This window comes from Brevundimonas sp. FG128 (genome assembly GCF_057809775.1).
On sequence record NZ_JBMDKP010000002.1, the window covers coordinates 335006 to 392108 of the forward strand.

The following is a 57103-nucleotide window of genomic DNA, read 5'->3' on the forward strand; positions in this document are numbered from 1 at the left end:
CGTCCAGAACCCCTTGGGTGTCCGACGTCTCCACCTCGGTCCGCAGGTCCTTCACCATCTGATACGGCTGCAGCACATAGGACCGGATCTGGTGACCCCAGCCGATGTCGGTCTTGGCGTCGGCCAGGGCCTGGGCCACGGCCTCGCGCTTCTGCAGTTCCAGCTCGTACAGGCGCGCCCGCAGCATCTTCCATGCCTGTTCGCGGTTCTGGTGCTGCGACCGGCCGGCCTGGCAGGCCACGACGGTGTTGGTCGGGACGTGGGTCAGCCGCACGGCCGAGTCGGTCTTGTTGATGTGCTGACCGCCGGCGCCCGAGGCCCGGTAGGTGTCGGTGCGCACGTCCGACGGATTGATGTCGATCTCGATGGCGTCGTCGACGACCGGCGACACTCCGATCGAGGCGAAGCTGGTGTGCCGCTTGGCCGCCGCGTCATAGGGGCTGATCCGCACGAGGCGGTGAACGCCCGATTCCGACTTCAGCCAGCCATAGGCGTTCGGGCCCGAGATCAGGATGGTGGCCGACTTGACCCCCGCCTGTTCGCCCTCTTCGTGCGCCTCGATGGTGACTTCGTAGTTGTGCGCCTTGGCCCAGCGGGAATACATCCGCAGCAGCATGCCGGCCCAGTCGTTCGACTCGGTGCCGCCGGCGCCGGAGTTCACTTCCAGATAGGCGTCGTTGCCGTCGGCCTCGCCGGACAGCAGGGCTTCCAGCTCGGCGCGCGCGGCGCGGTCCTTGATGGCCCGCAGCGACGCGCGTGCGTCTTCCAGCGCGCCCTCGTCGCCTTCCTCGTCCGCCATCTCGGCCAGCATCACCCCGTCCTCGAGGTCCTGCTCCATCGCCTTGACGGTGTTGATCTTGGCTTCCAGCTGCGAGCGTTCGCGGCTAACGGCCTGGGCCTGTTCGGGCTTGTCCCACAGCGTCGGATCCTCGACCCGCGCGTTCAGCTCATCGAGCTTTCTTAGAGCGACATCCCAGTCAAAGACGCCTCCTGAGCAGAGCGACGCTCTGCTCGATGTCGGCCTTCATGGCCTCGACATCCGGTCTCATCGCATTCTCCAGCGACACAAAGCCCTCGGTCGGCAGAACCCGAAGGCCGCGCGACAGGGCAGGATTAAAGGAAAACGGCGCGCCACGAGGACGCGCCGTTCGGTGGCCCTACCTAGAGGGTCAATACAGCCCGCTCAAGTCCTCGGCGGGTTCTCTCTTGGGCGGCGGGGGCGCCGAGGGCGCGGGCGCAGCGGCCGGGGCGCCCGTCGCGGCCTCCTGTTCGCGCCGCAGGACGTCATAGTAGTTTTGCGGCCCCTTTGGTGTTGCGGGGGCCTGCACCGGCGGAGGCGCTTTTCTTTCCGTCCCCGGCCGGAAGGCCTCCTCGATGCCGTTGACGGTGCGGAAGACAGCATTCTTGGGCCGCACGAAGGGCCGGGCCGGCCGCTGTTTCAGCGCCGTCTGCATGAAGTCGTTGAAGATCGGCACAGGCGTCGCCGCGCCCGTCTCGCCGGACCCCAGCGAGCGGTTGTCGTCGAAGCCGACGAAGACGCCGACCACGATGTCTGTCGTAAAGCCGACGAACCAGGCCGAGCGATATTCGTTGGTCGTGCCGGTCTTGCCCCCGACCCATTGTCCCAGCCCGCGCGCGCTGGCAGCGGTGCCCCGCTGAACGACGCCTTCCAGCATGGAGCTCATCTGATAGGCGGTGATCGGGTCGATGACCTGCGTGCCGCGCTGCTGCAGGCGGGGCGATTCCTGGCCGGAGAAGCCGCGTCCACATTCACGGCAACTGCGGCCGTCGGCGCGGAAGATGGTCTCGCCGTCGCGGTCCTGCACATAGTCGATCAGATAAGGAGTCACCCGCCGTCCGCCGTTGGCGAAGGCGGAATAGGCGGCCGTGATCTCCAGCGGCGTCACCTCGCCGGCCCCCAGCGAAACCGACAGGTTCGCCGTCAGGCCCGGAATGCCCATCCTGGCCGACTGATCGACGATCTTCTTCATGCCGACCGATTGGGCCAGCCGCACCGTCATGACGTTGCGCGACAGCTCAAGTCCGCGTCGCAGGGTCTGCGGCCCGTAATACTGGCGACTGTAGTTCTCGGGCGTCCAGCGCTGGCCGTTCGGTCCGCCGGCGAAGCTGATCGGCGCGTCCAGCACGATGGAGGCCGGGGTGAAGTCGCCTTCCAGCGCCGTCGCATAGACGAAGGGCTTGAACGCCGAGCCGGGCTGACGCCGCGCCTGGGTGGCCCGATTGAAGCTGGACAGGGCATAGGAATAGCCGCCGACCATGGCCAGGACGCGCCCGGACTGCGGCTCGATGGCCACCAGGGCCCCGTTGACGCGCGGCACCTGTTTCAGGGCGTACTGGCCGCCCTTGGGCTCCACGAAGATCAGTTCGCCGCGCTTCAGCTGGCGATTGGCGTTGGCCCAGGCCGCATCGGCCGCCAGCAACGTGCCGGATTCGTCACTGCGCGCGGTGCGGATGCGTACGGTATTGCCGCTCACACTCTCGATCGCCGCCGCCTGCCAGGTGCGGCGTTCAGGCGGGGCCTGTTCCTTCAGCGCGGCCGCCTGCCATCCCTCGGCGAAGTCGGTCGTGCCCCAGCCGCCGCGCCAGCCGTGGCGGCGGTCATAGTTCTCCAAACCCTGCATCAGCGCCTGACGCGCCGCCGTCTGCAATGTCGGGTCCAGCGTGGTGCGCATGTAGAAGCCGCCGGCGCGAAGCTGCTGACCGAAGTCAGGATTGGCGGCGGCCTGACGACGGGCCTCCTCGACGAAGAAGTCCGCGTCCTTGTAATCCGAGCGCTGCGGCGCGTCCCGCGTGACCAGCGGCTTGGCGCGTGACGCGACCAGCTGTTCGGGCGTGATCCAACCGCTCTGCTCCATCTCGCCCAGCACCCAGTCGCGGCGACCCTTGGCCGCGCCGGGGTGGCGTTTGGGGTGATAGTTGTTCGGCCCCTTTGGCAGGGACGCCAGGAAGGCCGCCTCGTCCGGCGTCAGCTGACCCAGCGACTTGCCGAAATAGTTGTAAGCCGCCGAGGCGATGCCGAACGACCGATAGCCCAGGAAGATCTCGTTCAGATACAGTTCGAGGATCTGCTCCTTGGACAGGGTCGCCTCCAGGCGATTGGCCAGGATGGCTTCCTTCAGCTTGCGGTTCAGGCTGGATTCATTGGTCAGCAGAACGTTCTTGGCCACCTGCTGGGTGATGGTCGAACCGCCTTCCAGCCGGCGCCCCTGCGCCAGGTTGAAGACGTTCTTGATCGAGGCGCGGCCGATGCCGCCCACGTCGATGCCGCCGTGCTGGAAGAAGTTGCGGTCCTCGGCGGCCAGGAACGCCTGCACCACCGGCAAAGGAATCTGGTCGTAGGAGACATAGATTCGGCGCTCGTCCGAAAACTCGCCGATCAGGGTGCCGTCGCCGGCGTAGACCCGCGTCGCGGTCGGCGGACGATAGTCCGCCAGCTCCGACGCATCGGGCAGGTCGTGGAACAGCCACGCCGCATAGACGGCGACCACAAGCCCCGCCAGGGCGATGCCGCCCAGCAGAACCATGCCCGCCCACACGAACCAGCGTTCGGCAATCTTCACTGCGTACTCCGACGACGCGCCCCGAAAGGGTGCTTTAGCCCGCGTCGCCCCCATAAGGCTAGGGCGAGGATGCAACGCCCCCTTTCCGTCTTCCGTTAAGCCCCCATCTGAAGCCTTCACAACACCAGGAGCCCACCATGGAAGTTCTGTATCGCGCCCAGTCCACAGCCTCCGGCGGCGGCCGCGAGGACGGTCGCTCGGCCACCGAGGACGGCAAGATCGACGTGAAACTGTCCACGCCCAAGGAAATGGGCGGCAAGGGCGGCGACGGCACCAACCCCGAGCAGCTCTTCGCCACCGGATATGCCGCCTGCTACCTCGGCGCCCTGCGCCTGGTCAGCGGCAAGGCCGGCACGCCCGTCGGCCCCGATACCAAGGTCACGGCCGGCGTCGGCTTCGGCAAGAACACGAAGGGCGAGGGCTTCAACCTCGACGTGGACCTGACCGTCACCGATCATGGCCTGGAGCAAGCCGTCATCGACGACCTGATCGAGAAGGCGCACCAGGTCTGTCCCTACTCCAACGCCACCCGCGGCAACGTGGATGTTCGCCTCAGCGCGAAATAAGCGACGCTAAGGGCCGCGCGCGTGTTGAGCCGCGCGCGCGGCGCCTCTAGATGAGGTCCATGACCTCCCCGCTCGACGCCTCCCCCGATCCCCTGCTGACGCTCGAACCGCACCGCCGCGTGACCCTGCGCGAGGCGTTCGGCGTGGACAGCGACATGACCGTGCCCTGCTTTGCCGAGCGCGACAGTCATGTGCCCGAGATCGACGAGGCCTATCGCTTCGATCCGCAGACGACGATCGCCATCTGCGCCGGCTTCGCCTTCGACCGTCGCGTCATGGTCCAGGGCTATCACGGCACCGGCAAATCGACCCATATCGAACAGGTCGCCGCCCGCCTGAACTGGCCCCTGGTGCGCGTGAACCTGGACAGCCACGTCAGCCGCATCGACCTGATTGGCAAGGACGCCATCGTCCTTAAGGACGGCAAGCAGATCACCGAGTTCCGCGAGGGCATCCTGCCCTGGTCGCTGCAACGCCCCATCGCCCTGGTGTTCGATGAATACGACGCCGGCCGTCCCGACGTGATGTTCGTCATCCAGCGCGTGCTGGAGGCCCAGGGCCGCCTGACCCTGCTGGACCAGAACCGCGTCATCCGCCCCAACAAGCATTTCCGCCTGTTCGCCACGACCAACACCATCGGCCTGGGCGACACCACGGGCCTGTATCACGGCGCCCAGCAGATCAATCAGGCCCAGCTGGACCGATGGAACATCGTCACGACGCTGAACTACCTCGACCACGACGTCGAGGCCGAGATCGTCGCCGCCAAGGTCCCGGAATGGTCGGATGCTGAGGGCCGCCGCCGCATCGCCGCCATGGTCCGCGTCGCCGACATGACCCGTAACGCCTTCATGAACGGCGACATCTCCACCGTCATGTCGCCCCGGACCGTCATCACTTGGGCCCAGAACGCTCTGATCTTCAACGGCGACCTGGCGCTCAGCTTCCGCCTGACCTTCCTGAACAAGTGCGACGAGCTGGAACGACCCACCATCGCCGAGTTCTACCAGCGCGCCTTCGGCGAGGACCTGCCCGAGGCGGCGACGCGGGTGAAGGTCGGCTGAAACACGTCCCGATTGAGGGCTCATTAAGCTTCAGCCGGTAAGGCCAAGCTGAGTGAGTAGGGACGGCTTTGCGTGATCCAGAACGCTGATTATGTGCGGGCGTATGCGGATCGGTATCGGGACATGTTCCCGGTGCGGCTGGCGACCATCGCCGCCATCGTCGTGGTCGCCTTCTGGGTCCAGGGGTGGGCCTGGGCCGCCAACTTCGCCGTCTTTCAGTTCAGCCTCTACGCCCTGCTTTGGCGGGCCGTCACGACCGCTCGAAACCATTCGAACGCCCCGGGCGCGGGACGCAGGCTCCATCTTTGGACCGAGTGGATCACGCTCGCGCTGGCCACCCACAATGCGGTGTTCGTCCTGGCGATCTGGCAGGCCGAGCCGAACTATCTGAAGCACCTTCTTCTGTTGCTCGCCGGCAATCTGATGGTGGGCGCGCTCCAGGTCCACGCCAGCCGAAAGGGCTTCATCGCCGCCGTCGTGCCGCCGTCCGTCGCCATACTGGTGATCACCTTCGCCGAGGCCGGCTGGGACAGGGCGCTGCAGGTCACGGTCTGCCTCTTCGTGCTGGCCGTCATCGGGGCGGCATGGCGCCAGTGGCGCAGCGACCGCGAGACCGTCGAACTGATGGTCGCGGTCACCGAACGCTCGCGTGAGCTTCAGGTCGCCCTGGCCCAGGCGGAGACCGACCGCGCCGTCGCAGAGCGCGCCAATCAGGCCAAGTCGCGCTTCCTGGCCATGATCAGCCATGAGGTCCGCACCCCCCTGAATGTCATCCTGGGCCTGACCGAAGTGTTGCGCGCTCGTCCCCGTCCGGAGGCGGAAGCCGCCGTCGTCACCGACATGGCCGATGCGGGCGGGATGCTGCTGCGCCTGCTGAACGGCGCGCTGGACATCTCCAAGATCGAATCCGGACAGGCCGAGCTTCGCCTCGCCCCCGTCGATATCTGCGAAAGACTGGAGGCCATCGCCCGCGTCTGGCGCTCGCGCGTCGAGGAACTGGGCCTGACACTGGAGATCGAACGCCAGGGGGCGCCAGAGCATTTTGTCGTCCTGACCGACGAGGCGCGGGTCGAACAGGTGCTGATCAACTATCTGTCCAACGCGCTGAAGCTGACACCCGAGGGGACGATCCGGATTCTCGCTCGCGCCCTGCCCGCGCCCGATGGCCGCATCGACCTGGACTTCGAGGTCCATGACCAGGGCCCCGGCGTGCCGGAAGACCAGCGAGAGCGCATTTTCCAACCGTTCGAACAGCTTGCGGCCGGACGTGAGGCGGGCGGCTCCGGACTGGGGCTGGCCCTGTGCCGCGCCAGCGTCGAGGCGCTGGGCGGCGCGCTGGGCGTGCGCTCGGCCCGGCCGCAAGGCGCGATCTTCTGGTTCCGCTTCACAGCCGATCGCGCCGAGCAGTCCGTTCCCGCGTCGTCGAGCGCGGGCCTGACGGGTGATGTTCACGATCGCGCGCCTCGGATCCTGGCGGCGGAAGACCATCCCGCTAATCGCAAGCTGTTGACGCTGCTGCTCGAACCGTTCGGGGTCGATCTGACGCTGGTCCAAAACGGACAGCAGGCGGTCGCCGCCGTGCGGGCGCAGACATTCGACCTGGTGCTGATGGACGTGATGATGCCGGTGATGGACGGCGTCGAGGCCTTGATCGCCATTCGCGCCGAACAGGCCGCGTCCGGCGGACCACGCACCCCGATCCACATGCTGACGGCCAATGTCTTCGACGACGACATCGCCCGCTACATGGCGGCCGGCGCCGACGGGGCGCTGAAGAAGCCCATCGAGATCGCCGCCCTTCAAACCGTCATCCTGGGTGTCGCGACGGAGAACGCCAGGGCGACGGCCGGTTAGCGGCGCGCCTTCTCGCCGTCGCCGATGAAGGCGCCGGCGATCCAGCTGACCACGCCGGTGACGATGGCCGCGCCGACACCGGCCCACAGGCCGTTTACCTCAAAGCCATCCAGGAACATGGCCGTCAGCCCGATCATGGCGGCGTTCACGACCAGCAGGAACAGGCCCAGGGTGATGACGGTGATCGGGAAGGTCAGCACCACCATGATCGGCCGCACCACGGCGTTGACCAGGCCAAGGATGATGGCGGCGGCGATCAGCGAGCCTGTGCTGGTGAAGTCCACGCCCGGCACGACCTGGGCCGACAGCCACAGGCCCGCCATGGTGACCAGCGCCTGGATGATGAAACGGATCATGATGTTCCTCGACCGCGTGAAAGCGTCACCATAATGCACGGCGCGGGCAAAGGCTCCCCCTTCAGCGCGGTCGCTGCTATCCAGAGCCGACCCCGCACGGAGACCGCCCATGAGCCTGCACGGCGCCTATGACCCGAACAACATCTTCGCCAAGATTCTGCGCGGCGACATCCCTTCGGTGAAGGTGTGGGAGGACGACCACGTCCTGGCCTTCATGGACGTCTTCCCCCAGTCGGAAGGCCACGTCCTGATCATCGCCAAACAGTCCCAGGCCCGCAATCTGCTGGAGGTCGAGCCGGATATTCTGGCCCGCATGACCGCTGCCCTGCAACGCACGGCCAAGGCCGTCGAAAAGGCGCTGCAGCCCGAAGGTCTGGCGATCCTGCAGTTCAACGGCGATGCGGGCGGCCAAACGGTGTTCCACCTGCATTTCCACATCGTGCCCCGCTGGGCCGACCGGGAGATGAAGGGTCACGGCCATGCCCCCATGGCCGATACGGCGACCTTGCAGGCTCTGGCCGACCGGATCGCGGCCGAACTCGACTAGGTCACGCGGCGCTTTTCCAGTTTCCGCGCCAGGGTGCGGCGGTGCATGCCCAGGCGGCGCGCGGCCTCGGAAATGTTGAAGTCGGTGTCCACCAGCGTCTCGTGGATCCGCTCCCATTCCAGGGTCTTGATCGAGGTCGGGCGCGTGCCCAGCGGCGTCTCGGCGTCGCCGTCCGCCCGCCCGAACGCGGTCTCGATGTCGTCGGAACTGGCGGGCTTGGCCAGATAGTGGCGCGCGCCCAGCTTGATGGCCTCGACCGCAGTGGCGATGCTGGCGAAGCCGGTCAGGACGACGATGTTCATCGCCGGGTCCAAGGCGTGGAGCCGTTCTACGCACGTCAGGCCCGAATGCCCGCCCAGCTTCAGGTCCACGACCGCATAGCCCGGCCGGTGCGTCTTCAGCACCTCGTCCATCTGGTCGGGGTTGGCGGCGGTGACAACCGTATAGCCCCGGCGCTCGAACGACCGGCGCAGGGTGGTCGAAAAGGATTGGTCGTCCTCGACGATCAGAAGCAGCCTGGCGTCATCGGTCATCGACGGTCTCCTCCTTGGGCGCCAGCGCCGACAGCGGCAGGGTCAGACGCACCTCTGCGCCGCCGGCCGGGGGATTGGAAGCCTCGACCCTGCCCCCCAGGGACCGGATCACATTCATCAGCAGGAACAGGCCAAGTCCAGCGCCCGCGCGTGGCTTTGTCGAATTGTAGGGCTTACCCCAGTCGTCCAGAATGGCGGCCGGGAACCCTGGCCCGTCGTCTCGCACGGCGACGCTGAAATGTTCGCCCGCTCGCGCGGTGGTCAGGATGATGTGCTTGGCCCCCGCCTCGACGGCGTTGTCAAACAAGACACCCAGCACCTGACGCAGGGCCGGGTCGGCGATGATCGGAGGGTCTTGCGACAGGTCGTCGCGAATACTGACCGCCACCCCTTCGCCGTTCCAGCTGGACACCACATCGGCGACGAAGGCCCGCAGGGTGGTGCGCACCGGCGCCTGCCCCCTCGCCTCGCCCGCCGACATCAGAATGCCGGTGACGATGGCCTTGCAGCGTTCGACCTCGGCGCGCATCACCGTCATGTCCTGGGCGATGTCGGCGTCGCGCGCCAGGGCCGGCATCCGCTTCCAGTCGCTGAGGATCACCGACAGGGAGGCCAGCGGGGTGCCGAGCTCGTGCGCTGCGCCGGACGCCAACAGGCCCATGCGGACGATGTGGTCGTGCTCGGCCGTTTGCTGACGCATGGCGGCCATGGCGGCGTCACGCTCGCGCAGGTTCTGGCTGATGCGGGTGACGAACAGCACCAGTAGCACCGCCATCAGGACGAAACAGATCAAACTGCCCTGAAGATACAGGCTCAGCAGCGAATCCTCCCGGGCCGGCGGCAGGGCCAGCGGTCGGGAATGCAGGCCTAGCCCGGCGAAACACAGGCTGGTGATGGCGATCAGCGCCCAGGCGTAGACCGGCGCCAGCAGCACGGCCCCCAGCACGACCTGCAGCAGATACAGGGCCACGAATGGGTTGGCTGCGCCGCCCGTCAGGAACAGCAGCCAGGTCAGGGCCGCCACATCGGCCAGAAGCGCGATCATCAGTTCGCGGTCCTCGACCTCGCCCCGGCGCGCGGTCAGGGGCGCGGTGATCAGATTGACCAGCACCAGCCCTGCCGGGGCGGCCAGCAGCCACAGCACCGGCAACGGAATTCGCATGACGTATTCGACCAGCAGGATGGTCGCCATCTGCCCGGCCACCGCGAGCCAGCGCAGCTGGATCAGCAACAGCATGTTGCGGCGGTTGGCCCCGCCGTGCGAGGCGACGCCGCCGCTGAGACCGCCCAGCCCCAACAGCCGTTGCAGGCCCGAGGTCATGGCTTGCGCCGTTCACGCAGAAACAGGCCTAACCCGACCAGGGTCAGCAGGGCCAGGCCGAACCAGGTCAGGGCGTAGATCAGATGGCTGTTGGCGAACCGGATCACCGTCAGCCCGCCCAAAGGCCAGCCGCCCGGATTGGGCGTGGCGTCCGCATCGATGAAATAGGGGGCGACAGTCGTCAGCCCGCGCCGCGCCACGATGGCGGCCACATCGCGCGATCGCCAGCGATCGCCGACCGGGTCGTTGGCGCGCAGGAAGCCGCCCTTGGGTTCGGTGATCCTCAGCAGACCCACAACGGTCTGCGGCCCTGACACCTGCCCGTCGGCCCGGTTGCTGGGATCGCGGCGGCCGGCGGTCACGAAACCGCGATTGACCAGGACGGTGAAGCCGCGCGCATCGACCAGCGGCGTCATGACCCAGAAGCCGCCGCCCGCATCGGTGACGGCCTGAACCAGGGTTTCCTTGTCGTGCTCGAAGACCCCCTGCACGACGACGCGACGATACTGATCGTCCTGTCGCGTGACGCTCTGCCACTGTCCCGGTCCAGGCGCGGGCACAGCCGGCGCATGCACGCGGGCGTCGACCTGGGCGATCAGGTCCGTCTTCCAGGCCAGTCGCTGAATCTGCCAGCCGCCCAAGGCCAGAAAGCCGACGAACAAGACCAGCCCCACGACCGATACGACGAGGCGGATCGGTCGTGAACGCTTGGCCTTATCGGGGGCCGGGGCTGGAGACGTGTCCGTGATCTCGACCTCAGCTGCCCATGTTCGTCATGTCGTGGGTCATGGGCATCATGTTGGTGTTCAGGTGGTACATGACCCACAGCGACCCCGACAGGGCGATGACCACGACGATGATGGTGAAGATCAGGGCCAGCATTGTCCAGCCGCCCTCGGACTTCGAGTTCATGTGCAGGAAGTAGATCATGTGGACCACGATCTGCACCACGGCGAAGGCCATCACCAGCAGGGCCGTCGCCTGGGTCGGCAAGGCGCCGGTCATGACCAGGCCGAACGGAATGGCCGTCAGGATCACCGACAGGACGAAACCGATCATATAGCTCCGGAAGGAGCCATGATTGTGCGCCTCGTGGCCCAGGTGGTCGGTCTCGTGGGACTCAGGCGAGTGGTCGTTCTTGTCGGCGCTCATCGCAGCATGCCCAGCAGATAGACGAAGGTGAAGACGCCGATCCAGATGACGTCCAGGAAGTGCCAGAACATCGATAGGCACATCAGGCGGCGTTTGTTGGCGGGGATGAGGCCCTTCATGCTGACCTGAACCATCAGCGTCACCAGCCAGATGATGCCGAAGGTGACGTGCAGGCCGTGGGTACCCACCAGGGTGAAGAAGGCCGACAGGAAGGCGCTGCGTTGCGGCGTCGCGCCCTCGTGGATCAGGTGACCGAACTCGTAGAGTTCGATGCCCAGGAAGGCCAGACCGAACAGGCCCGTGATCGCCAGCCAGATCAGGGTCTGACGCTGTTTGTTCCTGTCCATGGCCAGCATGGCGAAGCCGTAGGTGATCGACGAGAACAGCAGCATGGCGGTGTTCACCGCCACCAGGTTCAGGTCGAACAGCTCCCTGGGCCCCGGCCCGGCGGCGTAGTTGCCGCCCAGCACGCCGAACACGGCGAACAGCATCGCGAAGATGAGGCAGTCGCTCATCAGATAGAGCCAGAAGCCCAGCATCGTGCTGGAACCTTCCTCGTGATGCGGCTCCTCTTCCAGGTGGAAGACGTTCGGGTCGATCTCGGTCGCCGTCGCGGTCGCGCTCATGGATCAGGCCTCCGTTCCGGCCAGGGCGCGCGTACGCGCCTCTTCGGTCGCGCGCACCTCATCCTCGGGGATGTAGTAGTCGCGCTTGTAGTTGAAGGTGTGCCCGATCGCGACGGCCAGCACGCCGATGAAGCAGATCGCCGCCAGCCACCAGATGTACCAGATCAGCGCCAGACCCATCACCAGGCACAGGCCCGAGATGATGACGCCCGTTCCCGTGTTCGACGGCATGTGGATAGCCTTGTAGCCGGTCAGCGGGCGCTGATAGTTCTTCTTCTTCATGTCCCACCAGGCGTCGGCGTCATGGATGACCGGCGTGGAGGCGAAGTTGTAGTCCGGCGGGGGCGAGGACGTCGCCCACTCCAGCGTGCGGCCGCCCCACGGATCGCCCGTGACGTCGCGCAGCTTGTCGCGGTTGATGATCGACACGGCGAACTGGATGAACATGGCCGCGATGCCCAGGGCGATCACGCCCGCGCCGATGGCGGCGATCACGAACCATATCTGCAGCGACGGATCGTCGAACACCCGCATTCGGCGCGTCACGCCCATCAGGCCAAGCACGTACAGCGGCAGGAAGGCCAGCCAGAAGCCGGGCACCCAGCACCAGAAGCTGATCAGGCCCCACTTCTTGTCCAGCTTGAAGCCTGTGGCCTTGGGCCACCAGAAGTTGATGGCCGCGAACAGACCAAACAGCACGCCGCCGATGATGACATTGTGGAAGTGCGCCACCAGGAACAGCGAGTTGTGCAGCACGAAGTCCGCCGGCGGCACCGCCAGCAGCACGCCCGTCATCCCGCCGATCACGAAGGTCAGCATGAAGGCGATCAGCCACATCATGGGCAGTTCGAAGCGGATCCGCCCACGGTACATCGTGAACAGCCAGTTGAAGATCTTGGCCCCGGTCGGGATCGAGATGATCATCGTGGTGATGCCGAAGAAGCTGTTCACCGAGGCGCCGGACCCCATGGTGAAGAAGTGGTGCAGCCAGACCAGGTAGGACAGGATCGTGATGACGACCGTGGCGTAGACCATGGAGGTGTAGCCGAACAACTTCTTGCCCGAGAAGGTCGAGGCGATCTCCGAGAAGACGCCGAACAGCGGCAGGATCAGGATGTAGACCTCGGGGTGACCCCAGATCCAGATCAGGTTCACGTACATCATCGGGTTGCCGCCGAAGTCGTTCGTGAAGAAGTTGGTGCCGACGTAACGGTCCAGCGTCAGCAGGGCCAGGACGGCGGTCAGGACCGGGAAGGACGCCACGATCAGCACGTTGGTGCACAGCGAGGTCCAGGTGAAGACGGGCATCTTCATCATGCCCATGCCGGGCGCGCGCATCTTCACGATGGTGGCGATCAGGTTGATGCCGGACAGGGTTGTCCCCACCCCCGCGATCTGCAGCGCCCATATGTAGTAATCGACCCCGACGCCCGGGCTGTAGCCGATGCCCGAAAGCGGCGGATAGGCCAGCCAGCCGGTACGCGCGAACTCGCCCACGAACAGCGAGGCCATGACGATGATGGCGCCGGCCGTGGTCATCCAGAAGCTGAAGTTGTTCAAGAAGGGGAAGGACACGTCGCGCGCGCCGATCTGCAGCGGCACGACATAGTTCATGATGCCCGTCACCAGCGGCATGGCCACGAAGAAGATCATGATCACGCCGTGGGCGGTGAAGATCTGGTCGTAGTGGTGGGCGTTCAGATAGCCCTCGGACCCGCCGAAGGCCATGGCCTGCTGGAGGCGCATCATGATGGCGTCGGCGAATCCGCGCACGAACATGATCAGACCCAGGATCATGTACATGATCCCGATCTTCTTGTGGTCCACGGTGGTGAACCACTCCTTCCAGAGATAGCCCCACAGCTTGAAATAGGTCAGGGCGCCGACCAAGGCGAGGCCGCCCAGCAGAACCACGATCATGGTCACGACCAGGATCGGCTCGTGCAGAGGCAGGGCCTCAAGCGTGAGGCGCCCGAAGATAAGCGGAATGAGTTGGTCAGCGTTCATCGACTGTGTTCGCTCAGGCGTTGGGGGCGGAACGGACGTCGGTCGAAACCGGCCCCGTGACGAAGGGGTTGGAGACCGACGTCGTCAGCGCGGCCATGGGCGCGCCTTGCGACAGTCCCTGCCCCGTTAGACGCTCCAGGCTGGAAGGCCGGCTGGCGACCTCCAGATCGGCGCGACGCATGCGGTCGGCCGCGGCGGCCTCGGCCTGCAACGGCGTGCAGATGGTCATGACGTAGCTGTCGTTCGAGCCGAAATAGGCCGGCGACTTACCGCGCCCGGCGTATTTGTCGTAGACCAGCGGCATGGTGTTGCGCACCGACGCCATGGACAGGCCGCCCTGTTTGTCGATCGCCATCATCTCGCCCATGCACATCTTGCCCGGCTCGACGCACATGTTGAGGATTGCGTCCCACAGCGCGCCATCGACCGCGCCGAAGTGCATGACGGGCGCCTTTTCGCTGGGCTTTTCCAGCTCCAGATAACGGTCGCGGTCCAGCGTCTGGCCGCCCTGGCGCACGCCCGACACCCACTGATCGAAGCCGGCCTGATCCAGACCATGGAAGGCGAAGCGCATGTTGGAGAAGCCGTCGCCGGAATAGTTGGCCGAGAAGCCTTCGTATTCGCCCGTGTGGTTGATCACGGCGTGCAGCTTCGTCTCCATGCCCGGCATGGCGTAGATCTGACCGGCCAGGGCGGGGATGTAGAAGCTGTTCATCACCGAGGACGAGGTGATGTGGAAGCGGATCGGGCGATCGATCGGCGCGGCCAGTTCATTGACAGTGGCGATGCCGTACTGCGGGTAGATGAACATCCACTTCCAGTCGAGCGCGATCACATTGACCTGCAACGGCTCCACGCCCTCGGCGACGGCCTGGCCCGGCTTAATCCGGTCGATCGGGCGATAGGGATCCAGCAGATGGGTGCCGGCCCAGGTCAGGGCGCCCAGGCAGATGATGATCATCAGCGGCGCGGCCCAGATGACCAGCTCCAGCGACGTGGAGTGATCCCAGTCGGGCTGATATTCGGCCTCTGCCTCCTTGTTCGACGCCCGGTACTTCCAGGCGAAGAACACGATCAGCGCCATCACCGGCACGATGATAATCAACATCAGCAGTGTGGAGATCATCAGCAGATCGCCCTGCTGGGCGGCGACGTCGCCGGCAGGGTTCAGGACGACCAGATTGCAGGCCGACAGCAGGGCCACGACGGGCGCGAGCAAAAGTAGGCGCAGACGGCGCAAGGCGGATCCAATCGAAAAGCGTCGGGCAAGGGGGAGGCGCCGCGACGGTTGGCGTTCGTAGGCTGCGGGATAGTCAGCTTCGTTCTGGAACGACATTGGACAATCTGTCCTATCCTCTTGAGGCCGCTTTCATCGCAAAGGGCGCCCGGTCATAATGCGGCAATCGGCCGTACGCCTGATAATCCTGTCTCACACGGAGCGACCAAGCCCATGTCCGCCTCGACGACCCCCTCGTCAGAGTCGCTGGAACGCGACGCCGCCAAGATAAACTCGCACCACCATGGCAAGGTGGATGCGGGCGAAATCGCCATCGGCGTCATTATCGGCCGAACTTCCGAGTTTTTCGACTTCTTTGTTTACGCCATCGCCTCGGTGGTGGTTTTCCCGCAACTGATCTTCCCCTACGCGGGCGCGGTGGGCGGCACCCTGCTGTCGTTTGCGATCTTCGCCCTCGCCTTCCTGTTCCGCCCGCTGGGCACGGTCCTGTTCATCGCCATCGACCGCAAGTTCGGACGTGGCGCCAAGCTGACGACCGCCCTGCTGTTGCTGGGCACCTCGACCGTGTCGGTCGCATTCATCCCGGGATATGAGACCATCGGCATGTGGGCGCCGGTGCTGCTGGCCCTGACCCGCATCGGTCAGGGCGTGGCCCTGGGCGGCACCTGGGACGGCCTCGCCTCGCTGCTCGCGCTGAATGCGCCCGAGGGCAAGCGCGGCTGGTACGCGATGATCCCGCAGCTGGGCGCTCCCATCGGCCTGCTGGTCGCCTCGGCCCTGTTCGCCTTCTTCCTGAACACCCTGTCGGCCCCCGACTTCCTGGACTGGGGCTGGCGCTATCCGTTCTTCGTGGCCTTCGCCATCAACGTGGTGGCCCTGTTCGCGCGCCTTCGCATCGTGGTGACGCCCGCGTTCCAGAAGCTGTTCGAGACCCGCGAGCTTCAGCCGACGCCGGTGTCGCAGGCCCTGCGCGCCGAAGGCCCCAAGATCGCCATCGGCGCCTTCGCCCCCCTGGCTAGTTTCGCCATGTTCCACATGGTCACCGTCTTCCCGCTGTCGTGGATCTTCCTGTTCACCAAGGAGACGCCGGTCCGCTTCCTGATGATCGAGATGGTGGGCGCGGTGTTCGGCCTGCTGGCCATCCTGGCGTCGGGCGTTCTCGCCGACCGTTATGGACGCCGGACCCTGCTGGCGGTAACCGCCGCCGGTATCGCGGCGTTCTCTGGCTTTGCACCGCAACTGCTGAACGGCGGCACGGCGGGCGAGCTGACCTTCATGATCTCCGGCTTTATCCTGCTGGGCCTGTCGTTCGGCCAGGCCTCGGGTCCGGTGGCGTCCAGCTTCAGCCTGACCAACCGCTACACCTCCTCGGCCCTGACCTCGGACCTGGCCTGGCTGTTCGGCGCAGGCTTCGCTCCTCTGGCGGCCCTGTGGATCTCCAGCCAGTTCGGCCTGATCGCCGCCGGCGCCTATCTGCTGTCGGGCGCCGTCTGCACCCTGCTGGCCCTGTGGCTGAACCGCGAACTGGCCCGCAGTTCGTCCGACAAGGACCGCGCCAAGCCGGCCTGAACCGCGTCACGACCGATCGACAGACACGGTCCGCAGTCTCTGCGGGCCGTGTTTTCGTTTGAGCAGGGCTGATCTAGGATGCGGGGTGACCCAGATCGCCCTCTCCTCCTCCGACGCCCTGCTCGTCATCGATCCGCAGAACGACTTCTGCGAGGGCGGGCGTCTGGCCGTCGAAGGCGGCGCAGGCGTCATGGGCCTGATCAACCGCCTGTCCGATCGGTTCGGCCGGATCGTGGCGACCCAGGACTGGCACACGCCTGACCAGATATCCTTCGCCTCCAACCATTCCGGCGCATCGCCTTTCACGATGATAGAAGTCGCCTATGGACCGCAGATGCTGTGGCCCGATCACTGCATCCAGGGCACGACCGGCGCCGACTTCCATCCCGACATCGCGCCGACGATCCGCAAGGCCAGCGCCATCGTCCGCAAGGGCGCCAACCCGGCGGTGGACAGCTATTCCGGCTTCTTCGAGAACGACCACGCCACCCCGACCGGCATGGCCGGCCTTCTGCGCGATCTGGGCGTGACGCGCCTGTTCTTGGCGGGTCTGGCCTATGACTACTGCGTTCGCTTCACCGCCGAGGACGCCTTGCGCGAAGGCTTCGACGTCACCGTCGTCACCAACGCCACGCGCGCCATCGCCGCCGAGAGCGCACAGGGCGCGCGCGACAGCTTCCAGGCCTTGGGGATCGCGGAAATCGAGGCGTCGCGTCTTCTGGCCTGACAGAGACGCGACGCCCTTCGACGCCGTCCGTCAGACTTCCGCCAGATCGCCCTGCGGCGATACGGTGAAGGTCTTCACCCGCTTCAGCTCATAGGGTTTGGCGGTGATGGTGGACACGGCCCACAGCTCGCCCACCACCTGATCACGCGCGATCTTCAGCAGGACATAGCCCTTGGACGACTGGTCGCAGAACTTGACCTCGGGATTGGCCGCCGTCAGGGCCACGCCCAGCGGCAGGCCGCCGACCTGATCGCCCGGCGACGGGCTCGAGATCGAAGAGGTTCCGAACTCCACTGCACGGCGCGCGCCGGCGTTGTCGTGCAGGTCGTTGACCCAGAAGGCGTGGCTGTCGCCCGACAGGACGATGGGCGCAACGCCCGCCGCAGCAAAAACCTCGTACAGTCGCTCGCGCCCCGCCGGATAGCCGTCCCAGCTGTCGAGATTGAACGGCAGCCCCAGTTTGAACAGCTGGATCGCCGCCTCAACCTGCACCCGCACATCGGCCGGTAGCGAGGCCACCATCTGTTGCACCTGTTCGGGCGGCATCATGCGCGAGATGTCGGGGCCCTTGACCCGCGCCATCACCACCTGATTGCCGATGATCTGCCACGGGCGACCCGCCGCCTTGGAGCGGCCCAGCGTTTCGCCGATCCACTGCCGCTGGCGCTCGCCCAGCAGGTCGCGCTCGGGCGCCGCGCGCAGGGCTTCGAAGGCGGTGACATCCGGGGCGCCGGCGGCCGTCTTGGGCATCTCGGCGAACGTCATTTGCTCGCCGCGCGCCAACAGGCGCGTCTCGACCATCACCAGACTGGCCAGATCGCCGAAGTCGAAGCTGCGGTTGATGGCCTCGGCCATCGCGCCCGACTTCGGCTCACGGATCGGCATCCATTCGTAATAGGCCCGCAGCGCTGCGGCCTTGCGCGTGGCGAAGTCGCCTTCGGTTTCGGGCTGATGGTTTTCGGCGCCCGTCATCCAGGTGTCGTTGGCCACCTCGTGATCGTCCCACACGCAGATGAAGGGTGAGCGGGCATGGGCGGCCTGGAGATCAGGATCGGTCTTGTACTGGGCGTGGCGCATCCGATAGTCGGCCAGGCTGACGATCTCGTGCGGCGGCTGCGGACGCCGGTCCAGCGCCGCGCCGGTGATCATGCCATAGTGGGTGGGTTCTGCCCCATACTCGTAGATGTAGTCGCCCAGGTGGACGATGGCGTCCAGCCGATCCAGCTTGGACAGGGCGTCATAGGCGTTGAACAGGCCGCCGGGATAAAGCTGGCACGACACCACCGCCAGGGCCAGATCGGACGTCGCGCCCTCCGGCAGGGTGCGGACCCGACCGACCGGCGAGGTCACTCCGGCGGCCACAAACCGATAGAAATAGTCGCTGCCCGGCTCCAGCCCCTGGCCATCCAAGTCGTGCTTGACGGTGAAGTCCCGCTCAGCGCGCGCGCGCAGGCCCGTCGAGCGCCGGACGATGTCGCCGAACGCCGCATCGCGCGCGACCTCCAGCACCACCTCGATGTCGCCGGCCGACGGATTGGCGGGCGTCACGCGCGTCCAGAAGACGGCCGACCGCGTGTCAGGATCGCCGCTGGCCACCCCGTGCAGGAAGGCGACCTCCCCTGCGGCTGCGCCTTGGGCGGCGACAGGCGTGGCGACGCCCGCGCCGATGAGGCCGAGAAGACTGCGGCGATCCAGTTGCATCGAAATGTCCTTAGAGCTTCAGCTTGAACACGAGGCCGTAGGCTGCCGGGCGGCCCGCGATGAAGGTCGGCATGCCCAGGGCGTCGCCGGTGTTGCCGGCGTCCTTGATGTATTCCTCGTCCAGGATGTTCTCACCAAAGGCTTCGACGCCCCAGTTGGTCGATTCCGGCGTGTAGCGGATGCGCAGGTTCAACAGCCCGTAGGCGTCCTGGTATTCGTCCTGGATCAGGTCGGCGACGAAGTTCTGGGTCTGCAGCGCGGGAAGGTCGTTGTCGTCGCTGAAGAAGACTTTCGACTGCCAGGTGTAGGTCGGCTGGACCTCGATCTCGCCGCCCGACACCGGAAGACGCCAGGTCGCCCCGATCGAGGCGGCGTTGTCCGGCGACAGCCGGAACCGATTACCGTCGTAGATGCCGTTCTCGAAGCGCGAGTGGTTGTAGGCATAGGTGGCGAACAGGTCGAAGTCCTCGGTGAGGACCAGATTGGCCTGGCCCTCGAACCCATAGGACTTGGCTTCGCCGGCGTTCGTCGTGATGAACTGGGTGCCGTCCTGGATCGTGGTCTGGAAGTTCTCGTAGTTGTACATGAAGACCGCGCCGTCGAGGCGCAGGCGACCGCCCATCAGGGCCGACTTGGCGCCGACCTCGTAGCTGTCGACCGTCTCGGCATCGACCGGCGTGAAGCGCGCGGCGCCGCCCGGAGCGGCCGGTCCCGAGGCGCTGATCACTTCCGGACGCCGGCCGCGCGCATAGTTGGCGTAGACATTGGTGTCGTCGGTGAGCTCGTAGCGGGCCGTGACCCGCCAGGTCACGCCGTCGTCCTCGGAGTCAAAGTAGGAGAAGTCGCCGTTATTGGTCGTCGGCTGGGCGGTCAGGCCGAATAGCGGGAAGGCGCCGGCGGGAAGATTGGCGAAGGCGGGATTGGCCATGGCCGCCAGGAAGGCGGGGATCTGAGCCGTCGGGATCGCACCGGCCTGGACCGCCAGCAGGGCGCCCAGGACCGAGCGGCTCTCGACCGAACTCGCATAGCCCGTCGTCTTGTCGTCGCGGGTATAGCGCACGCCGGCCGACATCTCGAACCGGTCGGTGAAGGCGTATGTGGCGTCGGCGAAGACGTCGTATGACGTCAGTTCCGAGCTGTTGATCGGGGTCTCGATATGGTTCGAGTCCAGATTGGCCGCGATCGGCGCGGCGAAGCCGCCGGCGCCCAGCGGCGTCAGCAGGGCGGCCAGCGCACCTGTCGCCACGGTCGGATAGGCGGCCAGCGGCAGGGTGTTGTCGCCGACGCCCGCCGAAGAACCGTCCAGCAGGCCCGCCAGCTGGGCCAAGGCCAGCCGCTCGTCGAACTGGGTGGGCGTGCGCTGGTAGCCTTCCTCGTGGAACCAGCCGGCGCCGACGAAGCCGCTCAGAGGACCGCCGTTGTCGAAGCCCAGCCGCAGGTCCTGGCTCCATTGCTCGCCGTGGGTCTCTTCGGCCGCCGTCAGCATGGGCAGTGACACGCCGTCGGCGTCGAAGGTCTCGTAGTTGTCGAACTCGCGATAGGCGGTGGTCGAGTTCAGGCTCCAGGCCGGGGTCAGGTCGATCCGGGCCAAGCCGGTCACGCCCCAGACTTCGCGGTTCAGGCCCAGAGACTTGCCGCCGTCGAAGTCGGCGCCCGGCGTCAGGGCCGCGCCCTCCCAGGGTTCCTTGCCGCCCAGGACCGCGCCGGTGTTCGGATCGGCCGGTTCATAGGCGATCGACTTGAACGAGGTACCCGAGGCGTGGTCGTTCTGATAGTTGCCGATCACGTCGAACCGCATGGCGTCCGACGGGGTCCAGGCGCCCGACAGGCGCACGGCCTTGGTCTCGATGGCGTTGTAGTCCTCGCCGCCCAGCAGATTCTCGACCGAACCGCCGCGGGTCTTCAGACGCGTGGCGAGGCGCAGGCCGGCGGTCTCGCCGACGGGCAGGTTCAGCGCGCCCTCGACCATCCGATAGTCTTCGTTGCCGGCCTCGATATTGGCGTAGGCCTCGGTCTCGCCGGGCCGGGCGCGGTTCTGGACCAGGTTGACCGCGCCGATCAGGGCGCCGCGCCCGTACAGGGTCGATTGCGGCCCCTTGGCGATTTCGACCCGCTCCAGGTCGAACAGTTCGACATATGAGGCCCGCGACTTGGAGATCGACACCCCGTCCTGGAACACAGACACGCGCGCCTCGGACGTCGCCGAGCCGTTGTCTGAGGTGATGCCGCGCATCACGAAGCCCGGGTTGTTAGGCGACTGGTTCTGCACCAGGAAGCCCGGCACGAAGGCTGACAGCTGGTCGAACTCCTGAATGCCCAGATCTTCGAGGAACTGACCCGAATAGGCGGTCAGGGCGAACGGCACGTCGATGGCCTTCTGCTCACGCAGCTGGGCGGTGACGATGACGTCGTCGACGCTGCTGACCGGCGCCTGATCCTGGGCCCAGGCGACCGATCCGGCGGCCATGGCGCCCGTCAGGGTCGCGGCCGCGAGCAGGCGCGTCTTCAATGTGGTCTTGGACATCTGATCCCCCAGATTCGGCTAAGCTGGGAGCTGACTACGCGCAGGCCATGTCGGTGCGACGACGCCCCGGCGTCGCCTTGAAGACGACCGGGCGACGACTGCGCGACGGTTCATCCGTCCACCGATCGCCCTTTCCTAGTTTGGCTGGGCAGGCCGGCCGGTATCGACACTGGAATGGAAGTCCGTGTCGAAATGACAGCCGTCCTCGTAACGAGGCGCGGCCGCCTGACACAGGGCCGCGACGCTGTCCGGCGTCGGCTTCACCCCGTCGTCCAGCCACCGCATCATGGCCTGGAACAGACCGACGTATTCGGGCGGCGACAGACGGCTGTGTTCGGCCTCTTCCGTGAAGGTTTGGACCAGCAGGTCTGACCGGCCGGCGGCGGCGACCGTCTCGCGATACAGCGCCTCGTTCGACACGAAGGCGGTCGGATCGTGCTTGGCGTGGATGGTCAGGGTCGGCGCCACGATCAGGCCGCTGAGGTCCGCGTCATAGGCCAGCCGCGCCACGCCCATCGGATCGGCGCTGAACCTTTGCACGCCCGCGTTCAGCGCGGCGTCGTCATGCGATCCCTGATAGACGGTCCGGCTGTTGTCGAACGGGTTGAGCCCATCCAGACGACGCTGGACCATGTCGCGGAACAGGAAGGTCGCCCAGGACAGGTGCGCGACCAGATGATCTTCCTGCACGCCCGTCACGGCCAGGATGTCGGCGAGATTGCGCTTCTGTTCGGCCGAGCGCCGGTTCTCCGGCAGGCCCACGCCCGTGCAGGTCTCCACCCGCTGCGCCAACTGGGCGCGCTTCAGATTGCTGTCCAGCGGCAGGCCCTGCCACAGCGGATACGGGGCCTCGTCAGGTTGGGGATGGTTGTTGCAATAGAACTGATATACGGCGCGCAGATCGGCGCGGAACCGATAGGTGCGCGTGCCCCCGCCGATCACGCCGCTGGTCAGGACGACGCCGTCCCAGGCCACGTGGCCCTCGGCGTCGCGAGCATAGAGCTCGGCCGTCTTGGCTGCGACATTGCCGCCCCACGATTGTCCGTGCAGCAGGGTCCGACGCGGCTTGCCGAACGTCTTCCAGAAAATCTGGCGCAGATCATCGGTGTCTTCCGCCGCCATCCGCACGCCATAGCCGCCGCGACGATAGCTCGACCCCGCCCAGGCGAAGCCCTCCTTCACCGTCATCGAGAACCGCTCCAGGTCCTCTAACGGATCATTCGCCTGCGGCGTCGCCGTGCGAGGCCCGCCGTGCGCATGGACGACCAGGACGCCGTTCCAATCCTTGGGCACGGCGATCCAGTAATAGCCCCCCTTCGCCGCCCGCCCCGACCAGCACCGCGTCTCTTGCGGCAGGAAGTCGGGACAGGCGGTCGGGTCCGGGGAGGGATCGGACGCCGCCGCGACGGGCGCGGCGGCCGTTGTTTCCTGAGCGTGGGCGAGCGGGGCGAACCCCGCCCCGGCGGCGGCCAGCGCCGCCATGGTTCGGATTGTACGACCCGTCATCACCCGTGCTCCTTCAGATCAGAACGTCTTGGAGACGTTGACGTACCAATACCGGCCATAGGGGCGGTACAGCGAGCCGAGATAGCCGGACGATGTCAGCGGTGGCTGTTCGTCGGTGATGTTGCGCGCGCCCAGTCGCACGGTCGTGCCCGAGGCGAAGCCGTAGCCGTCCTCGAACTCGTACTGACCATAAAGATTTCCGGTGAGTTGGCTGTCCACCTCCCAGGCGTCTCCCTCAGTGCTCAGGAATCCGGTCTCGGTCACTGCGCTGACGTACTGGGTGAAGGCGCCGACCTGCCACGGACCCTGCGACCAGGTGAACGAGCCCGACACCCGCCACTCGGGCCGTCCATTGCGCGCCAGCAGGGTTTCCGAGATCGGCAGGGGGGTGTTTTCGTTGATCAACCCGGCTTCACGCGCGTCGAACAGCGACTCGACCAACGGCCCCGGCGAACGATTGAACTCCATCAGGTGGGCGGCGTTCAGGCTGGCGCGGAAGCTGCCCCACGGCGTGTTGCGAAGACGCCATTGGACGCCGATGTCCAGCCCTTCCACGGTCTGAGGCAGCAGATTGACGAACTGATCCTCGATCGAGACGATCTGACCGACCGGATCGATGCCGCTGCCCTCGAAGAAGGCCACGTCGTCGGCCGTCACCGACGCGCGATTGACATTGTCGTTGGTCGTGCCCTGAAGAATGTTCAGATAGTCCAACACCACGTTCGACTGGGCGCCCAGCAGGCCTACGATCTTCTCCTGCTCGATCTTCCAGCGGTCGATGGTGAAGGTGAAGTCGCCATACTGCTGAGGAATGAACCAGGGCTGGAACACCAGGCCGATCGACTGATTGGTGCTCTCTTCAGGCTGCAGCTCGGGATTTCCGGAAACAAGCAGGGACGCGCTGGCCGGTTGCGAACATTCGTTGAAGTTGTCGATCCGACCAAGTCGCAGGTCCGCCTCGCAGCGGATGTAGTCGTTGTTCGTCGAAAGGCGAGCGTACTGGGCGGCGTTGGTCTGTTCCAGGTTCGGTGCGCGGAAACCCTCCGAATAGGAACCACGGACCCGGACGCCTTCGACGATGTCCCACGCCATGGCGATCTTCGGCTTCGCGACATCGCCAAAGTCCGAATAATGCTCGTATCGGCCGGCGATCTGCAGGTCCAGGCTGTGCACCAGCGGCACGTTCATCTCAGGCGAGACAACGGGCACCGCGAACTCGACATAGGCCGAATAGACCTCTCGCTCGCCATAGGTGTCCGGGTTCGAGCTGACGGCGGCGATGTTGGAAATGCTGGTCTCGCCGCTGATGGCGTCGACGAAGACGTTGGTGCCATCCAGGTCCGCGTCGCGGTCGTCCCTCTGGGTTTCCTTGCGAGCTTCCACGCCCACCGCCATGCCGACCGGGCCGCCCGGCAAGATGAAGACGTCTGGCCGGCTCAGCTTGAAATCCCAGAGCGCCAGGGTGGTCTTCGACACGCGCGTCAGATCGGTCGATATTGCGTCGATGGCGGTCTGCGAACTGGGCGTGCAGTCACCGAAGCTGGTGTCGTCCACGCACCCGCCGCTGAAGGGGTTGTAGGCGTCGGGCGTCGACAGGGCGAGACTGGCCTGCAGCGCCGTCAGGTTGATGGCGTTAGACGTATCGGTCGCCTCGGCTTCCGAATACAGCAGCGCGCTTTCCCAGTCGAAGCCCCGCCATTCGCCGCGCAGTCCACCAAGGATGCGAGACTGCCAGTTATCGACGTCCACGACCTGACGGCCGACGTCGTTGAAGCGATAGCGGACCAGCTTCACATCCGTCCCTTCCGACGGGACATTGCTCAGGCCCGGCAGGCGATTGGGATTGAGCGAGCCGTCGGCGAAGGTAACGGGCCCGAACGGATTCCAGTAGTTGCTGGCCGGGATCCAGAGCTGATTCAACAGGATGGTGGGCGGTTGGATGTTCTGGGTATTGGCCGTGTAATAACCCAGCTCGCCAAAGGCCGTGACGCCGTTGTCCATGTCGTAGTGACCGGACACGAACAGGTTCAGCCGCTCGACATCGGGAGAAACCGTGGTGTCGCGCGCGCCGTCATAGCGCAGTTCTCGGCCTGCCCCACTGTAGCCGATGTTGCCGCTGGCCAGGCAGACGTCGCCGCCGATCGGCGCCGTGCAGCCGAAATCACTGGGCTGGTTGTGGAATGCGCCGGCCGTGGACGTCAGATTGGTCGTGCCCTGGCTGACCCGGAATGGTGTCTGGAAGTTGGCCCAGGCGGTATAGGAGGACCGCCCGTCGGTGTCGGTGCTGGTTTCATAGCCCGGGACGTCAGCGAACAGGGCGCGACGGTCGTCGGTCGCCGTGTAATCCAAGTCCTCGGACCGTTGAGCTGTACGGTCGGTGTAGTCCAGGAAGCCCGAGATGTTGCCGCGCGAGAAATCCTTGCCCGCGAACAGACCCAGGCTGAACTCGCGCCTGTGCGTCCCTTCTGCGCCGCCATACTGCGCCTTCATCTCCAGACCGTCGAAATCTTCCTGCAAGACTGTGTTGACCACGCCCGCAACCGCGTCGGCGCCGTAGATGGCCGCCGCGCCGTCCAGCAAGACCTCCAGCCGTTCGAGCCCGGACACAGGAATGGCGTTGGAGTTGTAGCTGAGCACCGGCACCGTTCCGGTGTCCGACGTGCCCTGACTGGTGGGGTGGGCCACGATCCGGCGCCCGTTCAACAGCACCAGGGTGTTGCCCACGCCCAGAGAGCGCAGATTGACCGAGTTCACGTCGCCGCGCGCCGCATTAGAGGTCTGTGGATTGTTCGCGCTGGAGAAGAGGACGTCGCCCATCTGCGGAATGGATCGTAGCAGATCGTCGCCGCTGACCGCCCCGCTCGCCAGAATCTCGTCCTGGGTGACGACCGTCACCGGCAAGGCCGCCGTGGTCGATGCGCCGCGGATCTGCGAGCCCACCACGACGATGTCCTCGACCTGGGTGGCCGGATCATCCTGCGTCGCAGTCGCCTGGACGGCGGCATCCTGGGCCAGGGCCGCGCCGGCCGACATCAGCAGAACGGCCGAGGCGGCTCCCGCCATAAGAGCGAACTTGGATTGCATCGTCTTTCTCCTCCCTCGCGGGTCGCCGTTATGCCGACGATCCCGTCTTCAAAAATTCGTTCTCGCGGATCAGTCGTCCGCGAGAACCAGATCGTCTCCCGGTCCCGCCGCCGGATTGGGTGCGGCGGCGATGGGTTGCGGCGTGCCGTTCAGCGCGGCCTTCAGGGCGTCGCGGTCCAGCGCGTTCTCCCAGCGGGCCACGACGATGGTGGCCACGGCGTTGCCGATGAAGTTGGTCAGGGCCCGGCACTCGCTCATGAAGCGGTCGATGCCCAGAATCAGCGCCATGCCGGCGACCGGCACGTCCGGCACGACCGACAAGGTCGCCGCCAGGGTGATGAAGCCGGCGCCCGTGATGCCCGCCGCGCCCTTGGACGACAGCATGGCCACCAGAAGCAGCGTGAGCTGCTGCCAGATCGTCAGGTCGATGTTCAGCGCCTGGGCGATGAACAGGGCCGCCATGGTCATATAGATGTTGGTGCCGTCCAGATTGAACGAATAGCCGGTGGGAACGACCAGGCCGACCACCGACTTGGCGGCGCCCGCGCGCTCCATCTTGGCGATCAGGCTGGGCAGGGCCGCCTCGGAACTGGAGGTGCCCAGCACCAGCAGCAGTTCTTCCTTAAGGTAGCGGATCAGCTTCAGGATGTTGAAGCCGTTGGCGATGCCCACCAGCCCCAGCACCCCGACCACGAAGATGATGGCGGTGACGTAGAAGGTGACGATCAGGGCCGCCAGATTGGCGATGGACGCGATGCCGTAGGCCCCGATGGTGAAGGCGAAGGCCCCGAAGGCGCCGATCGGCGCGGCCTTCATCACGATGGCCACCAGCTTGAACACGGCCAGGCTGAGGGTCTCGAACAGGTCGATCACCGGCTGACCACGCTCGCCGACCAGCGCCAGGGCGATGCCGAACAGGATGGAGACGAACAGCACCTGCAGGATGTTGCCCGTCGAGAAGGCGCTGACCAGCGTGTCGGGAATGACCCCCATCAGGAAGCCGACAATGGTGCTTTCATGCGCGGCGGCGGCGTACTGTTCGACTGCGCCCGCATTCAGGGTCGCGGGGTCGATGTTCAGGCCGTCGCCGGGACGAACAAGATTGGCGATGATCAGGCCCACGATCAGGGCCAGGGTCGAGAAGACCAGGAAATAGGCGAAGGCCTTGGCGGCCACGCGGCCGACGCTGCCCAGGTCGCGCATGCCGGCGATGCCGGTCACTATGGTCAGGAAGATCACCGGGGCGATGACCATCTTCACCAGCTTGATGAAGCCGTCGCCCAGCGGCTTCAGGCTCTCGCCGAAGGCCGGCCAGAAATGACCGATCATCGCGCCCAGCGCGATGGCGATCAGCACCTGGAAATACAGGTGACGATAGAACGGCCGACGAACGGTCGGCGCGGCCTCGGAAGGGACTGGGATCACGAAAGGCTCCTGATGTGCGGGGGGCGATCCCCGCAGTCTCCTCGATGGGCGCGATCTTCGCCACGCTCCGTTTGAAGACAGTCGCCGCGTTGGAGAGCGAGACCAACCGCGTTCCGAATTTTCTTTATCTAACTGAGAACGAACGGCATTTCGTTCTCTCTTGACGCATGTCGCCGGAATTTGTGCGAATTATCGCGCGAGCATCTAGCCGTCGAGTGCGATTATCCGCACACTGCACGCTATGTCGACCCGCCCCCCTTCCGACTCGCCGCCGCTCGTCCGATCCCGCCGCCGGGGGTGGCTGGCGTTCGCGGGCGTGTGGATCGTCGTCGCCCTGGCGGCGGCCCTGGGCGCGGGCGAAGCGGCGCGTCGGGACGCCGAGGCGGAGCTGGCGCGTCAGGCCGAGGCCGCCGCCGCCCTGCACGCCGCCGTCCTGCGCAGCGAGCTGGAAAAGCATCGCTCCCTGCCCGTGGCCCTGGCCGGCGATCCCGACATCGCCGACCTGCTGGCCGCGCACACGACGGCGCAGGGCGGGCGGGTCGATCTGAAGCTTGAGAACCTGGCGCGCCAGACCCGCGCGGCGGTCATCTATATCATCGACGCGGGCGGCCGGACCCGCGCGGCCAGCAACTGGCGCCTGCCGACCAGTTTCGTCGGCGCCGACTACGGTTTTCGGCCCTATTTCATCAACGCGATGCGCAGCGGCCAGGCCGAGTTCTTCGCCCTGGGCACGGTGTCGGGAAGGCCGGGCCTCTATCTCGCGCGGCGGGTGGACGGCGCCGACGGGACGCCGCTGGGCGTGGTCGTGGTCAAGGTCGAGTTCGACGCGCTGGAGGCCGAATGGCGCGCCTCGGGCGAGCCGGCCTATGTCGTCGATCCCGGCGGTGTCGTGCTGATCACCAGCGTGCCGGAATGGCGGTTCCGCACCACCGAGCCGCTGGACGAGCGTCGTCGTCGCCTGACCCTGACCGATCAGACGCTCCAGCCAGAGGCCCTGCGTCCCCTGCCCTTCGTCAACCCGCCGAGCGACCAGCCGCGCCTGGTCCAGGCGCAGGCCGGCTACGGCGAACAGCGCTGGATGCATGCGGCGGTGCCGACCGAGACGCCCGGCTGGACCCTGCATCTGCTGTCGCCGACACGGGGCGGCATCGATGTCGCCGTCGCCGCCGCCCGCGCCCTGGCGGCCCTGGTCGTGACCCTGCTGGCGGGGCTGGTCGCCTTCCTGCTGCGGCGTCGCCAGCAGGGCGTGGCCCGCGCCCGGGCCGAGGAGGAGGCGCGGCTGGAGTTGGAGCGGCGCATCGACGAACGCACCCGCGAACTGCGCGACGCCAACACCGCCCTGAACCGCCAGATCGAGGAACGCCGCCGCGCCGAGACCGCCCGCGAACTGCTCCGCGACGAACTGGTTCAGGCCAGCAAGCTGGCGGCCCTGGGCCAGATCGTGGCCAGCGTGGCGCACGAGATCAACCAGCCCGTCGCCGCCATCCAGACCCAGGCCGAGACCGCCGGCGTCCTGCTCGACCGCGATGAACCGGACAAGGCTCGTGGCGCCCTGGCTCGCATCGGCGACCTGACCCAGCGCATCGGGGCCATCACCCAGGAACTGCGGGTCTTCTCCAGAAAGTCCGACCCCAAGATCGGCGCGGTCCGGCTGGAAGACGCCATCCACGGCGCCCTTCTGCTGACGCGGGGACGGCTGGACGAGGGCGGGATCGACCTGGTGCGAGAGGGCGACGCCGAGGTGACGGTCCGCGCCGACCGCTTCCGGCTGGAGCAGGTCATCGTCAACCTGCTCAAGAACGCCGGCGAGGCGCTGGAGGGCCATGACCGGCCGCGACTTCTGCTGAAGGTGACGCAAGACCGCGATCGCGTCCGTCTGATCGTCTCGGACAACGGGCCTGGCGTGCCGCCCGAGGTGCGCGCCCAGCTGTTCACCCCCTTCGTCACCACCCGCGCCAACGGCCTGGGCCTTGGGCTGGTGATCTGCCGCGACATCGTCGCCGGCTTCGGCGGCGAGCTGGACCTGGCCGAGGGTGAAGACGGCGCGACCTTCGTCACGACGCTGAGGACCGCCTGATGGAGTTCGCCCGCCCGACCGCCGTCGCCCTGATCGAGGACGACGCCGACTTCCGCCAGGCCCTGGTCGAACGCCTGACGCTGGAAGGCTACGACGTGCGCGCCTTCGCCGCCGCCGAGCCGGCGCTGAAGGCGATCGACGCCGACTTCCCCGGCGTGGTCGTCACCGACTTGCGGATGCCCGGCCTGGACGGCCGCCAGCTGCTCAGCCGGCTTCAGGCGCTGGACCCCGCCCTGCCCGTCATCATGATCACCGGCCACGGCGACATCGGCGATGCGGTCGCGGCCATGCACGACGGCGCCTATGATTTCGTCGCCAAGCCCTTCCCGTTCGAGCGGCTGCAGGACAGCCTGAACCGGGCGCTAGAGAAGCGCGGCCTGGTGCTTGAGAACCGCCGCCTGCTGGCCATGGCCTCGGACGGCGGGCAGGAACTGCCGCTGGCCGGCTCGTCGCGCGCCATCACCGCCCTTCGCGCCACCATCGCCCAGATCGCCGACGCCCGCATGGACGTGCTGATCGAGGGCGAGACCGGAACCGGTAAGGAGGCCGTCGCCCGCGCCCTGCACAACGGCGGCCGACGCCGGCTGGCGCCCTTCGTCGCCGTCAACTGCGGCGCCCTGCCCGACGGTCTGATCGAGAGCGAACTGTTCGGCCATGAGTTGGGGGCCTTCGCCGGCGCCCTGCGTCGCCGCGTTGGCCACGTGGAGCGGGCGCACAACGGCTCGCTGTTCCTGGACGAGGTCGAGAGCATGCCTCTGGCCGTCCAGGTCAAGATGCTGCGGGTGCTGGAGGAACGCGAGGTCCACCCCATCGGCGCCAACGAACCCCGCGCCCTGGACCTGCGGATCCTGGCCTCGTCAAAGGTCGATCTGGGCGAGGCCGCGCGAACCGGCGCCTTCCGCGAAGACCTCTATTACCGGCTGAACGTGGTGCGGCTGCGCGTGCCGCCGCTACGCGAACGGCGCGAGGACATCCCCCTGCTGTTCGCCCACTTCCTGCGCCGCGCCGCCGACCGCCACGGGATCGAGCCGCCGAGCGTCAGCGACGGCGTCCGCCGCCGCCTGCTCGAGGCCGATTGGCCCGGCAATATCCGCGAACTGGCCCATTTCGCCGAGCGCGTCGTCCTGTCGCTGGACGAGACCGCCCGCCCCGCCGACGCGGGCCTCAGCCTGCCCGAACGCCTGAACCGCTTCGAAGCCGACCTCCTCCGCGACGCCCTCCAGGCCCACCGCGGCGACATCACCGCCGTCCTCGCCGAAATGCGCGTCCCCAGAAAGACGCTCTACGACAAGCTCCAACGGCACGGGCTCAAGCCGGCGGCGTTTCGGTGAGAAAAACGCTATGTAGGCGTTAGGCGATTTCTAGCTTTTTGACGATCCAGAACCAGGCAGCGACGCACGTGGCTCCAAGCTGGATCATTGCCAAAATGCTCAGCCACACTCCGTCGCCATATCCCATCAGAATGGCGGTTAAGTTCAGCAGCGTCAGTGCGACCAAAATTACGAATACCGCCCAACCGGACCAAGCTTTGAAGGCTTTGTCGCAAACCCAGCGTCCCGCTGCCACGCCTAACGCCGAGGAAACTAAGGAGGCACTGACCTCTACAAGCCGGGAGACGCCTCCGCTCGATGAACCAGCGAAAAACGTGTAAGCTACATAGGCAATCGCAGTAACAACTACATAGCAGATGAAGAACAATGGCACCGACACGATGGTGCCAAGAACTAACGAACCGCGATCTTGTGGCTGGACGTGGTCAGTTGTCATGGCTTCCCCCGAAGGTTGCCATCTAAGCACATCTTCGGATTGCGTAAAACCGCCCAAACGCTAGACGTCAGCACGTCAACTTGATGGGAAGATGGCGGAGACGGAGGGATTCGAACCCTCGGTACCCCTTACAGGGTACGACGATTTAGCAAACCGTTGCCTTCAGCCACTCGGCCACGTCTCCAGCGAAGGGCTCGATAGCGGAGGCTGATGCGTCGCGCAATCCGGTTCGCGCGAAAGCGTCCACGTTAACGCGACATAGAGGCGAAACCGGCAGGATCGCGCGCGCTCATCAGCCCCGGATCCTCATGCTCGACCGCACCGCCAGTCTCGCCGCCGACGCGCCGTCAAAGGGCCGCGCCGCGCGTGGGCCGTTCCGGCCCGAGGTGTGGCTGAATGCGCGCCAGCGGTCGGCCGTGCGGCTGTCGGCCCATTATTTCCGCGCGATCGACGTGCTGGTCGTCGTCGGCCTGGCCCTGGCGGCGACGCTGGCGATTCGGCCTGCGGGCCTGGCCGCCCTGACCGTGGGCGAGGTCGCGCCCCTGATCGCGGCGACTGTCGTGGTCCTGGTGCTGCTGCGCGCGCTTCAGCTCTATCGGTTCGGGCGCGACACGCCCTGGGCCCTGCATCTGGCCGGGGTCGCGGGTGTCTGCGCCACGGCGGCCGGCGTCGCCCTGGCCCTGGGCCTGATGCTGGATCGGCAGGGGATTGGTCTGGCCGCGCCCTGGGTGCTGGCGACCACGGGGGCGCTGATGATCCTGCACGGCCTGTGGCTGGCGCTGATCGCGCGCTGGCGGCGGCTGGGCGTGCTGTCGCCCAATATCGTCGTGGTCGGCGCCACGCGCAACGCCCAGACCCTGATTGAGCGAGCGCTGGAGCGGCGCGACATGAATGTGCTGGGCGTGTTCGACGACCGGCTGGCCCGTTCGCCCGACAGCGTCGCCGGCGTGCCCGTGCTGGGCGACGCCGAGGCCCTGCTGACCCACCGCATCACGCCCTATGTCGACCGCATCGTCCTGGCCATCGACCCCGACGCGGGCCAGCGGGTGCGCGACCTGACCCAGCGGCTGCAGACTCTGCCCAATCCCCTGACCGTGCTGGTGGACACCGAACTGGCGCGCGACGGCCTGCTGAACCGCCTGGCCAATGCGCCGCTGGCCTCGCTGGACGGGCCGGTCGATCCCGACAGGCGGGCTTTCAACAAACGGCTACAAGACCTGCTGGTCGGCGCGGTGGCCCTGGTGGTCGCGGCCCCAGTCATGGCCCTGGTCGCGCTCGCCATCCGACTGGACAGCCCCGGCCCCGTCTTCTTCCGCCAGCGCCGCCACGGCTTCAATCACGAGACCATCGTGGTGTGGAAGTTCCGCTCGATGCGCCACGCGGCCGCCGACGCCACCGCCAGCCGCCAGGTCAGCGCCGACGACGACCGCGTCACCCGCGTCGGCCGCTTCATCCGCGCCACCAGCCTGGATGAGCTGCCCCAGATCTTCAACGTCCTGTCGGGCGAGATGTCCCTGGTCGGCCCCCGCCCCCACGCCATCGGCATGAAGACCGGCGAGACCGAGTCCGCCCTGCTGGTCGCCGAATACGCCCACCGCCACCGCATCAAGCCGGGCATGACCGGCTGGGCCGCCATCAAGGGCTCGCGCGGGCCGGTGGACACCGAGGCCCAGGTGCGTGAGCGCGTCCAGCTGGACATCGAGTATATCGAGCGCCAGTCCTTCTGGCTGGACCTGTGGATCATCGCCGTCACCATCCCTGTCCTGCTGGGCGACCGGGCGGCCGTGCGTTGAGCGAGAAGCGCATGTTCTGGCGCGGCGTCTGGGGCTATCTGCCGGCCCAGATCGTCCAGGGGGTGGTCGGTTTCCTGACCATCTTCGTCTTCACGCGCCTGCTCAGCGCCGACGACTTCGGCCACTACGCCCTGGCCTTTTCGGTCACCACCCTGGCCCACACCGTGACCTTCAGCTGGCTGGAGGCGTCGATGGCGCGCTTCTGGGCGACCGAGCGCACGCCCCAAGGCCTGGCCACGCATTTCGCCAGCCTGTACCGCACCTCCTTCGCCATCATCGCCGTCTTCACGCCCATCGCCGCCCTGGTGGTGTGGCTCGCGCCCCTGCCGCCGGCGCTGAAGATCGCCGTCGCCTTCGGCCTGGCGGGCGCGCCGGTGCGCAACCTGGCCAAGCTGGCGCAGGAGCGTTTCCGGGCGGCGGGCGAGGTGTCGAAAGCCGCCCGTGTCGACATCGGCATCTCCATTCTGGGCTTTCTGGTCGGCGCCGGGTTCGCCGTCGCCGGAGCCGGCGCGGCCTCGCCCCTGCTGGGCCTGGCCATCGCCCCCCTGTTCGCCCTGCCCTTCATCCTGCCCGGCGAACTGCGTCAGGCGAGCGGCGGAACGGTCGATCGGGCGCGGCTCAAGGCCTATGCCGCCTACGGCTATCCGATCGCGGCGTCGCTGACGCTGGCCGTGGTGCTGGCCTCGACGGACCGGTTCCTGCTGGCCGCCTTCATGGATGCCGGGGCGGTCGGCGCCTATCACGCCAGCTACAGTCTGGCGAACCGGACCCTGGACGTGATCTTCATCTGGCTGGGGGCGGCCGGGGCGCCGGCCATGGTCATGGCGCTGGAGCGCGGCGGGCGCGAGGCCCTGCGCCAGACCGCGCTGGAGCAGGGATCGACCCTGATCCTGATCGGCCTGCCCGCCGCCGTCGGCCTGTCGATGGTCGCGCGGCCGATGGCGGAGCTGATGATCGGCCAGGACCTGCGCGCCGCCGCCGCCCTGGTCACGCCCTGGATCGCGGCCTCGTCCTTCCTGTCCGGCATGATCGCCTATTATTTCGGCTTCGGCTTCACCCTGGGCAAGAAGACCGGCCTGCTGCTGGTCACCATGGCCATTCCGGCGCTGTGCAACGTCGCTTTGAACCTGGTTCTGATCCCCCGGCTGGGCGTCCTCGGCGCCGCCGTCTCCACCGCCGCCAGCTTCGCCATCGGCCTGATCGCCTGCCTGCTGCTCAGCCGCCGCGCCATCGCCCTGCCCATGCCGTGGGAGGCGCTCATCCGGTGCGGAATCGCGTCGGCCGTCATGGCTGGCGTCGTCTGGCTCCTTCCGCCGCTGGGCGGGTTCGTGGAGCTGATGCTGGACGCCGGCGTGGGCGGCGTCGTCTATGCCGTCATCGCCCTGACCCTGAACGCCGCAGGCGTCCGCGACGTGCTGATGCGCCTGATCCGCGCGCGGCGGAGCGTGACGGCGTGAGCGCCCATATCCACGACAACGCCGCCTGGGCGGTGGCGGGGCCGACGATCTCGGTCCTGATCCCCTTCCTGCGCGACGATCCTCAGGCCTTGCTGCGCCGACTGGACACCGAGGCCGCCGCTATGTCCGGCGCTGTCGAGCTGATTCTGCTGGATGACGGCACCGCAGACGCCGATCTGACGGCGCGGCTTCAGGCGACCCTCGAGGCCCTGGAACTGCCCGCGCGCCTGATCAGCCTGGTCGCCAACGAGGGTCGCGCCAGGGGACGAAACCGCCTGACCACCGCCGCCCGGGGCGAGGCCTATCTGTTTCTCGACAGCGACATGCGGCCCGACACCCCCGTTTTCCTACAAACCTGGGTCCGCCTCATCGCCCAGGATGCGCCCGCCGTGGCCTTCGGCGGCTTCTCGCTCGATCAGGCCCCGACCGACGCCCGGTTCGCCGTCCACCGCGCCCTGTCAGGCGCCTCGGAATGCCTGCCCGCGTCCCAGCGCGCCCTGACGCCCGAGAAATACGTCTACACCTCCAACCTGCTGGTGCGCCGCGACGTCTTCGCCGCCGAATCCTTCGATCCCGGTTTCAGCGGCTGGGGCTGGGAGGACGTGGAATGGGCCATGCGCGTCTCGCGCCGGTTTCCCGTTGTTCACATCGACAATCCCGCCACCCATATGGGCCTGGACACGGTCGAGGACCTGGCGCGCAAGTTCGACCAGGGCGCCGGCAACTTCGCCCGCGTCGTCGCCCTGCACCCCGCCATCGTCCAGACCTATCCCAGCTACAGGGCCGCGCGCGCCCTGAAACGCCTGCCCGCCCTGCCCTTGGCGCGCCGCCTGATGAAACAGGCTGCCCTGACGACGGTCCTGCCGGTCAAGGCCCGCGCCTTCGCGCTCAGGCTCTACCGCGCCGCCGTCTATGCGGACGCCGTCTGACCATGCGCGATGTCGCCGTCATCATCCCGACCCTGTGCCGCCCTGACAGCCTGGAGCGCGCCCTGCGCTCGGTCTTCGCCCAGACCGGATCGCTGGACCGCGTCGCCGCCGTCGTCATCGCCGACAACGACCCGCAAGGCTCCGCCGCCGTCCTGATCGAGCGCCTGCGCGCCGAGGCGCCCGTCCCCCTGACCTATGCCCACGCCCCCGTGCCCGGCGTGGCGACCGCGCGCAACATCGGCCTGTCGGCGACCGACGCGCCCCTGATCGCCTTCCTGGACGATGATGAAGCCGCCTCGCCCGGCTGGCTCGCCGCCCTGCTGGATGCGCAAGGCCAGACCGGCGCCGATGTCGTCTTTGGCCCCATTCGCGGGCGTGTGCCGGCTGACACCGGCTGGACCACCGCCTATCTGGAGCGGTTCTTCGGCCGCGACGGCCCGCGCGAGACCGGCCTGACCGACACCATCCACGGCTGCGGCAACAGTCTGATGGTGCGCGCGACCGCCCTGCCCGGCGATCCCCCCTTTGATGTCGCCATGAACGAGACGGGGGGCGAGGACGACCGGCTCTTCACGGCCCTTTCGGCGCGCGGCGGCCGGTTCGGCTGGGCCGCCGAGGCCTGGGCGGACGAGTTTGCCCCGCCCCACCGCGCCACCCTGAACTACGCCCTGACCCGCGCCTTCGCCTATGGCCAGAGCCCGACCCAGATGGCCGCCGCCCGCCGCGACTGGCCCGGCGTCGTCAAATGGATGCTGGTCGGTTTGGCCCAGACCGGCGCCTGGGGCGCCCTGTCGCTGGCGTCCGCCCTCCTGCGCCGCCCCGACCGCGCCCACGCCTACGACCGCTGCGCCAGAGGCCTCGGCAAGGTCTTCTGGACTAGAGGATTCGAGCCGAAGCTCTACGGCGCGGCGATGATCAAACGCACCAGTACCTAAGCCCTCGCTCTTAAACCGTCATCCTCGCCCTCGTGGCGAGGATCGAGATTCCCGGTGCGTCCGTCCTGAGACCGGGAGTCTGGATCCTTGGGACAAGCCCAAGGATGACGAACTAAAAAGTGGACTAGCGGGCGTTCGGCTATTCAGCCCGTCAGCCGCTGCAAAAAGCTCGGCGGCTTATAGGTCGAACGGTTCATCACCACCCCGGCGATCCGCCCGCCAACGGCCTCGATCTCGTCGCGCAGGATCACAGGCGCGTTGGCCGCCGTGCTCTCGGCCGCGACCACCAGCACCGTCATGTCCACGAAGGGCGCCAGGATGATCGCCATGTCGTTGCGGTCGGCGGCCGGGGCGTCGATGACGATCGTGTCCGCATGGGGCCGCAGCGCCTCCCAGTAGTGGGGCTCTCCGACCGCCTCGACCCGATGCCCGGACCGCAGCGCCTCCATGTGGAAATGCGTCACCCACAGCCGTCCGCCCAGGCACGACCGCGCCGTCAGCAGCCGCGAATCCGGCACCGGCTTGCCGTCGCGCCCCGTCACGCGCGGCGTCACGGCGTAGAAGCTGGATCCGTCAGGCGAGGCCTGCGCCGCCTTGCCGACCTGGCCGAAACGATCCGGCTCGGCCGACACGGTCTCAAGCTGTCCCTGCTGGGCCAGGTCGCCGTCGATCAGCCAGACGGGTTTTCGCGCCCGCACGGCCGCCAGACGGGCGAACTCGCGCGCCACGGTCGAGACACCCTCGCCGGTCGCAGCCGAGGCGAACTGGATGACGCGCGCGCGATGCGCCGGCGCCGGTCCCAGCGCCGCCCAAAGGCCCGCCATTTCTGAAGTCAGATCGACCATCGAATCGCCAAGGCGCTCCCCAAGGTCTCAGCCTAGCACGACTGTCGCTATCCCGCCTTGGCGGGCGCGACGGCCAGGACCGGCATGTCCAGCGTCCGGCTGACCGAGGCCGGCGTCGTGAAGCCGCGCCGCGTGAACACCCGCAGCAGGCCCACGCACAGGGCCGTAAAGCCCGCAAACAGGAAGACCGCCGCCAACAGCGGAATCTTCAGGCTCTTGCCCGTCGACGGCGGCTGGGCGCGTTCGATGACGGTGACGTTGTCGGCTCCGGCGGCGACCAGGGCGTTATCGGCCCGGCTCTGGGTCTCGCGCTGCTGGAACTCGCGGATCGAGGCGCTCAACACCTCGCGATTGCCGGCCAGGGTCGAGTTCTCGGATTCCAGCGCGGTCAACCGCGTCTGGCGCGCGCGAATATCGGTCAGTTGCCGGTCCAGCACGGCCAGCCGCGCCGCCAGCGAATCCCGCTCGGCCCGCGTATTGATCCGCGTCGTCTCCAGCTCGGTCCAGACGGGGTTCGGCCCGGTACGGACCTCCTTGGCCCCCACGGCCGTCCCGGTTGAGACATAGGCCTGAAGCTGGCTGATCCGCGCCTCGATGTCCTTCACCGGCTGGGCGTCGGGCTGATAGCGCGACAGCAGCTGCTCGCGTTCGGTGCGCAGTTGCAGCACCTGGTCCTGGGCGGAAACGTTCAGATCCTGCTGCAAGGCCACTTCCGCCGGCGTCCCCGCCTGCTGCGCCACCAGGGTGTTCAGCCGCTGGCTGGTCTGATTCAGCTGGCTCTGCGTCGACATCCGGTCGGTGAAGACCGTCTGATAGGTCGCCGCCAGGGTCGCCTTGGCTGCGGCGAAATCCCCGATGTCGTTGGACGACAGGAAGGTCTCATAGGCCCGGTCCGCATTGCCCAACTCGTCCTCGAAGGCGATGCGCTGGCTGGCGATGGCCGGCGTCTTGTCCTGGAAGACTTCGCGGCGATAGACCAGATACTGTTCGATCACGGCGTTCAGCACCCGCGCCGCCCGCTCGGGATCGTCGGCCTTGTAGCTGAGATGGATCACTGCGCTGCCCGGCGCCGTGGCGACGCCCAGGCTGGTCCCGATCACGCGCCGCGCCGCCGCCTCGGCCTTCTGCGGCCCGCCCTTGGTCTGTTCGCCCAGGATGGCAGCGGGGCCCAGGGCCTCGACCACCTTATGACGCACCGCGCCAGATCCCAGGATAGCGGCTTCGGAGTTGGCGACCTCGTCCCCCTGCGGCGCCTGCCCCCGCTCGGCCGTGCCGACGCGCGGCTGATAGACGTATTCCTGGCCCACGCCCGCGAACACCGATCCGGTGGCGGTGTAGCTCTTCTTCAGCATCATCGCCGCCGCGACCCCGACCGCCAGGATCACCAGGAAGACGACGATCATCAGCAGCAGCTCGCGGAACAGCAGGCCGATGACGTCCAACACGCCGTAGCGTGGTCTTGCCGTGACGTGTGCCGTGGAACGCATCGAGCGGGCCGAATCCCTTGAAAGGCTTGTTGTCGCCACCCTTCGCCCAGCCGCGTTAACCGATGATTACCCATAACCGGCGAGGTTGCCTCACATCCCCTCGCCGAGGCCGACCGATTCTCATGCTGTCAGATCGCCGCCTGTTCCTGCTGACCCTGGGCTCAGCCTCTATCGCCGCCTCGCTGGCGGCGTGCGGCGGCGGCAATGCCGCGCGGATGCCCCGGCCCGCCGGCGCGGTTCAGCGCGTCGAACATCCGGCCAACGGCGACTTTCCCGCCATTCCCTTCGCCGATTGGACCGATGAAGAGCCCGAATACCTGCTCTACCCGGGCGATGAGATCGAGGTCGCGACCCCGACAGCCTCGGAATTGACCCGCACGGTAAGGATCGGCCCCGACGGCCGGATCGCCCTGCCCCTGATCGGATCGGTCATGGCGGCGGACCGCACCCTGCCCGAGCTGCAGCAGGCCGTTTCGGCCGCCTATGCGCCCCAATTGATCCGGCCGATGGTGGAGGTGAGCCTGCGTCAGGCCGGCCCGATCCGGGTCTGGGTCGATGGCGAGGTTCGCACGCCGGGCGTCTTCGAAATGACCGGCGATCTGGACGCCTATCAGGCCGTGATCCAGGCTGGCGGTTTCGCGCCCACCGCCAAGCCGGAGCGCGTGGCCCTGATCCGGCGGGGTCCGGGCGGGTCGCGCATGTTGCGGGTGGTGGACCTTCGTCCGCGTCGCGGCGAGGTCGTGGCCCTGCGTCGGGGCGACATCCTGTTCGTGCCCCGGTCCACGCTTGGCGAACTGGCGGCCTTCTTCACCCAGGTGCGCGCCGCCATGCCCATCGGCTTCAGCTATTCGATCAACGGATCGAACGGCAACGGCTACGCCCAATTCTAAAGGGCCGTTCAGGCGACCAGTTGGACGACGCCCTGGTCGATGTAGCGTCGAGCGGCCTTCTGAGCCTCGGCGATCTCTTCGCGCTCCATCTCCATGCTCATCTCGCGGCGATAAACGCGCGCTTCGATCGAGCCCTTCATGGCCGCCAGGTTGAAGATCATGTGGGCCGACACCCGGTCCATCGGACAACCGCCCGAGCCCGCCGAATACATCATGCCCAGTTTGAACAGGTCGTCGCCGGACATGTCCGGGGTCGGCAGCGGCAGACCGTCTTGCGGGGCCTGCAGGTCGTGCGCCATTTCTTGCGCGTTCATCACCGTATCTCCCAAACGGAAGCCGTTCTGGCCCCGCCTCTGAGACGCCATCAAATACCGCCGGTTTGAAGTTAAAGTTAACGGCGAAAGGGTCGCTCTCGACTTTTCAGTAAAGCAGGGATGAATACTCCGCAGACGATTCATCTCTCCGAAAGTTCTTGGAAATCTATCGTTTACGCTTGAGGCTGCGACGCTTTCGACCGATCGGCGACCCGCCTGCCGATCCTGACATCACCGTTCAGCAGGCGTTCAGGCGCGCAATCCGACTTTCATCGTCATTAACAGGCCGCTCCGATCCTCCGGCGCCGGCCAAGAATGGAGCAAGATGATGAACCGCCTCACCAAGGCCGCTGTCGTCGCCCTCGCGCTGTCGACCACCGCCGTCCCCATGCTGGCCGAGGCCCAGAGCCGACACGACCGCCGGGAATATCGTCAGGATCGCCGTGACGACCGCCGCGACTATCGCCAGGACCGCCGCGAGGACCGTCGGGATTATCGCCACGACCGCCGCGATGATCGCCGCGACTACCGCAACGACCGCTGGGACCGGAACAACAGCAACTGGTGGCGCGGGCGCTCGGACTTCCGGGGTTATAACGGCCCTCGCAGCGGCTACTGGTATGCGCCCAGCTACGGCTATTACCGGGTCGATCCACGCTATAGCGGCTACCGCTGGCGCACCGGCGGCTATCTGCCCTCGCAATACCGCAGCTATTATGTCCGCGACCCGTACGTTTACGGCCTGCGCCCTGCGCCGCGCGGCTATCGGTACGTCCATGCTGGCAATGACATCCTCATGATCGCCATCGCCAGCGGTCTGATCGCCAGCGTCCTGTCCGGCGTCTATTAGGCCCGATGGCCGGAGATAACGAACCCCGCAGACCTGGTCTGCGGGGTTTTGTCTTCCCGGCAGGTCGTTGTTTGACAAGGATGTTCAGCCTGGGTTCATCGACACTATCGAATTGTCGCTTCAAGCCGCCGGAGAACCGGGGTACAGGAACCAAAGACCATGAAACGCCTCTTGATGGCTTTCACCGCCATCGCCGCCGTCTCCGGCCCTCTCACCGCGCCGATCCAGGCCATCGCCCAGGAACAGCCCCGTCGCGAGCGCCCTTCGCGTGACGCCGACCGGCCCCAGCGCCCCCAGATTTCGCGTGAGAATCGCCCCTCACGGCCCCTGGCCTCCGCGCCCGAGCGGTCCCAGCAGCCGCGCCCGTCCCGTCCCGCCCGTCCGGCCCGCCCCGAGAACAGCGCGCCCCGGCCTGAACGACCGGCGACCGGCGACCGACCGGAGCGCCCTCAGACGAGCGGCGACCGCCCCAGCGGCTGGAACCGTCCTGACCGCCCCGCCAGGCCCCAAGGCGACGGCGCCCAGACCGGCGGTCCTCGTCCCGACCGTCCGCACGCCGGCGGCCGACCTGACCGGCCGGGCAATGGCGGCGCCCGCCCCGAAGGCGGCTGGAACCGCCCTGACCGCCCCGGCGACGGCCGTCCCGGTCGCCCGGAGGGCGGCTGGAACAGGCCGGATCGCCCTGGCAATGGTCAGGCGCGTCCTGATCGTCCCAACCGTCCCGGCTCTGGCTGGAACCGCGGCGACCGCGACGGCCAGCGGCACGAGTTCCGCCAGCGCTTCAACAGCGACCAGTGGCGGCGTGACTTCTACCGCAACCACCGCCCCGACTGGTGGCGCAACGACCGCCGCTTCCGGGGATACTCGGGCCTCCGCGTCGGCTTCTATTTCGCGCCGGGGTGGGGCTACTACAGCGTCCCCCGCTCCTACTGGGGCCGCTCGTGGTCGGTCGGCCAATATCTGCCGGACACCTTCTGGCGCTATCAGCTGAACGACTGGCGCACCTACGGCCTGGGCTTCCCGCCCGAAGGCACGCGTTGGGTCTCCGTCGACAACACCATCTATCTGATCGACGAATACGACGGCTACATCATCGACGTCATCCGCGACGCCTGGCGCTGGTAACTGGAAACAAGAAGGCCTCGGAGATCACTCTCCGAGGCCTTCTTCAAGGGAAGGCGTCGCTCAGGCAGCGAGCGACCGCGTCGCGAGCGTTAGCGACCAGCTGGGGGCTTGGGGGCCGCAGCCCCCAAGCATCAAAGACCCAGCTTGGCCTTCAGGATGTCGTTGACCGCCGCCGGATTGGCCTTGCCGCCCGTGGCCTTCATGACCTGACCGACGAACCAGCCGATGGCCTGGGGCTTGTCGGCCACGGCCGCCGCCTTGTCCGGGTTGGCGGCGATGATCTCGTCCACGGCCTTCTCGATGGCGCCGGTGTCGGTGACCTGTTTCAGCCCGTGCTTCTCGACCACCTCGGCGGGCGAACCCTCGCCGTTCCAGACGTGATCGAACACTTCCTTGGCGATCTTGGACGAGATGACATTCGTCTCGATCAGCTCGACCAGTTGCGCCACATGCGCCGCCGGCAGCGTGTTCTCGCTGAAGTCCTTATTGTCTGCCGCCAGACGCGCCGACACCTCATTGGTGACCCAGTTCGACACCAGCTTGGCGTCCCGACCCTTGGCCGCCTCTTCGAAATAATCCGCCTTGGCCTGTTCGGAAATCAGCACGATGGCGTCGTATTGCGACAGGCCATAGTCGGCCATCAGACGCTTGCGCTTGTCGTCCGGCAGTTCAGGCAGGGACGCCTTGATCTCGGCGATCCAGGCCTCTTCCAGGTCCAGCGGCAGCAGGTCGGGATCGGGGAAGTAGCGATAATCCTGCGCCTCTTCCTTGGACCGCATCGAGCGGGTTTCGCCGGCGGTCGGATCGTACAGGCGCGTCTCCTGGGTGATCGAACCGCCGTCCTCCAGGATCTCGATCTGGCGGCGCGCCTCATACTGGATCGCTTGAGAAATGAAGCGGAAGCTGTTGACGTTCTTGATCTCGCAGCGCGTCCCCAGATAGCCGAAGTCGCCCGTCGCCTTGAACTTTTCGTAGTTCCCCGCGCGGCACACCGACACGTTCACATCGGCCCGCAGATTGCCCTTCTCCATGTCCCCGTCGCAGGTGCCCAGATAGATCAGGATGGTCCGGATCTTCTTCACATAGGCGACCGCCTCGTCCGGCGTGCGCAGGTCAGGACGCGAGACGATCTCCATCAGCGCCGTGCCGGCCCGGTTCAGGTCGACGTAGCTCTCGGTCGGCGACAGGTCGTGGATCAGCTTGCCAGCATCCTGCTCCAGGTGCAGCCGCTCGATGCCGACGTTGAAGAAGCTGCCGTCCTCGGCCTCCACCTCGACCACGCCTTCGCCGACGATCGGATAATAGAGCTGGCTGATCTGATAGCCGGTCGGCAGGTCGGGATAGAAGTAGTTCTTGCGGTCGAACTGGCTGCGCTTGTTGATCTGCGCGCGCAGGCCCAGGCCGGTCTTCACCGCCTGTTCCACGCAGTGCTTGTTCAGCGTCGGCAGCATGCCGGGGAAGCCAGCGTCCACCAGCGAGACCTGCTCGTTCGGCCCCGCGCCGAAGCCGACGGCGGCGCCGGAGAACAGCTTGGCCTTCGACGCCACCTGGGCGTGGATTTCCAGCCCCATGACGATTTCCCAATCGCCGGTGCGGCCCTTGATGGTTTTCGCGTTCGAAACAGTGTCGGTCATGGCTTCGTCCTAGCGCCCTCCTCGGCGGCGAGAAAGGGGGCTGTCTTGATGATGTCGCGAAAGGCGATCAACTTCCGCCTCTCAACGGAGATTTCGATGACCAAGCCCCTGTTCGCCGCCGCCGCCGCGGCCTCCCTGCTGCTGGCCGGCGCCGCCTCGGCCCAGACCGCGCCTACTGCCCCGGCTCCGACGACTTCGCCCGCCCAGGAGCATGAGAATCACGCCGCCCACCCGACCATCGACAGCACCATTGAGGCCCTGGTCGCCGATCCCGCGACCAAGGCGGTCCTGGACAAGCACATGCCCGGCCTCGACAGACATCCCGCCTACGGACAGTTCAAGGCCATGACCCTGCGCCAGATCGCCCCCTACTCCCAGGGCAACATCACCGACGCCAAGATCACCGCCATCGACACCGACCTGAAGGCGCTCCCGGCGGAGTAAATCCATCCTCACCCGCCCACGGCCTTCAGCCGACGGGCGGGTGAGAGCTTACGGTGCCTGCCATCCGCGCCTGGACGCGTATCGCATCCAGAACCGTATCCAGCGCGCCAGCGACATGCTCATTTCGGAACCGCAGCACGAACCAGCCCAAGGCTTCGATCTCCTGCTGCCGAACATGGTCGTTCAGGTGGGCGCCATCCTGATCGTGAACCCCGCCGTCCAGTTCGATGACGAGACACAAGGACTCACAGGCGAAGTCGGCGAAATAGCGCCCGACCGGATGCTGGCGACGAAACTTCAGCCCGTCCAGCCGACCACCCCGCAACGCCTTCCAGAGCCGCTTCTCCGCATGGGTCTCACGCTGCCGAAGCTCGCGCGCGAGCTTCGGCAGCTCCTTCGTAATCTTCCCTCTCCCAAAGGGAGAGGGCTTGAGCCTCCGAGAGCGAAGCGATCGGCAAGGCGAAAGGGTGAGGGGTTACGGTTTAGATATTTCGTCACCGTCGTCACCCCTTCCAGACCGTAACCCCTCACCCTCCCACGCCTTCGGCGCGGGCCCCTCCCTCTCCCTCTGGGAGAGGGATTTTAAACTACCACCACTTGCCCGGCTTGGCCGTGAAGCCCGCCACCTGTTCGAGCACGGTGCCGACCTGGAACACCGTCGCCTCGTCCAGCGCCTTGCCGATGACCTGCAGACCCAACGGCAATCCGCCGGCGTCCACGCCCGCCGGCACCGAGATGCCCGGCAGGCCGGCCAGGTTGGTCGTCACCGTGAAGACGTCGTTCAGATACATGGTCAGCGGGTCGATCTGCTTGTCGCCCAGCGCAAACGCAGCCGACGGCGTGGACGGCGTCAGGATCGCGTCCACCTGGCCCCAGACATTATTGAAGTCCTCGGCGATGCGACGACGCACCTTCAGGGCGCGGACATAATAGGCGTCGTAGAAACCGGCCGACAGCACATAGGCGCCGATGGTCAGGCGACGCTGGACCTCCTTGCCGAAGCCCTCGGCGCGCGAGGTCGCATACAGGTCGTCCAGCGACTTGAACTCTTGCGCCCGGTGCCCGAACCGCATTCCGTCATAGCGGGCCAGGTTGGACGAGGCCTCGGCCGGCGCCACGATATAATAGGTCGGCAGGGCGTATTTGGTATGCGGCAGGCTGATCTCGACGATCTCGCAGCCGGCGTCCTTCAGCCAGGCCACGCCCTGGTCCCACAGGGCCTGGATCTCGGCCGGCATGCCGTCCACGACATATTCGCGCGGCACGCCGATGCGCAGGCCCTTGACCGACTTGCCGACAGACTGGGTCCAGTCGGGCGTCGGGACGTCCAGGCTGGTCGAATCCTTGGCGTCGAACGAACACATGGATTGCAGCAGCAGGGCCGCATCCTCGACCGTCTTGGTGATCGGGCCGGCCTGGTCCAGCGACGACGCAAAGGCCACCATGCCGAAGCGGCTGGCGCGGCCATAGGTGGGCTTGATCCCGACCGTGCCGGTGAAGGCGGCGGGTTGGCGGATCGAACCGCCGGTGTCGGACGCGGTGGCGGCCAGGCACAGGTCGGCGGCGACGGCCGAGGCCGAACCGCCCGACGATCCGCCCGGCGTTAGCTCGGCGTTGGAGTTCGCCGACTTCCACGGGTTCTTCACCGGACCAAAGGCCGAGGTCTCGTTGGACGAGCCCATGGCGAATTCGTCCATGTTCAGCTTGCCCAGCATGACCGCCCCGTCACGCCACAGATTGGCGGTGACGGTCGATTCATACGGCGGCACGAAGCCGCGCAGCATGTTAGACCCGGCCGTGGTCTGCACGCCCTCGGTGCAGAACAGGTCCTTGATCCCCAGCGGCGCGCCTTCCAGCGCCCCGCCCTCGCCGGCCGCGATGCGGGCGTCGGACGCGCGCGCCATGTCCATGGCCTTGTCCGCCGTCACCTCGACATAGGCGTTCAGGGTCGGATTGGCGGTCTCGATATTGGTCAGGAAGGCCTGGGTGATTTCGGCCGAGGAAAAGTCCTTGGCCTTCAGGCCGTCAACGGCGCCCTTGAGGGTCAGTTTGGTCAGGTCGCTCATGACTATTCGACCACCTTGGGCACGACGAAGAAGCCGTCGGCGGACTTCGGGGCGTTGGAGAGGACGGCGTCGATCTTGTCGCCATCGGTGACCACGTCCTCGCGCAGGCGCAGGGGCTGGGCGACGTTCGAGGTCATGGGCTCGACGCCGTCGACATCGACCTCGTTCAGCTGCTCGATCCACTGCAGGATGCCGTTCAGCTCCTGGGCCAGCGGCTCCAGCCGATCCTCGGGGGTCTTGATGCGGGCGAGATGCGCAACCTTGCGCACCGTCGCAGCGTCGATGGCCATGCGGCCCTCCAAACACACAATATGAAGTTGAAACACACGCTAGGTGTGACAGTCGAAGCGGTCGGATTAGCCGCCCGCACCGGGATTCACAAGGATCAGACGCCGGGCGTTCGACGCCGCATCATTGCGTCGTGCTAACATCGACCGCATTAGGCGGCGTCTCGCCGTTCCAGACGAAGTCGATCTGCACCGTCCGATCCGCCTTCAGAATATTCCCGTCCGGCCCCGCCGTGTCCTGACGCACCGCCAGCACCACCCGTCCGGCCCTCGCCTCGACCACCCGCCATTCAGCGTAGTCGCCCAGCGGATAGACGCTCCAACCCTCTGCCGGACCGCTCAACAGGGCGAAATAGGTCACCAGGCCGTTCACCGCAGGATCGCCGCCAGACAGGCTGAAGACCTTGGCGCTCAGCGCCGGCAGGGCGTGGAACTGCGAGACGTCGGCTGCCGTGCCCATCTCCTCGCGGGGAATGACGGGACGAGGCGCGGACGGACCGAGCGGCCGGGGCGAGGCCTCGGCCACGGACATTGGCGTGGGCGCGGGCTGGGCGCCCGCCGTCTTGCGCGGCGTCTCGGCCGGCCCGCAGCCGCACAGACCCACGGCCAGAACCACCGCCGCAGTTAGGGAAACCCTGCGCATTTCGCCGTCCTCCTTCTTCTGTGCGATCACCATCGCCTTTGACTTAAGGCCGCGCCAGTCCTAACCGCAGGCCGTGCCCGTTCTCGATCTCCTCGACCTGCCCGCCGCCTGCCCGCCCGACACGCCGTGGATGGGGCTGGATCTGGGCGAGAAGACCATCGGCGTCGCCGTGTCGGACGCCACCCGCCTGATCGCCTCGCCGCTGGAGCTGATCCGCAAGTCCAAGTTCACGCTGGAAGCCGAGCAGCTGTTCAAGCTGATGGCCCATCGCAAGGTCTCGGCCCTGGTGATCGGCCTGCCCGCAAACATGGACGGGACCGAGGGGCCGCGCGCCCAGTCGTGCCGCGCCTTCGCCCGCAATCTGGAACGGCTGCGGCCCATCAACATCGCCTTCTGGGACGAGCGGCTGTCCACCAGCGCGGTCGAACGGTTTCTGATCGAGGACCTGGACCTGAACCGCAAGCGCCGTGCGCAGGTCGTGGATCGCACCGCCGCCGCCTGGATCCTGCAAGGCGCGCTGGACCGGGTGCGCGATCAGGCGTCATGGGTTTGACGGCGGTCTGATGGGCGGTCTGGTCCTGGGCATCGCGCCCGTCTTCGTCCTGATCGCCATCGGCTACGGGCTGCGCAAGTCCGGCTTTCTGCCCGACGCGACCTGGCGGCCGATCGAAAAGCTGTCGATCAATCTGCTTTATCCGGGCTTTCTGATCCCGGCCATCTGGCATGCCGACCTGTCAGGCGACAGCGCTGGACCCGCGGGCGGGGCGGCGGTGGTGTCTGTGATCATCGTCGCGGTCCTGGCCCTGGCGGCCAAGCCGCTGATCCGGCTGGACGGCCCGTCCTACACCAGCGTCTTCCAGGGCGTGATTCGCTGGAACAGCTTCGTTTTCCTGCCCGTGGTCCAGGCCGCCTTCGGGCCGGAGGGCTTGGCGGTCGCCGCCGTCATGATCGCCTGCATCATTCCCGTGACCAATATCGCCTGCGTCGCCGTGCTGGCCCGCTGGGGCGCCGACCAGCGGGGCGTCTCGCCCCTAGCCCTGCTGACGGCCATGCTGAAGAACCCGATCCTGATGGCCTGCCTGATCGGCCTGGCGCTGAACTTCATCGGCGCGCCCGACTTCCCCGTCCTGTCGCGCATTCTGGAGCTGATCGGCGGGGCGGCCTTGCCGCTGGGCCTGATCGTCGCCGGCGCCGGCCTCAGCTTCGCCGAGGTGGCTCGACGCCGGATCACCGTCGCCGGGGTCTCGGTCGTCAAGCTGCTGGTCATGCCCCTGCTCATGTGGGGCGTCTGCCGGGCGCTGGGCGGCGATCAACTGGCCCAGGCCCTGGCCATGCTGTGCGGCGCGACGCCGGGCGCCGCGGCCTCCTATATGCTTGCGCGCCAGATGGGCGGCGACGCGCCGCTGATGGCCGGCGTCATCGCCCTGACGACCGTCGGCGGGGCGATAACCATGCCCTTGTTCCTGTCGCTGTTCCATTTGGCGTGAACCACGCCTATAGCCGCGTCTCGATGACCCAGCCGCTTACCGTCACCGACCAGACCATCCTCGAACGGCTGATCCCGTTCCCGAAGGAACATTTCCTCGCCGCTGCGGACCTGAATCCGTTCGTCACGCCTCAGTTGCTCGATCTGGCCGACGCCTTCGTCGACTTCAACCGCCAGTCCTCCAAGGCGCTGGACGTGCTGCACGGCCGCACGGTCGTGAACCTGTTCTTCGAGAACTCGACCCGCACCTCTTCCTCGTTCGAGATCGCCGCCAAGCGTCTGGGCGCCGACGTCGTGACCATGCCGGTCGGCTCTTCCTCGGTGAAGAAGGGCGAGACCCTGATCGATACGGCGGTGACGCTGAACGCGATGAAGCCGGACATCCTGGTCATCCGCCATTCGGCCTCGGGCGCGGCGGAACTGCTCAGCCAGAAGGTCGGATGCGCCGTCGTCAACGCCGGGGACGGCCGTCACGAACACCCGACCCAGGCCCTGCTGGACCTGCTGTCGATGCGCCGCGCCTTCGGCGACGTGACCAGCCTGACCGTCGCCATCTGCGGCGACATCACCCACAGCCGCGTCGCCCGCTCCAACGTCGCCCTGTTGCAGATGATGGGCGCACGCGTCCGCCTGATCGGCCCGCCGACCCTGGTGCCCGGCGACGCCGACCGCTGGGGCTGCGAGGTCTTCCACGACATGCGCGAGGGCCTGCAAGGCTGCGACGTGGTCATGATGCTGCGCCTTCAGCTGGAGCGGATGGCCGGCGCCCTGGTGCCCTCGACCCGCGAGTATTTCCGCTTCTGGGGCCTGGATCGCGAGAAACTGGCCTGGGCCAGGCCGGGCGCCAAGGTCATGCATCCCGGCCCGATGAACCGGGGCGTCGAGATCGATTCCGACGTGGCCGACGACCTGAACGTCTCCCTGATCCAGGATCAGGTCGAGATGGGCGTCGCCGCCCGCATGGCCGTGCTGGCCTCGCTCTCCGCCCGTTGGGGAGACAAGTGATGACCACCGTCGCCATCCTCAACGCCCGCCTGCTGGACCCCGCCACCGACTATGACGGGCCCGGCGGCGTCCTGATCGAGGACGGCCGCATCGTCCGCGTCGTCCATGGCGCTGCGCCCATCGACGCCGACCAGACCATCGACGCCGACGGCCTGTGCCTCGCGCCCGGCCTGATCGACATTCGGGTCAAGACCGGCGAACCGGGGGCAGAGCCCAAGGAGACGCTGAAGTCGGCCAGCCTGGCCGCCGCAGCCGGGGGCGTGACCACCATCGTTGTCCAGCCCGACACCGACCCCGCCGTCGACGACCCGGCGATGATCGACTTCATCCAGCGGCGCGGCGCGGCCCTGAACCTGGTCAATGTCCGCGCCGCCGGCGCCGCGACCAAGGCCCTGGACGGCCAGCGCATGGCCGAGATCGGCCTGATGGACGAAGCCGGCGCCCTGTATTTCACCGACGGCGACAAGGTCATCGTCAACAGCCGCACCCTGCAACGGGTGATGAGCTACGCCGCCGCCTTCAACGCCCTGATCGCCTGCCGCCCGGCCGATCCCTGGCTGACCGAAGGCGCCGTCGCCGCCTCCGGCGAACTGGCTACGCGCCTGGGCCTTTCCGGCAGCCCCGCCATCGCCGAGCGCATCGGGCTGGAACGTGACCTGGCCCTGGTCGAACAGACCGGCGCCCGCTTCCTGGTCGATCAGATCTCGACCGAAGGCGCGCTGGAGACCCTGGCCCGCGCCCGCGCCAAGGGCCTTGAGGTCGCCGTCAGCGTCTCGATCAACCACCTGTGCTTCAATGAGGTGGACATCGGCGACTATCGCACCTTCTACCGGTTGGACCCGCCGCTGCGGTCCGAGGCGGATCGCCAGGCCCTGATCGAGGCCGTCCGCGAAGGCCTGATCGACGTCATCACTTCCGCCCACGCCCCGGCCCCCGCCGAGGACAAGCGCCGTCCCTTCGCCGAGGCCGCGCCTGGCGCCGTGGGTCTGGAGACCCTGCTGCCCGCCGCCCTGACCCTGCACCACGAGGACGGGCTGGACCTGCTGGTCGTGTTGCGCCCCCTGACCCAGGGCCCCGCCGCCCTGCTGGGCCTCGACGCCGGGGTGCTGGCCGAAGGCGCCCCCGCCGATCTGGTCCTGTTCGACCTCGGCGCCCCCGTCATCATCGACGCCGACGCCCTGCACTCCAAATCCAAGAACTCCCCCTTCGACGGGCGACGGCTCCAAGGCAAGGTGATCGGAACCTGGGTGGCAGGCCGCAAGGTTCACTGACTTCACCTCCCCATTCGCGCAGGCGAATGGGGAGGACAGGCGATCGCGTCAGCGAGCGCCAGGTTGGGGGCGACCGGGTGTCGGACGCTGGCGGGGTCATCACCGGCGCCGGAGTCGCCCCCTCCTGATCGCTGCGCGATCTGTCCTCCCCACGCGCCTTCGCGCGCGGAGAGGTGGGCTTCAGCGCACCCGCTCGCACGTCGCCGCCTTGGCCACCTCGGCGCCCAGCACCGACTTGACCGCCAGCGGCGTGTCGGTGGCGATCACGGTCACGCCCTGGCGCGCCAAGTCGCGGTATTCCGATACGTCGCCGTCGGCGGCATAGCGGTCGTCACGGCGCACGCCCTCCCGGCCCAGGGTGCCGAACTGCACCTCGACGCCGGCCTCGCGTAGCGCACGCCAAAGCGCCGGGCGCTCGTCGCGCGTCCCGGTCCAGGCCAGGATCTGCGGCGCGTTCAGCCCCTGCAGGTCGTCCACGCCGCTCAGTCCGGCCGAGATCATCATCTCCAGCGCCAGGGCCGCCACCGCCCGCGCATCGGCGTCGTTATAGGTTATCAGGATCACCCGGTTTCCCGCCCGCGACCGGCGCACCTGATCGATCACCGCCCGCGCCAGATCGACGGTCGTCTCGCCGTCGGCGGGTTTCAGGTCGATGCTGGCGATGGCCCCGACGCGCCCGGCGGCGTCCAGCGCCTCGCCCAGGGTCGGCGGCGCGGCGTGGGTCAGGGCGCCGTTCGAGGCCTTCAACCGCGCCTGTTTCACCTGCGCGAGCGTCAGGTCCGCGACCCGACCGCGCCCGGTGGTGGTCCGCTCCATCGTCTCGTCGTGCATCAGCACCAGCTGCCTGTCCTTGGTCAGGACGGCGTCCAGCTCCAGGATCGCATTGGGAATGGCCCGTCCGGTCGCCTCGATGGCGGCGATGGAGTTTTCAGGCTGATCCATCGCCGAGACCGCCCGGTGCGCCGAGATCGCCACGCCGCCGTCGCGCACGCAGTCGAAATAGGCGGCCAAAGCCGGCCCTGCGGCAGGCGTTGAACCGACAGGCGGCGCGCCGACGCAACCTGCCGTGGAAAGCATCAGGATCACGGCGGCGGCGGCGGGGATTCGAGTCATGACAGTCTCCGGCAAGGCGGGCGGACCAGACGCTGCGCCGATCGTCGGGTCAAGAGGTCGGATCGCGCTTGCTCCGCGCCGCGCGCCGATGCATTTTGCCGCAACGACACGCGGGGAGCGAATCAACGTGCAGGATATGGTGGGCCCCGCAATCGGGACCTTGGCGCTCGTCGCGCTGGGCGGCTATCTGCTCGGCTCGATTCCGTTCGGCGTGGTGATCACCCGCGCGGCGGGCGCCGGCGACGTGCGCCACATCGGCTCGGGAAATATCGGCGCGACCAATGTCCTGCGTACGGGCCGCAAGGATCTGGCCCTGGCCACCCTGCTGCTGGACGCCGGCAAGGGCGCCGTGGCCCTGCTGATCGCGCGTGCTCTGTTCGACAGCGAGGTCGCGGGCGCCATCGCCGGCGGCGCGGCCTTCCTGGGCCATCTGTTCCCCGTCTGGCTGGGCTTCAAGGGCGGCAAGGGCGTCGCCACCTTCTATGGCCTGCTGCTGGCCGCCGCCTGGCCGCTGGGCTTGATGGCGGGCGCCGTCTGGCTGATCAGCGCCTTCATCTTCCGCTATTCGTCCCTGGCGGCCCTGATCTCGGCCGCGACCGCGCCGCTGCTGGCCCTGCTGCCGCTCGCCGTGGTCGGCCTGCCGGTGGGTCTGCCCATCCTCTCCCTGACCGTCTTCGCCGCCGTCCTGATCTGGGTGCGTCACCACCAGAACATCGCCCGGCTGCTGAAGGGCGAGGAACCGCGCATCGGGGCCAAGAAGGCGTGAGCCTGAGCCCGGCCGAACGCTTCGCCCGGCTGCGGCTCGCCCGCACCGACCGCATCGGTCCCGTCGCCTTCGCCCAGCTCATCGGCCGCTACGGCTCCGCCGCCGACACGCTGGACGCCCTGCCCGATCTGGTGCGCAAGTCCGGCGCCGCCTCCACGCCCCCGCCGGTCGAGGCGGTCGAGCGCGAGATCGCCGCCGGCGACGCCATCGGCGCCCGCCTGCTGGTGCTGGGCGACGACGACTATCCCGAAATGCTGGCTGCCCTTGATCCGCCCCCGCCCATCCTGTGGACCCGCGGCCGCGCCGACCTGCTGAACCAACCCGCCGTCGCCATCGTCGGCGCCCGCATCGCCTCGGCTGGCGGTCAGCGGATCGCGCGCGGCTTGGCGCAGCAGCTGGGTCAGGCCGGCCATGTCGTCGTCTCGGGCATGGCGCGCGGCATCGACGCCGCCGCCCACGAAGGCGCCTTGGCGACCGGAACCGTCGCCGTCCTGGGCGGCGGGGTGAATGACATCTATCCCCCCGAACACGCCGACCTCTATGCCCGCCTGACGGAACACGGCTGCATCGTTTCCGAAAGCCCCGTCGGCGCCCGCGCCCAGGCGCGCGACTTCCCCCGCCGCAATCGCATCATCTCGGGCCTCTCGCGCGGCGTCGTGGTGGTCGAGGCCGAGATCAGGTCCGGCTCCCTGATCACCGCCCGCCTCGCCGCCGAACAGGGGCGCGACGTCTTCGCCGTGCCCGGCTCGCCGCTGGATCCCCGCGCGCGCGGCCCCAACGAGCTGCTGCGTCAGGGCGCAATCCTGTGCGAAGGGATCGAGGACATCGACCGCGCCTTCAACACCCTGCGCACCCTGCGCGAGCCCCCAGCGGATCAAATGAGATTCGACGGCGAGATCGACGACGCCTTCCTCGACCGCGTCGCCGCCCTGCTGTCGCCCACCCCGACGCCGCGCGACGAGATCGCCCGCGCCCTGAACATCCCCGTCTCCCAGGTCGCCGCGGCCCTGCTGGAACTCAGCCTGACCGGCCGCGCCGAACTGCTGCCCGGCGGCCTGGTCTCGATCTAGGCCGCAGGCTTGCCCGCCGCCCCCGCCACCTGCTCCAACAGTTCCGCCAGTCGGCCGTCGCCCTCGTCCCGCGCCATCCGCGCCATCTCCAGCGCCATGGCCCCGATATATTCCCGGGTCGGAAAGGCCGCCGCCTCTATGTCGGAGCGGAAGGTTCCCGGGGTCTTCGTCTCGCGTCGCGTCGCCGCCATGATCGCCTCCGTTGCCAGTCGCGCAATCTATTCGCGCATTCATTAAAAGACAACTACCCTAGGCTGTAAGACGTCGGGCGCGATTGACACACGGCTCCGCTCCAACCACGTTCGCGCCCCTTCCCGAGACCGAACACCTATGAACCTCGTCATCGTCGAGAGCCCCGCAAAGGCCAAGACCATCAATAAGTATCTCGGCCCGGACTACGAAGTCCTGGCCTCCTACGGCCACGTCCGCGACCTGCCGTCCAAGGACGGTTCGGTCCTGCCCGACGACGACTTCTCCATGCACTGGGAGGCCGACGCCAAGGGCGCCAAACGCCTGTCCGAAATCGCCGAGGCCGCCAAGCGCGCCGACCGCGTCATCCTCGCGACCGACCCCGACCGCGAAGGGGAAGCGATCAGCTGGCACGTGCTGGAAGTGCTGAACAAGAAGAAGGTGCTGAAGGACACGCACGTCGAACGCGTCACCTTCAACGCGATCACCAAGTCCGCCGTCCTCGACGCCATGACCGCCCCGCGCCAGATCGACATGGAGCTGGTGAACGCCTATCTGGCCCGCCGCGCCCTGGACTATCTCGTCGGCTTCACCCTCTCGCCGGTCCTGTGGCGCAAGCTGCCGGGCGCCCGCTCAGCCGGGCGGGTTCAATCCGTCGCGCTTCGCATCGTCGTCGATCGCGAGATGGAGATCGAGAAGTTCAAGGCGCAGGAATACTGGTCCATCGAGGCCGACCTGAACGCCGACAGCCCGCCCTTCACCGCCCGCCTGGTCAAGCATGACGGCAAGCGGGTCCAGCGTCTGGACATCAAGGACGAGGCGACCGCCGCCGCCGCGCGCGCCGCCATCGACGCCGGCGACTTCACCATCAACTCGGTCGAGAAGAAGCCTGTCCGCCGCAACCCCGCCCCGCCCTTCACCACCTCCACCCTGCAGCAGGAAGCCTCGCGCAAGCTGGGCTTTTCCGCCCAGCGCACCATGCAGGCGGCGCAGAAACTGTATGAGGGCGTGGACGAGACCGGCGGCCTGATCACCTATATGCGGACCGACGGCGTCCAGACCACGCCGGAGGGCATCGCCCAGGCGCGCGAGGTCATCAGCCAGGCGTTCGGCCCGGCCTTCGTTCCCCAAGAACCCCGCTATTACAAGACCAAGGCCAAGAATGCTCAGGAAGCGCACGAAGCGATCCGGCCGACCAATATCGCGCGCCATCCCGATACCGTGCACCTCGAATCCGATCTTCAGCGCCTCTACGAGCTGATCTGGAAACGGATGGTCGCCTCCCAGATGGAGGCGGCCCGCATGGACCGCACCACGGTCGATATCGAGACGCCCGACGGCCTGACCGGCCTGCGGGCGACCGGCCAGGTGGTCACCTTCGACGGCTTCATGGCCGTCTACGAGGAAGGCCGCGACGAGAAGCAGAAGGGCGCCGAAGAGGAAGAGAGCGACGACACCAGCCGCCTGCCCGCCCTGAAGGAAGGCGCCAAGGCCAAGGTCGACGCCATCCGCACCGACCAGCATTTCACCGAACCGCCCCCGCGCTATTCGGAAGCCACCCTGGTCAAAAAGCTGGAAGAGCTGGGCATCGGCCGGCCGTCGACCTACGCCTCGACCCTGTCGACCCTGCGCGACCGAGAATATGTCCGCGTCGACAAGAACCGCTTCTATCCCGAGGACAAGGGACGGCTGGTCACGGCCTTCCTGGAGCAGTTCTTCCGCAAATGGGTGGAATACGATTTCACCGCCGCTCTGGAGACGCGCCTCGACGAGGTGTCGGCCGGTCAGCTGGACTGGAAGGTTCTGCTGCGCGAGTTCTGGTCTGACTTCCACGCCGCGACCCAGGCCGCCGGCGAACTGCGCACCACGGCCATTCTGGACGCCCTGAACGAAAGCCTGGGCGCCCACATCTTCCCGGCCAAGGAAGACGGCTCCGATCCACGCGAATGCCCCCTGTGCCACATCGGCCAGCTCAGCCTGAAGACCAGCCGTTTCGGCGCCTTCATCGGCTGCGAACGCTACCCGGACTGCAAATACACCCGCCCCGTCGCAAGCCCCTCGGCCGAGGACGGTTCGGCCGAGAGCGGCGACCGCGAACTGGGCATCGACCCGGAGACCGGCCAGCCGGTCCAGCTGAAGATCGGTCGCTTCGGCCCCTATGTCGAAATCACGCCGCCCGAGGGCGACAAGCCCAAACGCTCGTCCCTGCCCAAGGGCTGGTCGCCGGCGTCCCTGTCGCTGGACCAGGCCCTGCGTCTGTTGGCTCTGCCGCGCGAGGTCGGGGTTCACCCCGAGGACGGCAAGATGATCACCGCAGGGCTGGGCCGTTACGGACCCTTCGTCTTGCACGCCGGCACCTATGCGAACGTCTCGGACATCGACGAGGTGTTCGAAGTCGGCCTTAACCGCGCTGTCGCCCTGCTGGCCGAGAAGCGCGCCGGCCGTCCCGGTCGCGGCGCCGCCACGGCCCCGCTCAAGGACCTGGGCGCCCACCCGGAAACGGGCGAGCCGATCCACGTCATGGCCGGCCGCTTCGGCCCCTACGTCAAGTCCGGCAAGATCAACGCCACCCTGCCCAAGGGCGTGGCGCCCGAAGACCTGACCCTGGAAGACGCCCTTCCCCTCCTCGCCGCCAAGGCCGGCGCCGCGCCCAAGAAGAAGGCGCCGTCCAAGAAGGCCGCTGCTCCGAAAAAGGCCGCCGCCAAGAAACCCGCCGCCAAGAAGGCTCCGGCGAAGAAGGCCAAGACCGGAGACTGATCACACCGTTCCCTCCCATTGGGAAACGGCAACACCGCAACAGAACTCCGGGCGAAGGCTCGGAGCTCCGCCCTGCCCTCCTTCCACGCCAGCCTTGCGCCGAGGGCGGGCTTAGATGCGTCCGGTCTTTCTCAACAGTCTGTCTCGCGCCGCATTGACGCGGATGGCCAGGCCTTCCGTTCCGCCCTGATCGGGGTGCGCGCGGGCCATGGCTCGCTTCCACGCCGCGCGTATCTCCGCCTCGGTCGCGTCGGGCCTCACGCCCAGAACCGCGCGGGCGTCCGCCTCGCTGATCGGTTCGGATCTGAACACCGGGCGGACTCGCGACGACCAGGCCAGATAGAGGCCGGCCCCCGCCAGGGCCGCCGCCGCCAGCCACGATCCGCGAAACGCCGCCAATGCGCCGCCGGCCAGCAGGACGGACCCCAGCAGGGTCGCCGTCACGCGCCAGTGCGCCCGTCCGCGTCGCTCAGTCTGGCGGCCCAGCCGCACCAGCGCCCAGACGGCGATCGCCGCCAGGGCC

The 57103-nt window shown here is 67.3% G+C and carries 50 protein-coding genes and 1 tRNA gene (2 of these 51 cut by a window edge); 23 read left to right on the top strand and 28 right to left on the bottom strand.

The window, feature by feature from the left end:
- Together prfB and ACODSC_RS06125 are read right to left on the bottom strand one after the other, a co-directional pair.
- Window positions 1-1049 (bottom strand): peptide chain release factor 2 gene (prfB, locus tag ACODSC_RS06120; RefSeq protein WP_488812766.1). Its coding sequence is split into 2 segments (ribosomal slippage): window positions 1-979 and window positions 981-1049, totalling 1122 coding nucleotides (it extends 74 nt beyond the left edge of the window); the frame shifts between segments, so codons are not numbered across the junction.
- 120 nt (window positions 1050-1169) lie between these two features.
- Window positions 1170-3635, bottom strand: a complete 2466-nt coding sequence (locus ACODSC_RS06125; RefSeq protein ID WP_488813450.1) for a penicillin-binding protein 1A — start codon at window positions 3633-3635, stop codon at window positions 1170-1172.
- 83 nt (window positions 3636-3718) lie between these two features.
- Between ACODSC_RS06125 and ACODSC_RS06130 the strand changes: the two genes are divergently transcribed.
- From ACODSC_RS06130 to ACODSC_RS06140, 3 genes are all read left to right on the top strand, one after another.
- Entirely contained in the window at window positions 3719-4147 is a 429-nt protein-coding gene (locus tag ACODSC_RS06130; protein WP_488812768.1) for an organic hydroperoxide resistance protein, read from the top strand.
- Window positions 4148-4206: 59 nt separating this feature from the next.
- Entirely contained in the window at window positions 4207-5211 is a 1005-nt protein-coding gene (cobS, locus tag ACODSC_RS06135) for a cobaltochelatase subunit CobS (protein ID WP_488812770.1), read from the top strand.
- A 72-nt stretch (window positions 5212-5283) separates the two neighbouring features.
- Window positions 5284-7065 (top strand): response regulator, encoded by a 1782-nt coding sequence (locus ACODSC_RS06140; protein ID WP_488812772.1) that lies wholly within the window; start codon window positions 5284-5286, stop codon window positions 7063-7065.
- On the opposite strand, the gene ACODSC_RS06145 is transcribed toward ACODSC_RS06140, so the two are convergent.
- Window positions 7062-7421, bottom strand: a complete 360-nt coding sequence (locus ACODSC_RS06145; RefSeq protein WP_488812774.1) for a phage holin family protein — start codon at window positions 7419-7421, stop codon at window positions 7062-7064. The genes ACODSC_RS06140 and ACODSC_RS06145 overlap by 4 nt on opposite strands.
- 109 nt (window positions 7422-7530) lie before the next feature.
- Between ACODSC_RS06145 and ACODSC_RS06150 the strand changes: the two genes are divergently transcribed.
- The gene (locus tag ACODSC_RS06150; protein WP_488812776.1) at window positions 7531-7968 is read left to right on the top strand and encodes an HIT family protein; all 438 of its coding nucleotides are present in this window, start codon (window positions 7531-7533) and stop codon (window positions 7966-7968) included.
- On the opposite strand, the gene ACODSC_RS06155 is transcribed toward ACODSC_RS06150, so the two are convergent.
- From ACODSC_RS06155 to cyoA, 7 genes are all read right to left on the bottom strand, one after another.
- Entirely contained in the window at window positions 7965-8501 is a 537-nt protein-coding gene (locus tag ACODSC_RS06155; RefSeq protein WP_488812778.1) for a response regulator transcription factor, read from the bottom strand. The genes ACODSC_RS06150 and ACODSC_RS06155 overlap by 4 nt on opposite strands.
- Window positions 8491-9822: an ATP-binding protein gene (locus ACODSC_RS06160; RefSeq protein ID WP_488812780.1), complete on the bottom strand. Its 1332-nt coding sequence runs from the start codon at window positions 9820-9822 to the stop codon at window positions 8491-8493. The genes ACODSC_RS06155 and ACODSC_RS06160 overlap by 11 nt, the downstream gene beginning before the upstream one ends.
- On the bottom strand, window positions 9819-10496 hold the full coding sequence (locus ACODSC_RS06165) for an SURF1 family protein (protein ID WP_488812782.1): 678 nt from the start codon (window positions 10494-10496) through the stop codon (window positions 9819-9821). The genes ACODSC_RS06160 and ACODSC_RS06165 overlap by 4 nt, the downstream gene beginning before the upstream one ends.
- 82 nt (window positions 10497-10578) lie before the next feature.
- Entirely contained in the window at window positions 10579-10974 is a 396-nt protein-coding gene (gene cyoD, locus ACODSC_RS06170; protein ID WP_488812784.1) for a cytochrome o ubiquinol oxidase subunit IV, read from the bottom strand.
- Window positions 10971-11600 carry a cytochrome o ubiquinol oxidase subunit III gene (cyoC, locus tag ACODSC_RS06175; protein WP_488812786.1) on the bottom strand — a complete coding sequence of 210 codons (630 nt, stop codon included), beginning with the start codon at window positions 11598-11600 and terminating at the stop codon, window positions 10971-10973. Before cyoC ends, cyoD begins: the two co-directional genes overlap by 4 nt.
- A gap of 3 nt (window positions 11601-11603) precedes the next feature.
- Window positions 11604-13607, bottom strand: a complete 2004-nt coding sequence (gene cyoB / locus ACODSC_RS06180; protein WP_488812788.1) for a cytochrome o ubiquinol oxidase subunit I — start codon at window positions 13605-13607, stop codon at window positions 11604-11606.
- A gap of 13 nt (window positions 13608-13620) precedes the next feature.
- Window positions 13621-14847: a ubiquinol oxidase subunit II gene (gene cyoA, locus ACODSC_RS06185; protein WP_488812790.1), complete on the bottom strand. Its 1227-nt coding sequence runs from the start codon at window positions 14845-14847 to the stop codon at window positions 13621-13623.
- 210 nt (window positions 14848-15057) lie between these two features.
- Here cyoA and ACODSC_RS06190 point away from each other — a divergent pair, with 210 nt between their 5' ends.
- Together ACODSC_RS06190 and pncA are read left to right on the top strand one after the other, a co-directional pair.
- The gene (locus tag ACODSC_RS06190) at window positions 15058-16413 is read left to right on the top strand and encodes an MFS transporter (protein WP_488812792.1); all 1356 of its coding nucleotides are present in this window, start codon (window positions 15058-15060) and stop codon (window positions 16411-16413) included.
- A gap of 85 nt (window positions 16414-16498) precedes the next feature.
- Window positions 16499-17140 (top strand): bifunctional nicotinamidase/pyrazinamidase, encoded by a 642-nt coding sequence (gene pncA, locus ACODSC_RS06195; RefSeq protein ID WP_488812794.1) that lies wholly within the window; start codon window positions 16499-16501, stop codon window positions 17138-17140.
- 30 nt (window positions 17141-17170) lie between these two features.
- Here the strand turns inward: pncA and ACODSC_RS06200 are convergent, their stop codons facing one another.
- From ACODSC_RS06200 to ACODSC_RS06220, 5 genes are all read right to left on the bottom strand, one after another.
- Window positions 17171-18841, bottom strand: coding sequence for an alkaline phosphatase D family protein (locus tag ACODSC_RS06200; protein WP_488812796.1), 1671 nt, complete (start codon window positions 18839-18841; stop codon window positions 17171-17173).
- Between the two features lie 10 nt (window positions 18842-18851).
- The gene (locus ACODSC_RS06205; RefSeq protein ID WP_488812798.1) at window positions 18852-21365 is read right to left on the bottom strand and encodes a TonB-dependent receptor; all 2514 of its coding nucleotides are present in this window, start codon (window positions 21363-21365) and stop codon (window positions 18852-18854) included.
- 135 nt (window positions 21366-21500) lie between these two features.
- Window positions 21501-22871 carry an alpha/beta hydrolase family protein gene (locus ACODSC_RS06210; RefSeq protein WP_488812800.1) on the bottom strand — a complete coding sequence of 457 codons (1371 nt, stop codon included), beginning with the start codon at window positions 22869-22871 and terminating at the stop codon, window positions 21501-21503.
- An 18-nt stretch (window positions 22872-22889) separates the two neighbouring features.
- Window positions 22890-25955: a TonB-dependent receptor domain-containing protein gene (locus tag ACODSC_RS06215; protein ID WP_488812802.1), complete on the bottom strand. Its 3066-nt coding sequence runs from the start codon at window positions 25953-25955 to the stop codon at window positions 22890-22892.
- Between the two features lie 69 nt (window positions 25956-26024).
- Complete coding sequence (locus ACODSC_RS06220) at window positions 26025-27380, bottom strand: dicarboxylate/amino acid:cation symporter (RefSeq protein WP_488812804.1); 1356 nt, start codon at window positions 27378-27380, stop codon at window positions 26025-26027.
- 316 nt (window positions 27381-27696) lie between these two features.
- Here ACODSC_RS06220 and ACODSC_RS06225 point away from each other — a divergent pair, with 316 nt between their 5' ends.
- Together ACODSC_RS06225 and ACODSC_RS06230 are read left to right on the top strand one after the other, a co-directional pair.
- The gene (locus ACODSC_RS06225; protein WP_488812806.1) at window positions 27697-29457 is read left to right on the top strand and encodes a sensor histidine kinase; all 1761 of its coding nucleotides are present in this window, start codon (window positions 27697-27699) and stop codon (window positions 29455-29457) included.
- Window positions 29457-30788, top strand: coding sequence for a sigma-54-dependent transcriptional regulator (locus tag ACODSC_RS06230; protein WP_488812808.1), 1332 nt, complete (start codon window positions 29457-29459; stop codon window positions 30786-30788). Before ACODSC_RS06225 ends, ACODSC_RS06230 begins: the two co-directional genes overlap by 1 nt.
- 19 nt (window positions 30789-30807) lie before the next feature.
- Here ACODSC_RS06230 and ACODSC_RS06235 read toward each other — a convergent pair whose 3' ends face one another.
- Together ACODSC_RS06235 and ACODSC_RS06240 are read right to left on the bottom strand one after the other, a co-directional pair.
- A complete protein-coding gene (locus ACODSC_RS06235; RefSeq protein ID WP_488812810.1) occupies window positions 30808-31224 on the bottom strand; it encodes a hypothetical protein in 417 nt (138 codons plus the stop codon).
- A 92-nt stretch (window positions 31225-31316) separates the two neighbouring features.
- A tRNA-Ser gene (locus ACODSC_RS06240) sits at window positions 31317-31408 on the bottom strand.
- A 124-nt stretch (window positions 31409-31532) separates the two neighbouring features.
- On the opposite strand from ACODSC_RS06240, the gene ACODSC_RS06245 reads away from it, so the two are divergent.
- Genes ACODSC_RS06245 through ACODSC_RS06260 form a run of 4 tightly spaced genes read left to right on the top strand, consistent with a single transcriptional unit; the run spans window position 31533 to window position 36338 of the window.
- Complete coding sequence (locus ACODSC_RS06245; RefSeq protein ID WP_488812812.1) at window positions 31533-33017, top strand: exopolysaccharide biosynthesis polyprenyl glycosylphosphotransferase; 1485 nt, start codon at window positions 31533-31535, stop codon at window positions 33015-33017.
- An 11-nt stretch (window positions 33018-33028) separates the two neighbouring features.
- On the top strand, window positions 33029-34474 hold the full coding sequence (locus tag ACODSC_RS06250; RefSeq protein ID WP_488813451.1) for an oligosaccharide flippase family protein: 1446 nt from the start codon (window positions 33029-33031) through the stop codon (window positions 34472-34474).
- Window positions 34471-35403, top strand: coding sequence for a glycosyltransferase family 2 protein (locus ACODSC_RS06255; protein WP_488812814.1), 933 nt, complete (start codon window positions 34471-34473; stop codon window positions 35401-35403). The genes ACODSC_RS06250 and ACODSC_RS06255 overlap by 4 nt, the downstream gene beginning before the upstream one ends.
- Window positions 35404-35405: 2 nt before the next feature.
- The gene (locus ACODSC_RS06260; protein ID WP_488812816.1) at window positions 35406-36338 is read left to right on the top strand and encodes a glycosyltransferase family 2 protein; all 933 of its coding nucleotides are present in this window, start codon (window positions 35406-35408) and stop codon (window positions 36336-36338) included.
- A 143-nt stretch (window positions 36339-36481) separates the two neighbouring features.
- Here ACODSC_RS06260 and ACODSC_RS06265 read toward each other — a convergent pair whose 3' ends face one another.
- Complete coding sequence (locus ACODSC_RS06265; protein WP_488812818.1) at window positions 36482-37183, bottom strand: P-loop NTPase family protein; 702 nt, start codon at window positions 37181-37183, stop codon at window positions 36482-36484.
- A 47-nt stretch (window positions 37184-37230) separates the two neighbouring features.
- A complete protein-coding gene (locus ACODSC_RS06270; RefSeq protein WP_488812820.1) occupies window positions 37231-38670 on the bottom strand; it encodes a GumC family protein in 1440 nt (479 codons plus the stop codon).
- 122 nt (window positions 38671-38792) lie between these two features.
- Here ACODSC_RS06270 and ACODSC_RS06275 point away from each other — a divergent pair, with 122 nt between their 5' ends.
- Window positions 38793-39560 (top strand): polysaccharide biosynthesis/export family protein, encoded by a 768-nt coding sequence (locus ACODSC_RS06275; protein ID WP_488812822.1) that lies wholly within the window; start codon window positions 38793-38795, stop codon window positions 39558-39560.
- An 8-nt stretch (window positions 39561-39568) separates the two neighbouring features.
- Here the strand turns inward: ACODSC_RS06275 and ACODSC_RS06280 are convergent, their stop codons facing one another.
- Window positions 39569-39874 carry a sel1 repeat family protein gene (locus ACODSC_RS06280; RefSeq protein ID WP_488812824.1) on the bottom strand — a complete coding sequence of 102 codons (306 nt, stop codon included), beginning with the start codon at window positions 39872-39874 and terminating at the stop codon, window positions 39569-39571.
- Window positions 39875-40202: 328 nt separating this feature from the next.
- Between ACODSC_RS06280 and ACODSC_RS06285 the strand changes: the two genes are divergently transcribed.
- On the top strand, window positions 40203-40724 hold the full coding sequence (locus ACODSC_RS06285; RefSeq protein WP_488812826.1) for an RcnB family protein: 522 nt from the start codon (window positions 40203-40205) through the stop codon (window positions 40722-40724).
- A 159-nt stretch (window positions 40725-40883) separates the two neighbouring features.
- Window positions 40884-41849: an RcnB family protein gene (locus tag ACODSC_RS06290; protein WP_488812828.1), complete on the top strand. Its 966-nt coding sequence runs from the start codon at window positions 40884-40886 to the stop codon at window positions 41847-41849.
- Between the two features lie 131 nt (window positions 41850-41980).
- On the opposite strand, the gene gatB is transcribed toward ACODSC_RS06290, so the two are convergent.
- Window positions 41981-43483 carry an Asp-tRNA(Asn)/Glu-tRNA(Gln) amidotransferase subunit GatB gene (gene gatB, locus ACODSC_RS06295; RefSeq protein WP_488812830.1) on the bottom strand — a complete coding sequence of 501 codons (1503 nt, stop codon included), beginning with the start codon at window positions 43481-43483 and terminating at the stop codon, window positions 41981-41983.
- Between the two features lie 96 nt (window positions 43484-43579).
- Between gatB and ACODSC_RS06300 the strand changes: the two genes are divergently transcribed.
- On the top strand, window positions 43580-43927 hold the full coding sequence (locus ACODSC_RS06300) for a hypothetical protein (protein WP_488812832.1): 348 nt from the start codon (window positions 43580-43582) through the stop codon (window positions 43925-43927).
- Between the two features lie 25 nt (window positions 43928-43952).
- Here ACODSC_RS06300 and ACODSC_RS06305 read toward each other — a convergent pair whose 3' ends face one another.
- From ACODSC_RS06305 to ACODSC_RS06320, 4 genes are all read right to left on the bottom strand, one after another.
- The gene (locus ACODSC_RS06305) at window positions 43953-44330 is read right to left on the bottom strand and encodes an endonuclease domain-containing protein (RefSeq protein ID WP_488813452.1); all 378 of its coding nucleotides are present in this window, start codon (window positions 44328-44330) and stop codon (window positions 43953-43955) included.
- A gap of 184 nt (window positions 44331-44514) precedes the next feature.
- On the bottom strand, window positions 44515-45993 hold the full coding sequence (gene gatA, locus ACODSC_RS06310) for an Asp-tRNA(Asn)/Glu-tRNA(Gln) amidotransferase subunit GatA (protein WP_488812834.1): 1479 nt from the start codon (window positions 45991-45993) through the stop codon (window positions 44515-44517).
- Window positions 45994-45995: 2 nt separating this feature from the next.
- Window positions 45996-46283 (bottom strand): Asp-tRNA(Asn)/Glu-tRNA(Gln) amidotransferase subunit GatC, encoded by a 288-nt coding sequence (gene gatC, locus ACODSC_RS06315; protein ID WP_267516244.1) that lies wholly within the window; start codon window positions 46281-46283, stop codon window positions 45996-45998.
- 121 nt (window positions 46284-46404) lie between these two features.
- A complete protein-coding gene (locus ACODSC_RS06320; protein WP_488812837.1) occupies window positions 46405-46923 on the bottom strand; it encodes a hypothetical protein in 519 nt (172 codons plus the stop codon).
- Between the two features lie 73 nt (window positions 46924-46996).
- On the opposite strand from ACODSC_RS06320, the gene ruvX reads away from it, so the two are divergent.
- Genes ruvX through pyrC form a run of 4 tightly spaced genes read left to right on the top strand, consistent with a single transcriptional unit; the run spans window position 46997 to window position 50685 of the window.
- Entirely contained in the window at window positions 46997-47476 is a 480-nt protein-coding gene (ruvX, locus tag ACODSC_RS06325) for a Holliday junction resolvase RuvX (protein WP_488812839.1), read from the top strand.
- A 10-nt stretch (window positions 47477-47486) separates the two neighbouring features.
- Window positions 47487-48410: an AEC family transporter gene (locus ACODSC_RS06330; protein WP_488812841.1), complete on the top strand. Its 924-nt coding sequence runs from the start codon at window positions 47487-47489 to the stop codon at window positions 48408-48410.
- Between the two features lie 23 nt (window positions 48411-48433).
- Window positions 48434-49414 carry an aspartate carbamoyltransferase catalytic subunit gene (locus ACODSC_RS06335; RefSeq protein WP_488812843.1) on the top strand — a complete coding sequence of 327 codons (981 nt, stop codon included), beginning with the start codon at window positions 48434-48436 and terminating at the stop codon, window positions 49412-49414.
- Window positions 49414-50685, top strand: a complete 1272-nt coding sequence (gene pyrC / locus ACODSC_RS06340) for a dihydroorotase (protein WP_488812845.1) — start codon at window positions 49414-49416, stop codon at window positions 50683-50685. Before ACODSC_RS06335 ends, pyrC begins: the two co-directional genes overlap by 1 nt.
- 180 nt (window positions 50686-50865) lie before the next feature.
- Here the strand turns inward: pyrC and ACODSC_RS06345 are convergent, their stop codons facing one another.
- Window positions 50866-51798 (bottom strand): glycerophosphodiester phosphodiesterase family protein, encoded by a 933-nt coding sequence (locus tag ACODSC_RS06345; protein WP_488812847.1) that lies wholly within the window; start codon window positions 51796-51798, stop codon window positions 50866-50868.
- Window positions 51799-51934: 136 nt separating this feature from the next.
- Here ACODSC_RS06345 and plsY point away from each other — a divergent pair, with 136 nt between their 5' ends.
- On the top strand, window positions 51935-52564 hold the full coding sequence (gene plsY / locus ACODSC_RS06350) for a glycerol-3-phosphate 1-O-acyltransferase PlsY (RefSeq protein WP_488813453.1): 630 nt from the start codon (window positions 51935-51937) through the stop codon (window positions 52562-52564).
- A complete protein-coding gene (gene dprA, locus ACODSC_RS06355; RefSeq protein ID WP_488812849.1) occupies window positions 52561-53634 on the top strand; it encodes a DNA-processing protein DprA in 1074 nt (357 codons plus the stop codon). Before plsY ends, dprA begins: the two co-directional genes overlap by 4 nt.
- On the opposite strand, the gene ACODSC_RS06360 is transcribed toward dprA, so the two are convergent.
- Window positions 53631-53825, bottom strand: a complete 195-nt coding sequence (locus ACODSC_RS06360) for a hypothetical protein (RefSeq protein WP_488812851.1) — start codon at window positions 53823-53825, stop codon at window positions 53631-53633. The genes dprA and ACODSC_RS06360 overlap by 4 nt on opposite strands.
- A 139-nt stretch (window positions 53826-53964) precedes the next feature.
- Between ACODSC_RS06360 and topA the strand changes: the two genes are divergently transcribed.
- Window positions 53965-56580: a type I DNA topoisomerase gene (gene topA, locus ACODSC_RS06365; RefSeq protein WP_488812853.1), complete on the top strand. Its 2616-nt coding sequence runs from the start codon at window positions 53965-53967 to the stop codon at window positions 56578-56580.
- A gap of 111 nt (window positions 56581-56691) precedes the next feature.
- Here the strand turns inward: topA and ACODSC_RS06370 are convergent, their stop codons facing one another.
- Window positions 56692-57103: the 3' portion of a J domain-containing protein gene (locus ACODSC_RS06370; RefSeq protein WP_488812855.1), read on the bottom strand. The gene runs 17 nt beyond the window's last position; 412 of the gene's 429 nt are visible here — the last part of the coding sequence; its start codon lies beyond the right edge, outside the window; the stop codon is at window positions 56692-56694.

What these genes read in the sequence shown, in the direction of transcription:
- ACODSC_RS06125 (WP_488813450.1), bottom strand. Translation starts at nt 3,635, where the DNA reads ATGGGGGCGACGCGGGCTAAAGCACCCTTTCGGGGCGCGTCGTCGGAG.
- ACODSC_RS06130 (WP_488812768.1), top strand. Translation starts at nt 3,719, where the DNA reads ATGGAAGTTCTGTATCGCGCCCAGTCCACAGCCTCCGGCGGCGGCCGC.
- cobS (WP_488812770.1), top strand. Translation starts at nt 4,207, where the DNA reads ATGACCTCCCCGCTCGACGCCTCCCCCGATCCCCTGCTGACGCTCGAA.
- ACODSC_RS06145 (WP_488812774.1), bottom strand. Translation starts at nt 7,421, where the DNA reads ATGATCCGTTTCATCATCCAGGCGCTGGTCACCATGGCGGGCCTGTGG.
- ACODSC_RS06150 (WP_488812776.1), top strand. Translation starts at nt 7,531, where the DNA reads ATGAGCCTGCACGGCGCCTATGACCCGAACAACATCTTCGCCAAGATT.
- ACODSC_RS06155 (WP_488812778.1), bottom strand. Translation starts at nt 8,501, where the DNA reads ATGACCGATGACGCCAGGCTGCTTCTGATCGTCGAGGACGACCAATCC.
- ACODSC_RS06160 (WP_488812780.1), bottom strand. Translation starts at nt 9,822, where the DNA reads ATGACCTCGGGCCTGCAACGGCTGTTGGGGCTGGGCGGTCTCAGCGGC.
- cyoD (WP_488812784.1), bottom strand. Translation starts at nt 10,974, where the DNA reads ATGAGCGCCGACAAGAACGACCACTCGCCTGAGTCCCACGAGACCGAC.
- cyoC (WP_488812786.1), bottom strand. Translation starts at nt 11,600, where the DNA reads ATGAGCGCGACCGCGACGGCGACCGAGATCGACCCGAACGTCTTCCAC.
- cyoB (WP_488812788.1), bottom strand. Translation starts at nt 13,607, where the DNA reads ATGAACGCTGACCAACTCATTCCGCTTATCTTCGGGCGCCTCACGCTT.
- ACODSC_RS06190 (WP_488812792.1), top strand. Translation starts at nt 15,058, where the DNA reads ATGTCCGCCTCGACGACCCCCTCGTCAGAGTCGCTGGAACGCGACGCC.
- ACODSC_RS06200 (WP_488812796.1), bottom strand. Translation starts at nt 18,841, where the DNA reads ATGCAACTGGATCGCCGCAGTCTTCTCGGCCTCATCGGCGCGGGCGTC.
- ACODSC_RS06205 (WP_488812798.1), bottom strand. Translation starts at nt 21,365, where the DNA reads ATGTCCAAGACCACATTGAAGACGCGCCTGCTCGCGGCCGCGACCCTG.
- ACODSC_RS06210 (WP_488812800.1), bottom strand. Translation starts at nt 22,871, where the DNA reads ATGACGGGTCGTACAATCCGAACCATGGCGGCGCTGGCCGCCGCCGGG.
- ACODSC_RS06215 (WP_488812802.1), bottom strand. Translation starts at nt 25,955, where the DNA reads ATGCAATCCAAGTTCGCTCTTATGGCGGGAGCCGCCTCGGCCGTTCTG.
- ACODSC_RS06230 (WP_488812808.1), top strand. Translation starts at nt 29,457, where the DNA reads ATGGAGTTCGCCCGCCCGACCGCCGTCGCCCTGATCGAGGACGACGCC.
- ACODSC_RS06235 (WP_488812810.1), bottom strand. Translation starts at nt 31,224, where the DNA reads ATGACAACTGACCACGTCCAGCCACAAGATCGCGGTTCGTTAGTTCTT.
- ACODSC_RS06245 (WP_488812812.1), top strand. Translation starts at nt 31,533, where the DNA reads ATGCTCGACCGCACCGCCAGTCTCGCCGCCGACGCGCCGTCAAAGGGC.
- ACODSC_RS06250 (WP_488813451.1), top strand. Translation starts at nt 33,029, where the DNA reads ATGTTCTGGCGCGGCGTCTGGGGCTATCTGCCGGCCCAGATCGTCCAG.
- ACODSC_RS06260 (WP_488812816.1), top strand. Translation starts at nt 35,406, where the DNA reads ATGCGCGATGTCGCCGTCATCATCCCGACCCTGTGCCGCCCTGACAGC.
- ACODSC_RS06265 (WP_488812818.1), bottom strand. Translation starts at nt 37,183, where the DNA reads ATGGTCGATCTGACTTCAGAAATGGCGGGCCTTTGGGCGGCGCTGGGA.
- ACODSC_RS06270 (WP_488812820.1), bottom strand. Translation starts at nt 38,670, where the DNA reads ATGCGTTCCACGGCACACGTCACGGCAAGACCACGCTACGGCGTGTTG.
- ACODSC_RS06275 (WP_488812822.1), top strand. Translation starts at nt 38,793, where the DNA reads ATGCTGTCAGATCGCCGCCTGTTCCTGCTGACCCTGGGCTCAGCCTCT.
- ACODSC_RS06280 (WP_488812824.1), bottom strand. Translation starts at nt 39,874, where the DNA reads ATGAACGCGCAAGAAATGGCGCACGACCTGCAGGCCCCGCAAGACGGT.
- ACODSC_RS06285 (WP_488812826.1), top strand. Translation starts at nt 40,203, where the DNA reads ATGAACCGCCTCACCAAGGCCGCTGTCGTCGCCCTCGCGCTGTCGACC.
- ACODSC_RS06290 (WP_488812828.1), top strand. Translation starts at nt 40,884, where the DNA reads ATGAAACGCCTCTTGATGGCTTTCACCGCCATCGCCGCCGTCTCCGGC.
- gatB (WP_488812830.1), bottom strand. Translation starts at nt 43,483, where the DNA reads ATGACCGACACTGTTTCGAACGCGAAAACCATCAAGGGCCGCACCGGC.
- ACODSC_RS06300 (WP_488812832.1), top strand. Translation starts at nt 43,580, where the DNA reads ATGACCAAGCCCCTGTTCGCCGCCGCCGCCGCGGCCTCCCTGCTGCTG.
- gatA (WP_488812834.1), bottom strand. Translation starts at nt 45,993, where the DNA reads ATGAGCGACCTGACCAAACTGACCCTCAAGGGCGCCGTTGACGGCCTG.
- gatC (WP_267516244.1), bottom strand. Translation starts at nt 46,283, where the DNA reads ATGGCCATCGACGCTGCGACGGTGCGCAAGGTTGCGCATCTCGCCCGC.
- ACODSC_RS06320 (WP_488812837.1), bottom strand. Translation starts at nt 46,923, where the DNA reads ATGCGCAGGGTTTCCCTAACTGCGGCGGTGGTTCTGGCCGTGGGTCTG.
- ACODSC_RS06330 (WP_488812841.1), top strand. Translation starts at nt 47,487, where the DNA reads ATGGGCGGTCTGGTCCTGGGCATCGCGCCCGTCTTCGTCCTGATCGCC.
- ACODSC_RS06335 (WP_488812843.1), top strand. Translation starts at nt 48,434, where the DNA reads ATGACCCAGCCGCTTACCGTCACCGACCAGACCATCCTCGAACGGCTG.
- pyrC (WP_488812845.1), top strand. Translation starts at nt 49,414, where the DNA reads ATGACCACCGTCGCCATCCTCAACGCCCGCCTGCTGGACCCCGCCACC.
- ACODSC_RS06345 (WP_488812847.1), bottom strand. Translation starts at nt 51,798, where the DNA reads ATGACTCGAATCCCCGCCGCCGCCGCCGTGATCCTGATGCTTTCCACG.
- plsY (WP_488813453.1), top strand. Translation starts at nt 51,935, where the DNA reads ATGGTGGGCCCCGCAATCGGGACCTTGGCGCTCGTCGCGCTGGGCGGC.
- ACODSC_RS06360 (WP_488812851.1), bottom strand. Translation starts at nt 53,825, where the DNA reads ATGGCGGCGACGCGACGCGAGACGAAGACCCCGGGAACCTTCCGCTCC.
- topA (WP_488812853.1), top strand. Translation starts at nt 53,965, where the DNA reads ATGAACCTCGTCATCGTCGAGAGCCCCGCAAAGGCCAAGACCATCAAT.